Source organism: Planotetraspora thailandica (genome assembly GCF_016863335.1).
Lineage (GTDB): Bacteria > Actinomycetota > Actinomycetes > Streptosporangiales > Streptosporangiaceae > Planotetraspora > Planotetraspora thailandica.
In genome coordinates, this window is record NZ_BOOR01000077.1 from 1 (window position 1) to 52,898 (window position 52,898).

The window sequence follows — 52,898 nt, forward strand, 5'->3', positions numbered from 1 at the left end:
TGGATGAAGATCTTTTGGGCTGCTTCCGGTTGGTCGTGGCCGTCGGTGGCCATGTCCGAGCGCTGGAGAGTCAGACGAACACCGCGGGGCGAGGAGAAGGACGACCGTCAGTTGGCATCGACGAGAACCTCGCGCAGCTTACGCGCGAAGGCTTCAGGCTGCCCGGCGTAGCCGAACTCGCCACCGACGAAGCCGCCATGATGGCTCGGGAAAACCGTCAGCTGCTGACCGAGCAGCTTGGCCGTCGCCACGGAGGCGCGTCCGGTGAAGGTGTCCAGGGACTCTTCGCCCACTGCGATCAAAACCCGCGTCCGCGCCGCGGTAAGCGCGTCGACGTCGGGCCGGTAGCTGCTGACCGCCCAAGACCGGTCGGAGAGAAGCGGGTCGTCACGGGAGCCGTCATCCACGGTCGGCATCCCGAACGCGGCAGGATCCGGCGCGGGCTGGGCGAAGTAGTCTTCGGTGAATTCGCCCCGCCACGACGTCATCATGATGAAGGCCGCCATACCCGCGCCCCAGCCCTTGCCCTCGTATGCATCCCGGACGCCGGCACGGGCGCGCTCGGCAGCCTGGGCGTCGGGGAGCACCGGAATAAGCGGCGGCTCGTGCGCCACCAGGATGGTCACGTCATCGGGGTACGCCGCCACGAGGGCGAGCGCGGTCACCGCGCCGCCGCTGCTCGCGAACAGCTCGACCGGGCCCGTACCGAGCGCCTCGATGACGGCGTGCACGTCGGCTGCCTGGATCCCGGGCACATGGTCGAACCGGCCGTCCTTGCGGGTGCTGCGGCCGAGGCCGCGCGGGTCGTAGGTGACCACAGTGCGGTCAGAGAAGTGCGACGCCAACGTGCCGAAGCCGCTGGCGTCCATGGGCTGGCCGATCATGACCAGTGGTGGGTGTCCATCGGCGGTCGGCAGCGAGCCGTGGATGTCGTAGACGAGGTCGGCCTCGGGAGTCTCGAGCATCTGCGTAGTCATGACCTGTAGACCCCTTCCGCGTCGAAAACTCATCGGATGCTACGCGACTTCTGTGGGTGGTGGTCGTCGGGCATTCGACGAGTTTGCCGTTGGTGAAAATGCACCGGCGCGGACCAGGGCGACCAGGTGGGGTGCGTTGACCGCACGCCAGCGGGCCTGGGCGGGTTCGATCAGCTTGAAGGCCATGGCCAGCCCGGCCGCGCGTGACCACGACTCGGCCGACTCCCGGTACCGTCGGCCAGCGCGATGAGCTCCTTACGTTCGTCGGCGGGGCTGTCGGCCCCGGTGATCACGGAGTTGACCGAGCAGTGGAAGGCCGAGCAGCGCGCCTTCGCTGATCGGGACCCGTCGAACGTGTACTACGTCTACCTGTGGGGCGACGGCGTGCATGTCAACGTCCGCCTGGAGGAGCACCGGCTGTGTCTGCTGGTGATGATCGGGGTCCGCGCGGATGGTCCCAACGCCGGCACGAAGTCCCAGAGGACAGGCCGTGCAGGCAGAGCAGCGGCAGCACCTCGGTGATCTTCGGTGTCCTGCGCGCCCAGGGCGGCACGATGGCCGAGGAGAACCGCTTGCGCTCGCCGGTGACCGGGTCGGTGCGCTTGTCGTTGACACGGGGGGCCGCAGACCTCAATCGCGCCGGCGGCGGTGAGCACCTGCCGGGGCTGGTGGTAGCCGTTGCGTACGACCAGACGACGCCCATCCTCGTCGCGCTCGCTGGCGAACTGCGCGATGTAGGCGTCGACCTCGGCTTTGAGCGCCTCGGCGAGCATGCGGCGAGCGCCTTCCCGGACGACATGAGCTGTAGGCCGTATGCAGACACGTCGCCGCAGGTCGCCGTGCAGCAGGTTGGGGCACGTCGCGCCGACCCGAGCGCCGCTCCTGGTATGAAGACGCACCTCAGCTCGTCGTCCAGCGACAGAGTTTCTCGGGGTTGCGTACTACCCAGATGTGCTTGATCCGGTCGCCCGCGACCTCGAACGCGAACACCGTCACGGTGACGCCGTCTTGCTGAGCCACCAGACCGGGCTGACCGTTGACCGTACGCTCCAGGAACGTCATATTGCCGGGCCTCCGGTCGGCGATCTCGACCCAGGCGCGCGCGATCTGCTCGCCGCCTTCGATGGGGCGCAGGAAGGTGGTGGCGAGGCCGCCGCCGTCGGCGATCGCCGTGGCGTCGGGGTCGAGCAGGCCGATCAGGGCGTCGATGTCCTTGGCCTCCCATGCCTGCTTGAAGTCCCTGACGATGCCGGCCTGCTGGGCTGTCGGACTCGCGGGGCCCTGCGATTCGCGAAGGCGGCGTCGGGCCGAGGAGGCCAGCTGGCGGCATGCCGCCGGAGTCCGGCCGACGATCTCGGCCACTTCGGCAAAGGAGTGGCAGAAGACATCATGCAGGATGAACGCGACGCGTTCGGCCGGGGTCATCGATTCGAGCACGACCAGGAAGGCCATGCTGACCGACTCATCCAGGGTGACCCGGTCAGCCGGGTCGACGGTCGCACCGCCCGGCCGCCCGCTGATCCACTCCGTACACTCGGGCAGCGGCTCGGGGATCCACTCGCCCACATACCGCTCCCGCCTCGCGCGCGCCGAGCCGAGCACGTCCAGGCAGATGCGGCTGGCGACCCTCGTCAGCCAGGCGCCGGGGGACTCAATGGCGTCCTGCTGCTGCCGGGACGTGGCGTACCAGCGGGCGTAGGTCTCCTGTACGACATCCTCGGCCTCGGCCAGGGAGCCCAGGAGCCGGTAGGCGAGATTGATCAGCTGGCGCCGCTCGCTCATGATCGCACTCAGGCCGGGATCGGGCCGGCCGTGTCCTGGTTCGGATTGGGTGGTCATGGTGTCGACGGCTCCCTTGGTCGCATCTGCCCTCACCTGTTCGACGAGATAGCGCGCCGAACCGTGAGGTTGGCGCGTCGCCTGACATTCCGGGGGGCTGTGTCGTCGTACTGCCGAGACGAACACATCATCCAGCGAACAGGAAGCTCAGAGACATCATGACTACCTCAATGCCGGCATCACCGTTCGCCGACCCGGCACCCGCGCAGCGCCTGGAGCGGGCGGCCGCTGCGCTGACGGAACACGGTTTCACTGTGGAAATCCTCGACGACGCCGCCGCCGCGCGTACCCGCATCAAAGAGCTGATACCGGAGGGCGCCAGCGTGTTCACTGGGGCTAGCGAGACCCTCCGCCTGTCCGGCATCGAGGAGGACATCAACACCAGCGGGCGCTACGACGCCGTCAAGCCACGCGGCCTGGCCATGGACCGCGCCACCCAACTGCGCGAGATCTGGCTGCTGATGTCTACCCCCGACGTCATCGTGGGCAGTGTTGCTGCGGTCACCGAAACCGGCTCCCTTGTGGTGGCCTCGGCCAGCGGAAGCCAGCTGCCCGGCTACGCCGGCGCCGCCGCCCACGCGATCTGGATCGTCGGGGCGCAGAAGGTGGTGTCCGACCTGCCCACCGCGCTGCGCCGCATCGAAGACCACTGCCTCCCGCTGGAAAACGACCGCGCCATGAAGGTCTACGGCGAGCCCAGTGCCCTCAACCGCCTTCTCATCCTCAACGCAGAACCCCACCCCGGGCGCGGCACCGTCCTGCTGCTCCGCGAAACCGTCGGATTCTGAACCACCGGCATTCCTCGTTGGGGGACCCAATACATCGGCACCGCGCTCCTTAACGCCATCGCGCCACCACCCACGACCTGGCTGGCCACCTGCACGGACGGCCGACACCTCAGCTGGTCCAGCTCGCGGCGGGCCACAGCTACACCACGGTGTTCTGATGGTGCGCCGGCATCTTCGCAGCCGGCGCCGTCATCTGCGGCGCGCTGCTGCGCGGCGGCCCGCTGACCCGGCCCGCAGACATCCCCGCCCGAGAGCCGTCGCCGCACGCCACGGCGGGCGTGTGACCCGTCGCTGAACCCCGGAGAGTGCCCGGCGCTACACCGGCGCCGGGCACTCTGGTCCCGCGGCCAGGTCTCATCGTGCCGGCCATAGCAGGACGCCAACGAACCCCTCAGCGTCTGGCCGGCAACCCTCGCCGGGCGCATCCGCCTGGACCCGCTCGACCGATGACGCCCCCGGTCAGCACGGACAGTGGCGTCACCGGTAGCACCGCCGCGCCCCCGGCCTGCGAAACCAGGCCAGCGGCTTAACGGCGGCAGCGCCCGCGACGCCCCCGAATTCGGCGACTCGTTGCAGGCCGCCTCCGTGGTGATCATGTGCGAGCCGCAGGTCAAGCCAAGCATGGAGACCCAGGCTGTGGCGCGCGCTCATCGCATGGGCCAGGTGCGCAAGGTGCAGGTCCACAGGCTTCTCACGGTGAACACTGTCGACCAGCGCATGCTCGACATCCTGCGCTCCAAAACGGCACTCTTCGACGTCGACGAGCGGCGGACCCACGGGACAGGGCCAGGTCTTCGAGTACGACCCTCAGACGGAGCGGATGCGGGTGTTGTTCGCCTCCCCGGACGCCTCCGTACTCAACAATCCGGACAACATCTGCGTGAGCCCCCGGGGCGGCATCGTCCTCTGTGAGGACGGGAGTGAGGGTGAGTACCTGCACGGCCTGACCACCGACGGGGAGATCTTCCCGTTCGCGGCCAACAAGGCCGTGATCCCGGCCGGTGGTGTTCCTGGTAAGTCTGTCGCTCCTGGCGACTACACCGGATCGGAGTGGTGCGGGTCGACCTTCGAACCGAAGAACGGTGACTGGCTGTTTGCCAACCTGCAGAGCCCCGGTATCACCTTCGCCATCACCGGGCCCTGGCGTAAGGGCTCCCTGTAGCGGAAACACCACCCACGCCACTTCGACCGTGGTGGCGGATCCGCCGACGTCGAGCGTTTGAGAAGACCACGTGAGAATCGGCCCCATGATCAACCCCTTGATCATGGGGCCGAACTGGTGGGGGCTGGCTCTGGATGCGGGCCGCGATCCCCGCACCGCGCCTACTTGTTAACTGGCGGCACGACCGCAGCCTGGCCAGGCTTGGTCGAGGTGACCGGCGGGGTAGCTCTCACATGCGGCTGCCCACCGGGTTTGGTGTGGCTCACTCATGGCATGCACCCCGCCGGACACTTCATGGCGCGAGCAGCGGACGAGCGGGTTTGCCCTTCGCGTCCCCCTACTCTCTCCCGCAGTCGGCGCTCACCGTTCAGGTTGGCGCCTCTGCGCCGCTGATCTCAAACAGTGTCACGTCCATCTGTCAAGAATGCCCACGCCTTCCCTGACCGGGCGAGGCCAGGCAGGTAGGTTGCCCCGGATGGAGATCAGACGCACACCCGACCTCTATCCCGGGTCCGCGCCCCGAGGTACGGCGCCGCGACCCGTTTTCCTGCTGCCGACCACGCACAACGGCCCTGCGCCCGCAACGCGCAGGGCGAGGGCGATGATCGCCCGGGCCGCGGCCATGGTCACGGCCGTGACCCTCGGTGGTTGTGCAGGTCCGGGGGCAACCGACGGAGCACTGCCCCCCGCCCCCGGGCGGGCCGCCATGTCCACACCCGCCCCCACCGACCGGTCCCCCACCGCCAGACTCCTCGCCGCCGACGTCCCCATTCCCAAGGACGCCGCCCGCATCGCCGACGCCATCAAGACCACCACGCGCGCCCTGCGGAACGCCGTCGACGCCTGGACGAGGGACGGCGACACGGGTGCCCAGCCTCCAAAGCCCGCGGTCCTGCTCGCGCTGCACCAGCAGCGGATCTACCGCTACCTCGCCCGCCACCCCGACCTCGCCCGCCGGGTGTACGACGGGCTGCCCGCCGCGCTCGCCAAGGAGGCCGAGGAGAACGTGACGGCCATCGCGGACCTGTTCTCGCTCACTCGCCCGATCAGCGGGTCGGTGAAGTTCCGCGTCCAGCCCGCCGAGCCGGCGAAGGTGCTCCTCGGCTACTTCCAGCAGGCCGAGCGCCGGTTCGGCGTCGAGTGGGAGGTGCTCGCCGCGGTGATGCTGGTGGAGTCCGTGTTCGGCCGGGTGCGGTCCGACAGCTACGCCGGGGCGCAGGGCCCGATGCAGTTCATGCCCGCCACGTGGAAGGCGTACGGCCTGGGCGGAGATGTCCGCGACCCGCGCGACGCGGTGTTCGGTGCTGCCAACTACCTGCGCGCCTCGGGCGCGCCCCGCGACTACCAGCGTGCCCTGCATGCCTACAATCCCACCCAGCCGTACGTGAACGCGGTGTTGCTGTACGCCCGCCAGATCAAGCGCGACCCGCGAAACTACTACGCCTATTACAACTGGCAGGTCTTCGTGCAGACCACGAAAGGCGACCGCCGCCTGACCGGCCCCGACCCTTGGCGGCGTCGTCGACCGTAGGAGACCAGTCCGACCGCGCCGAATGCCTGCTCTCGGAATTAGGACGGTTCGGGGTGGGGTAGGCCGCGGTGATGGGGATCGGCCCCGATGAAGAGAGTTCGTCGACGGGGGCCTGCGGCGACGTCGGCTCGGCACGTCGGGCGCACCCACGGCGAAACAGGGGGACACGATGGGAATCATTACGCAGGACATGCGGAGCATTGTCGACAGCGCGAAGCTCGCGTTCGTGGCGACGGTCTGCGAGGACGGCTCTCCAAACCTGTCTCCGAAAGGGTCGTTGCTCGTCCACGACGACGATCATCTGGTGTTCATGAACATGGCCTCCCCCACGACGGTGGCGAACCTGCGGCGGGATCCTCGTCTGGAGGTGAATGTGATCGACTTTCTCCTCCGGCGTGGGTACCGCTTCAAGGGAACCGCCGAGCTCCGTGGCGAGGGTGACCCCGTGTACGCATGGTCCCGACAATGGGTGATGAACACGCACGGCCCCGCCTATCCGTGTCACGAGGCGGTGCTGATCCAGGTGGAACAGGCGCTGCCGGTGCACTCGCCCGCCTACACCTTCGGGCGCTGGAGCGAAGCCGACCTGAAGCGTGCCTGGGCCGACACCTACGGCTTGACACATGACTAGCGTGCCCGCGACGGTCACCGCTGCATACGTCGACGACCTCGGCCCGGCGACCCGGATCCGTGTCGGGACACTGCCCATGCCCACCGTCGGCAGCGGAGAAGAACTTCCATGGGACGTACCCGTTCAACCGGCCGGAACTGGCGGGCCGGTTGCGGGACCTGCGCGACCCTACCGCCGACGACGACCCGGAGCTGTGACGATCAGCGCGCCGTGGGCTGGATACCGGGCTGGGCTCTGGGACTCCTCGTGGGCCTTGGCCTTGGCCGGCCATCACCGGAAAAGCTCGATTTGGAGGCAGGGTGCGCCGCCGGGGTAGGTGTCAGGCGAGCAGGTGAAGGACCCGCCGGGCCTGCCGTTCCAGGGTTCCTGCGGGATTGCGGGCGGCGAACGGCCCGTCCGGGCCGAGCATGAGGAACCAGCCCAGCGCGAGCAGTCGGCGGAAGTCCCGTACGCGTTCGCGCTCCTGCCTGGTCAGCTCCATGGCGGCCAGCAGTTGCTCTGCGTCGAGGGTGCCGTCGACGCCTGAGATGTGCTCGCAGACTTCGGCGAGCTCGAAGGCGCGGTCGCTGCGGCCGGAGTCTTCCCAGTCGATGATGCGCACCTGGTGATCGTGGTCGTCCCACAGGTAGTTGGCATGATTGCCGTCGGACAGGCCGAGAACCGGCGGCAGTGGATCAGCGGTGAGCTTGTCGGGAGCGGTCGTGGCCAGCCACACCGCTCCCGCTCGGTATGCCTGGTGCGCGGCGGGCGTGTCGCCGAGGTTGGGCTGCTTGTCGGCCCAGGTGCGGGCCTTGGCTACGGCTGCGGCGGGTCCCCACGCGGCGGGTTCGACCGCCTCGACCACCGGCGTGGGGATCGCTTGGTGCAGCCGGGTCAGGGCGGCGGCCATCGCAGTGGCCTGTTCGGCGGTGACGTGCTGGCCGCGCAGGACGCGGCCGGGTAGTCGGGGTGCCGGTAAGAAACGTGTCATGAGCCCCAAACGAGCGGCACTGCCCAGGTCACCATCACGACCCGTCGGGGTCGAACCCTGCCCGGGCCCTGATGTGATCTTGTACGGAAAGATGGTCTTCTGCGCATGGCCGGCCTCCAGCATGGCCTGGTAGGTCGGGTGGGAGGCGGATTCGGTGAAGCGGCGCAGGATCGCCTCGGTGGAGGCGGTGCCCTGTTTGATCGCGGTCGCGTACTTGATCACCCAGAAGCGGCGCCGCACGTAGCGGATGTCGTCCTCGCTGTGGGCGTGGCCACCGGAGGCCACGGCCCGGATCCCGGTGTTGGTGCCGTACCCGTAGATGGTGAGCATGAGTCGCTCGGCCAGAACCTCGGGCTTGAGGTTGGATCCGCCCACCACGGAGGTGACGGCGTTCAGGCTGCCGGTGCGCAGCACCGCCTCCTTCAGCATGTCGATCAGCGGGACTGATCCCCAGCGGCGGCCCACCTCGTTCTTGATCTTGCGCAGGTTCCGTAGCTCGTCTGCAGCCTCGATCTTCGTCAGCTTGATCGCGCCGGACCGGCACCCCCATTCGGTAGCATTCACCCGCTGGGTGCCTCTTCTCTGCGACGGTTTTGATCTCGACAATCCAGATCATCGCAGGTAGGAGGCACCTTTCTGCTGTCAGGGCAGTTGAAGGAAGAAAGGTCACGCGTGGCGGAATTCGAGCAGATTCCTCCAGGTTCCGAGGTATTTCTTCCCTGCCAGGACCAGCCCGGCTCGCTCGGCCAGTTCGGTGATGTTTCCCTGTGTACGCTCGCGTCCCCCCAGGAACGTCCACATACTGAGGTCCATGGTCGTGTTGAGCGGCTGACCCGGCTCACCGTCGAGCATGGTCTCGACGACGACCAAGGCCCCGTCGAGAGGCATCGACTTGGCGCAGTTCTGCAGGAGGGTGACGACTTTATCGTCCGGCCAGTTGTGCAGGATGTCGGACAGGAGAAAGAGGTCGGCTCCCTCGGGAACCGATGCGAAGAAATCGCCCCGCACGGCTTCGGCCCGTTCGCCCAATCCGGATGCGGTCAGGCGCGCGGCGGCCGCTTCCACGGTCTCGGCTCGTTCGAGGACAGTCCCCCGCAGGTGAGGATGGGCCTCCAGGACGGACACCAGGAGGTGGCCGTCCCCTCCTCCGAGGTCGACGAGACGACGAAAACGCGACCAGTCAAACCCATGGACCAGCTCAGCCACCTCGCCGCGGATCCGCTGTTCCATCGATGCGTCGAACGACGCGCGCAGAGCCGGGTTCTCCGCGAGATCCGTGTAGAAGTCGCGCCCGTACATCCGAGTGTATCCGGCTTGGTCGGCGGTGACCGTGTGGAGCAGTTCGACTGCGGCGAGCTGGGCGCGCCCGACCGTGTTGTTCAGGTCGAGGGCGAAACGCATGGGGTGCGGGTCGTCAGCCCGCAGTTGGCGTCCCCACTCGGTCACCGCGTAGCGGCCGGATTCCTTGTCGTGATCGAAGGCGCCGAGGGTGACCAAGTGGTCGAGGAGCCGACTCAGCGACAAGGCGTCCACCCCGGCCCGAAGTGCGAGTTCGGCAGCCGTCGCACCTTCCTCCGCCACGAGGTCGGCGAGACCCAGCGTGGCCGCGACCCGGAGGGCCATGGGCGCGAAAAGGTCCGCCGACTCGACCACGGACTTCCGCTGTCCGTCCTGTGCCATGTGAAGCTCCTTGCATCGTGAAGTTCTCGGGAGACAGGAAGCACGCAGTGCGGCTGCCGCGGCGTCGTCATTCTCTTTCCGGCCCGGCCTCCGGCCCCTGCAGTGTCATAACGACAACCGTAGGAACGGCGCATTGGACTTGGAATGCTTCTAAGTCCAGTATTGCTGCGTGAGCGTCCAGTAGACCGACCCCCTCGAGGATGTCCTGACCCTCCTCGGCACGACCAGCCGCCTGTCTGTCGGGCTGGTGGCCGGCGGGCAATGGGCGCTGTCGTTCGACCCGCCGCTGGGGGTCAAGTTCAACGCGGTGCGCCGCGGCCACTGCGTGCTCACCGTCGACGGCGTGCCGGAGCCGATCGACCTGGCCGAGGGCGACTGCTTCCTGCTCACCCAGCCGCGCGCCTTCACCCTGGCCAGCGGGCCGGGGGTACGACCGCTGCCGGCCGGCCCGGTTTTCGAGGCGGCCACGGACGGTACGGCACGAGCGGGGACCGGCGACGACGTGATCTTCATCGGCGGCAGGTTCGACTTCGGCGAGCGGGCCCAGAGCTGCTGCTCGACGTGCTGCCGCCGGTGATCCGCGTGCCCGGCCACACCGCCGAGGCGGCGACCGTGCGCTGGGCACTCGAGCAGATCGACGCCGAAATGCGCGAACGGCCGCTCGCCTCGACCCTGGTCGCCGAGCATCTCGCCCTCGTCATGCTGATCCACCTCCTGCGCCTGCACCTGGTCGTAGCCCGGCCGGGCGAGACGTCCGGCTGGCTGGCCGGGCTCACCGACCCGATCGTGGCCTCGGCATTGCGGGCCATCCACGCCCGGCCGGCCCACGCCTGGACGGTGTCCCAGCTGGGCACGGTCGCGGAGGTTTCCCGCTCGACACTTGCCGCCCGGTTCAAGCAGGTCGTTGGGCAGAGCCCGCTGGAATACCTGACCGGCTGGCGGATCGAACTGGCCGCCGCCCACTTGCGCCGCGGCGACGATACGGTGGCGGCGATCGCCCGCCAGGTCGGCTACGGCTCGGAGAGCGCGCTGAGCGACGCGTTCAAGCGGATCACCGGCGCGTCACCGCGCGAGTACCGCCGTACGAGCACCTTGTGACCTCTCGATGTTGGTCACCCCGCGGACACCACCGACCTCAGCTCATGGGCGTCGCCTGACACGCTCCGCCAATGGCGGGAGACCAGCCGCCGACGCACGCACGAGCGAGGGGAGCACTGAGGATGGCCCTGCCCTATCCCTGCTGAATCTCCCGACCGGTCGGGCCCCGGCCGACGCCTTGAGCCACGAGCTCGTCCACCGCCGCGGCGTATTCGGCGCTCGATCGCCGCAGCTCGCGCCACTGGCGTTGCGTGACCTGGACCAGGCGGTCGCCGTTGCCGAACACGCCGTCCGTTGCCTCGGCGGCGTCGACTCGGCGCGGTCGACGGCGACCTTAGACGATCTGAGGGACAAACTCGCCGCGCATCGAGACGTGCCGATAGTCCGGGATTTCCTCGACCTCACCGCGTGAGGACGACGGGTGGAAACCTCATCAGTCAGAAATTCCACCGGCACCCGGCGGACGGTAGCGATTCGCCATCCGGGCCCACCGGGCTTCCAGAGAAACCTGACGCCGCATCCCAGAGCTGTGCTAAGCGGCCATGATCAATCTCAGCGCCAACCACGGTTCGATTGATCCCCGGGGTCGTATGAGTACCGTGCACTGCTCGCGACGTGAGTGCTCTGGTTGCCGTGCAGCCGCTGTTCACCCGGACCAGAGGAAGGGCGCAACCGTCCACACGGTGCAGGCCCTCGGCGAGGCTCACACTGTCGCGGGACACGCGGAGTCGTGGACGGGCAGGCCGTTCTTGCCTGGCGTCACTCGCCCGGGGCGCGCCGCAGGCCGTCGATGAGGACGCGCAGGTAGAGGTCGGCGGGGGTGCCATAGGCGATGCGGGCCGCGTATCCAACCCCGCACACCAGGAGGCGCAGGTCGGCGGCCTCGACGTCGTCCCGCACTCTTCCGGCCCTCCGGGCCCGGCTGAGCAGGCCGTCGGTGATTTGGTCCAGCTCGGCCTTCATTGCTGCGGTGTCGGGATGCTCATCCGCGGTCGTAGCGAGAACTTCCCGTACCCCGGCATGCTCGATCTCCAATCGGACCTGTGCGCGCAGGACCCGTTCCACAGCCTCCCACGGGTCGGGCTCGTCGATGGAGGCGCGGGCGAGGTCCAGGAGCTCCCGGAACGGTTCGGCGGCCATCGCCTCTAGCAGGGACCGGCTGGTCGGGAAGTGCCGGTAGACGGTACCCACACCGACGCCCGCCCTGCGGGCGAGATCGTTGTACTGCACCGGCAGGCCGGCGCTTTCTAGCAGGTGTCGGGCCTCGGCCAACAGCTTGACCCTGATGCGCAAGGAGTCTGCCCGGCGCGGGGGCTCATTCGTCGCCACCCCTGCACCCTACCGCGATCGGATCGACAATCCGAAAGGATAAACAATCCGTTCAGTGGTAAGGTGGTGTGCAGAGCCGGAGGGAACCTTGTCCCGCCGCATGAGCTGAAGCGATATTTGGGGTGTCCCTGTGCGCGTCTTTGTTACTGGTGGTACTGGGTATGTTGGCGGTGCTATCGCCTCACATCTGGTCCGTGGAGGGCACTCGGTAACGGGGTTGGCCCGCTCTCACGAGGCCAGCCAGCAGCTCGTTGAGCTCGGAGTGGAGCCTCGGCAGGGCAGTCTGGATGATCTGGATGTTCTTCGGACCGCAGTGCAGCAGGCAGATGTGGTAATTCATGCCGCTGTCGACTACTTCGATCCTGCATTCGAGGCTCGGGAAGGCGCTGCCCTGGAGGCGTTGCTTGCGGGACCCGGACGGTTGATCTACACCAGTAGTACTCTGGTTCTTGCAGACACCGGCTCGAATCCCGTGTCGGAGGAGGCCAGCGCTTCGCAGGCGACCCTGCAGCCTTTCAAAGTCGCTGGTGAGCGGCGCGTGCTGGAGGCTGGCGGCACAGTAATACGGCTGGGACTTGTCTACGGCCGCAACGGCTCGGTACTGCTCACGACTCTCTTGTCAACGGCAAGGGCGCAGGGGGTCTCGGCGTATGTCGGCAACGGGGAGGCCCGTTGGTCAACGGTTCATGTAGACGACGTTGCCGAGCTGTTCGCGCGGGTCGTGGACTCGGGGGATGCAGCCGGGCTGCTGGTGCATGCAGTGGAGTCGGATGCCGTCACCGTGCGGGAGATCACCGAGGCGATCGCACGCAATGCAGGAGTTCCTGCTGTCGCTCTCACCCAGGAGCAAGCCGCTGCGGCGCTCGGGCCCATGGCGGAGCGGCTCACAACAAACCTCTGGGTGGTTCCGGAAAGGGCCCGTGATCATTTGGACTGGCACCCCATGGGCAAAGGCATTCTGCATGACCTGGAGCACGGCTCATACCGTAGCTGACGTGGCTCGGGCGGCCAGATGGCGCCGGAGCGGGCGTGCCCACGATCATGCATGATCCGGGCCAGGCTCCTCGGCAAGGCCATCCGCATGGCACTCATGGGGGTTCGTGCACTTCGGGCAGGGCAGCCCTGTGGGGCTGCCCTGCCGCCGCCGGCGGCGGGCGTGGCCCGGAGCGGCGGGTCATGGGGCCGCGTGTGGTCACGCGGTGGCGGCCTGCTCGGGCCGAGGTGGTGTGGGGCTGCTCTGTCTCTGTGAAGTGGCCTGGTTGGCTCGATGTCGGGTGAGGCGTCTGGTCATGAGGGTGATGGTGGCCCAGGTGATGAGGGTTTCGGAGTGTTGGATGAGGCGTTCGTAGTCGCGTGCGTGACGGCGGGCGCGCATGATCCATCCCCAGGTGCGTTCGACGACCCAGCGGCGTGGCAGCACGACGAAGCCGGAGGCGTCCTTGGGTCGGCTGACCGGCTTGATCGTCAGCTTGAGGTGCTGCTTGGCCCAGTCGACGAGCTTGCCGGCGTAGGCGGAGTCGGCCCACACGATCGTGATCTCCGGGTGCATGAGACGCAGGCGGAAGAGGACTTCCTTCGCGGCTGCGGCGTCGTGCAAGTCAGCGGGTGTGACCATGACCATGAGGGGCAGGCCGCGGGTGTCGACGACCAGGTGGCGCTTGCGGCCGTTGATTTTCTTGCCCGCGTCGTAGCCGCGGGTGGCCCTGGAGACGGTCTCTGCGCCCTTCACGCTCTGGGAGTCGATCACGGTGGCCACCGCTATGGGCCCCTTGCCCATGTCGCGGCGGATCCGCCCCGAGAGATGGTCACGGATCTGGCCGACGATCCCGGACGCCGCCCAGCGGGCCATGAACCCCCAGATGCGCCAAGGCGGAAAATCCGCAGGCAGGGCCCGCCATTTGCAGCCGGTGTCCACGACGTAGCGGATGGCATCGACGATCTCGCGCCGGGGGTGTTTCTCCGGCCGGCCACCGCGGCGGGTCTCGCAGGCCGGGGTCGGCAGTAGCGGTTCGATCAGGGCCCATTCGGCATTGGTGGTGTCGGAAGGATAGCGGCGGTGGCGCATGGCGGTTTCGCTCCCTCCGGGCAGTTAGGCAGGCTGCCCGACCAGATGCCGGGCGGCCCTGTCGTGGTGGTCAGGAAGAGACGACGAGGTCGAGGGTGGATTCGATGGAGTTGAGCTGGGCGGTGATGTGCTTGACCCACTTGTCGCCTGGGTGGGCGGCGGCGTTCGGGGCGACAGTGCCGGTGAGGAAACGGCGGAACTCGGTGAGTTTCTCGGTGAGCACGGCCCGCTCGTATGCCTGAAGAGCGGCCGGTTCGGCGCCGAGCTGGTAGCCGTCGGCCCTGGTCCATATCAGCGGTGGCCAGCCGTTCTTGGCAATGATGTCGCGCAGGCAGGCCAGACCCGCCCGCACCTGGCTGGGGGATAGGTCGCTGGCGCGTACCAGCTGAGGGAACAGCAGTCCCGCGGGTCTGGCTTCGAACAGTACGAACCGGAGGGTGTCGGCATGCCGCTGGGCGGCCTGGCCCCGGCGCCGCGAGGCGCGGGGCACGGCTACTCGCCCCGCAGCATGCGGGCCAGCTCGCTGTCCATGTCGACCTTGCCCATGTCGACCGCGATCTCGATCCAGTCGAGCGTCGCCCGTACCTTCGCGACGTTCTCGTGCACGATCGTGCGCTCGTCCTCGCCGAGGGTGCGGTCGCGCAGGCCGGGAACGGCCCGGCCTGCCGCGGCGACGAACGAGTGGCAGGCGGTGACCAGGTCCAGGAACTCCACTGTCCGGTCGATGCGACGGACCGCCGGGGCGACGGGGCTGCTGTCCTCAAAGTGCTCGCGGGCCTGCTGGCCCCGCTCCACCTGGGCATGGTTGACCTGGTGGCGTGCGGTGTCGTCGCTCATCGCCTTGAACGCGACATCGGGACGCCGCAGCAGACCAGTGACCGCCGCGACGGCCACCTTGTCGTCCCGGGTGAACTCCTCGACCACCCGGACCTTGTCCTCCGCCTTGACCTGGGCGGCGACCGCCGGCCGCCGCAGCAGATCACTGGTCACCACTGCGGCGACGTCCTCGTCGCGGGCCAGGGTGTGGATCGCGGTGATCTTCTCCTGGGGAGAGATGGGGTGCTCGACCTGGCGCCCGACCCGCCGGTTGGCGTCGTCGACCGTCCACCGGTCCCTGCCCTCGGGAGGCTGCTTGATCGCGGCGAACCGCTCTTCCTCGTCAGGAATGCTTCCCAGGACCCGGTGGACCGTGAACGAGACCCCCGCCTGACGATGGTCCTTCGGCCAGCGGGACGCTGTCCAGCGGGCGTTCTCCTGGTCCGCACGCAGGCGATCGCGGTCAACCACGTCGACACCTACGTGCGATCGGGCGCGTACCCGACACCACTCACGTTCCCGTTCGTCATCGGCCGCGACGCGGTCGGCACGGTGGCCGCCGTGGGAGCCGGCGTGTCCGGCTTCACGGAAGGCGACCCGGTCTGGTGCAACAGTCTCGGCCACGGCGGCCGCCAGGGACCTTCGGCGACCTATACGGCTGTCGCGGCCGAACGCCTCTACCACCTGCCGGACGGTGTCGACCCGGTGGCCGCTGCCGCGGTGCTCCACACCGGCGCAACCGCCCACCTCGGACTCTCCCGCGAAGCGCGGTTGCGCATCGGTGAGATCATCGTCGTCGGCGGAGCGGCCGGCGGGGTCGGGGGCGCGGTCCTGCAGATCGCCGCGAGTGCCGGGGCCAGGGTGATCGCCGTCGCGCGATCCGACCAAGCCTCGTGGTGCCGGGCCAACGGCGCCCAAGAGGTCCTCGACTATCAGGCCCCCGACCTGGCCGGACACCTTCGCCGGGCAGCGCCGGACGGCATCGACGTGTATTGGGACATGCCTGCTCATGGCCATGATCGTTCACCAATTGGGAGGGATCCCATCTGGCACCAGCCGCAATGCCGCCATCTGATGCCCACGCCGCTTGTCGGCGTGGTGCGCGCCGCCAACGGCGGGACCGGCCGAAGAGTCGCAGCCCGCCGGCGGGCGGGCGCGCGGTCCAACGGATTGACGTGTTTCAGCCTATTAAGAAGCCGACAAGCGTGAAGAACACGAGGTAGGAAGCGATAACCACGCCGACCATGGCAAGAACCTTGAGCGGCGTTCCGAACTGCTTTCGGGCTATGGAGAGGTTTGCGAGGACGCCCGCCGCACCGATGGCTCCGCCGAGCGCTCCGCCGAGCCCCAACAACGCAATCGGAAGCACCGACAGCACCAACTGCCACCACCTGAGCCCACGGAACTTTGCCCAACGATCCGTACTGCCAGGGTTTTGTCCAGCGCCCGGTACCTGCTGCATGGGGGGATCCTTCTCTCTGTGGGCAACAGCGTCAGGTTCCCGTGGACACACCCACTAGGCCCTGCGTCTGTCATCGATCGAGGACGTGAGGAACCATAAAGCCTTCGGAAGAACCTTAGGAAGCCGCCCGGCTGAACTCATCTGGGGAAGCGGTCTACTACTCGCGCCGTGATCTCCGTCTGGCCAACTCGGCTCTTTCTTCCGTGGCCTCTTGTCTCCGGGGGTTCCCTACCTCCTCCTCTTGCCCCGCCGGTTTCTCCGTCTGCGCCTTGCTTCTAATCCGGGCGCGGTTCAGTGCCCAACTCCAGTGACGTCTCGTCCTTCTCCGGCAAACGCCTAACAGCTGGCCGAGGTTCTCCGCGCAGCAACCGCTATCCCGAGAAGTAGAAGCGGTCGCGCATAGTCGGCTTGGCTGAACATGGACACTCATACAGCCAAGCGCCTAGTCTTGCCGCGCTCGCGTGTAACGAACCGGCTATGCGGCCTCTCCCCCGGCCTGCAGGCCATTCTGCGCGAGCAACCTGCTAACCGCCTGCTGAGCGGTCACGATGTCCTCCAGCGCCCCCGGCACTCCCGTGAGGGGAGGCACGCCGGAGGTCGCCATCGCGTAAAAGGCCTCGAGTTCGCGCTCGAACGACGGAGTCACGTCGCCGAAAGCCAGGCTCCCCTCGGCGCTCACGTCGGTGAGCCGGGTGGACGCGCCCAGCAGGTACGGCGTCGGGAAGACCATCTCGAACGTGCCGGTGGCGTGGTGCACGGCCACGGTCTCCCGATACGCGGGATAGTCCTCCAGATAGTGCCAGTGGACGGCGTAACGCCCGCCGGCCCGCAACCGCCCCGTCATCTCGACCGAGCTCCCGCCCACGCCCGCCCAGGTCGTCACATGGTCGACGTCGGCCGGTCCGCCCGCGAGCAGGCGCAGCAGGGACAGGTCGTGGCAGATGCTGTTGAGGATCGTCATGTAAAGGCCGCGCGCCTCGGTGGTGGCGTCCCCGATGGCGGCCCTGACCAGCTCGTCGTCCTGTGCCCGGAGCCTGTCGATCACCTCGGCCGGCACGTCGGCGGGCGGCTCGGAAAGGCGGGCGAAGGCGAGCTGCGACCCGTCGCTGGGGTGCAGGACGGTCACCTGGACGGCACGCACGTCGGCGGGCCGTCCGGTCACCCGCCGTACGGCGGGGTCGTACTGCTTCATGTATCCGACCATCAGCCTGGGCCGTCCTGGATCCTCCAGGGCCGCGATCTCTGCCGACTCGGCGCGGGTGTAGGCCAGGGGTTTCTCGCACAGTACGGCGTAGCCCCGGCGGAGCGCGTCCACGACCACGCGCCCGTGCGAGCCCGAGGTCAGCACCAGTACGGCGTCGAAGCCGCCCGCGTCCAGCATCTCGGTCACGTCGGTGTATCGCCGGGCCACGCCGTACCGGTCGGCCATCCGCGCGGTCAGCGAGGCCGACAGGTCGCAGAGAGCCGTCACCTCGAACAGGTCGCCCCGCCGTTCCAGCAGCGGCAGGTGCACCGTCTGCGCGATGACGCCGAGCCCGGCCACCGCCACCTTGAGCCTCACAGCCCCACGCCCCTGAGGAACTCCCGGTTGGCCCGCTGGTCGACGAGGATCGCGCCGAGATCCTGCCCGGTGGCGGGCGCGTCCTGCTCGATCACGATCCAGCCCTGGTAACCGACCTCCCGAAGGGCGTCCGCGAACCCGGACAGATCCACCTCGCCCCGTCCCAGTGCGGGGAAGCAGCCGTCCGCCACCGCCGCGGTCAGGTCGCCGCCCCGGGCGAGCACCGCAGAGTCGGCGTCCTTGACGTGGACCTGGGTGACGCGGCTCGACCAGGCCTTGAGCGCGGCGACCGGGTCGCCGCCCGCGAGCCAGAGGTGGCCGGTGTCGAGGCAGATCCCGACATCCGTGAGCTCGAGGAGCCTCTCGACGTCCGCCGGCGTCTCGACGTCGGTGCCGAGGTGGTAGTGGAAGGCCGGTTCGAGACCGGCCTCGCGGCACACGTCGGCGGCGGCCTGCACGCGGGCGGCGAACTCCGGCCACGCCTCGGCGGCGATCCCGGGGACCGCGCCGCCGGGACGGGCGAACCTGGCGGTGTTGCTCGGGCAGGCCAGCGTCGGCCGGGGGGCGAAACGGGGATCGTCCACGGGCACGCTCGCGAATACCTCGAGCGCCGCCCGCAGGCCGGCGAGGTCGGCGTCGAACCCCGCGGCGTCGCCGTACCTCAGGTCGACCCAGCCACCCGCGAGCCCGAGCCCCGCCTTCGCGAGGTCGCCCGCGCCCAGGTAGCCGATCGGGCCGGAGTCGACCCCGTCGTATCCGGCCTCGGCCATGCCTGCGAGCAGTTCGCCCGGGCCGATCAGGTCGGTGTCGTGCCGGTAGATCCCGAAGTTGACGGGGGCGCTCGCCACCCGCGTGGTCATGACTGACAAGAGACTCCTCCGCTTCACGTGAAGGACAGGACCCAGGACCAGGTGTAGGTGCCGGGACCGACGAGGTAGGGCGCCAGCGTGTCGGGCCCGCAGGAAGCCGTGCCCAGGCCCCGGTGGGCGGCGTCTACGTGCACGACGCACCGCGTCAGCGGGACGAGTTCGTCGTGGTGCAGTGCCGCCGCGAGATCGGCGTCCCGGTGGCGGGTGACGCTCACCTGGCGCGGCTCGTCGAGATGTACGGCGAGCCGGGCCGCGCCGCCGGTCAGCGCGAACCGGCGCACCGCGTGCCTTCCGCCGCTCTCCTGCGGCCTGGCGTGGGGAGTGAAGAGCCTGTCCACGTCCGCACGGTACGCGCCGACCGGGCCGCCCGCGCAACGGTCGGGATAGGTCTCCCAGGGGCCCTGCCCGAACCATTCGAACGCGTCGAAGCCCGCCGCCGTCTCCCACACCGAGCCGATGCGGGGCACGTCGGCCAGCGCGTCGGGCAGCACGGCGGTCTCCTCGATCAGCACTCCGCCGACCGTCGGCGTAAGGACCTGCTCGTGCGCGATCGAGACGCCCCCCGCCGCCGTGTAGCGGGCGCGGACGACGACCCGCTCGCCGTGCCGTACGACATCGAGGGGTTCGCGGGTCAGCGCGTGCAGGCCCAGTTCCTCCCAGCGGGCGGCGTGCCCGCCGATGCGGTCGTTGTCGGTCGGCGCCCGCCACAGGCTGAGCGTGGGCGGGCTCGCCAGCAGGGGGTGGACGAGCAGTCCCTCCCCGTCGACCTCGACCGGCCACGACCCCACGCCGGCACCGGCGATCTGCTCCCCCGCGCGGGTGATCAGGTCACGGTCCTCGTCGCGCACCTTGATCTGCGGCAGGCACATCGTGGTTCCGGCGGGCGCCCAGGGCAGGTCGTCCCTGGTGGTCACCCTCAGGGTCAGCCACACCTCGCCGGGACCTGCCGGCGCGGCCAGCAACTCGGGCGGCACGTCGACCGTCGCCGAGCCGCCCGGCGGGATCGGCGGCAACTCGGCGGGGACGGTACGGAGCCGGTCGGCGGCTGTACGACCCGCCACCGCATCGCCGGAGGCGCTGAGCTCCCATTCGGCCGCCAGCCAGGACAGATCTTTGAAGTGCTGCCTGTTGTGCACCAGCACCCGGGAGGAGCCGTCGGGCTCGATCCGCACGGGGCCGGCGAGCTCGCGGTGCTCGTACATCACCGGCTTGGGCGTGCGGTCGGGGAAGACCACGCCGTCGATGCAGAAGTTCCCGTCGTTGGGGTCGTCGCCGAAGTCCCCGCCGTAGGCCCATCGGTAGCCGGGCTCGGCGACACCCGCCGCGTATCCGCCGTCAGGGGCGGGACGGCCGTCGGTCACCCGCTGCATCAGGCCGTGGTCCCAGAACTCCCAGATGAAGCCGCCCTGCAGGCCGGGGGTGGACTCGATGGCCGCCCAGTAGTCGGAGAGCGAGCCGTTGCTGTTGCCCATCGCGTGCGAGTACTCGCAGAGGATGAGCGGCCTGGTCTGCCTGCCGGAACGGGCGTAGCCCACGATGTCGTCGATCGAGGCGTACATCGGGCACGCGATGTCGCTGGCGGCTCTGCCCGATTCGTAGTCGTACCTGATCGCGCCTTCGTACTGGAGCGGCCGGGTCGGGTCGTAGCCGCGCAGCCAGCCTGCGGCGGCGTCGTGGTTGACGCCGTAGTCGCTCTCGTTGCCGAGCGACCAGATGACGACGGACGGGTGGTTCTTGTCCCTGCGCACCATCCGCGACACCCGGTCCAGGAACGCAGGCAGGTAGGCCGGGTCGTCGGCGAGCTCCGTCGCGTACGCGTGGCTCTCGACGTTCGCCTCGTCGACGACGTACAGCCCCAGCTCGTCGGCGAGGTCGAGCAGCGCCGGGTCGTTGGGGTAGTGCGAGGTGCGCACGGCGTTGAAGCCGAACTGCTTCATCGTCACGAGGTCGGCGCGCATGTCCTCGGCCGAGACCACCCTGCCGGTCCGCGGGTGGAAGTCGTGCCTGTTGACCCCTCTGATGTAGACGCGAACACCGTTGACCAGCAGGTCCCTGCCCACGATCTCGACCGTCCTGAACCCGACCCGGTGCCGCGACTCGTCGGCCACCGTCCCGTCGGGACGGAACACCCGCACGGTCAGCCCGTACAACTCCGGCGTCTCCGCGCTCCACGGGCGTACGGCGGGCACGGTGGCGCGCAGCCTGACCCGGCCCAGCCAGCCGGACACCTGTTCCCGCTCGGCGGCCAGGGCGGCGAACTCCTCGTCGACCGGCAGCTCGACCTCAGGCTCAGGGCCGTCCAGCCAGGCGGACACGCGCCAGCCTTCGGGCAGCAGGCCGCCCGCCGATCTGACCCGGACCTCCACGGTCAGGTCGCCCGCCCCGCCGTCGGCGAGACCGGAGCTGATGTGGACGTCGTCGAGATACAGCGGGTCGGTGGAGTAGATGCGCACGGGGCGGGTCACGCCGCCGTGCCACCACTGGTCCTGGTCCTCGACGAAGGTGGCGTCGGACCACTTGACCACCGTGAGCCCGATGGTGTTGGGCTCGCCGGGCCGTACGGCATGGGTGACGTCGAACTCCCCGGCGAGGTGGGAGTCCTTCCCCATGCCGACGTCGATGCCGTTCACCCGCGCGAGCACGACGCTCTCCGCGGCTCCGACGTGCAGGACGACGCGGCGTCCCGCCCACTCCGCGGGCACGTCGACCTCCCGCTCGTAGACGCCCGTCGGGTTGACCGCCGGCGGGTGCGGAGGGAGGTCCGGCCAGGGCATGTCGAAGTTGAGGTACTGCGGCAGATCCCTCACGCCGTGGACGTCCTCGAAGTCCTGCATCGTCCAGCAGCCGGGGACGTCGATCTGCGCCCACCGGTCGGACAAGGACGCGTCCGGGCTCGGCAACAGCTGGAACCGCCACCGGCCGTCGAGCGTGATCCCACCGCGCGGTACGGCATGCGCGGGCAGGCGGCGCCATCCGGTGATCTCGGGGGCCGCCCATACGGGCATGTCAGCCACGCAGGGCCCCCTTCATGGCATCGGCGACGAAGCCGCGGGCGAACACGGCGAACACCACGACCAGCGGTGCGATGGCGAGGAGCGCACCGGCCATGACCATGCTGAAGTCCGTGTTGTGCGACGTGTTGAGCTGCGAGAGCGCCACCTGGAGGGTCACGTTCGACGGGTCGGTCATCACGATCAGCGGCCAGGCGTAGTCGTTCCAGGCCCCGATGAAGGTGAAGATCCCCAGGAACGCCAGGCCGGGGCGGATGGCCGGCAGCGCGACGTTCCAGTACTGCCGGAAGAACCCGGCGCCGTCGAGACGCGCGGCGGCGATGAGCTCGTCTGGCACCGCGCCCTTGATGTACTGGCGCATCCAGAAGATGCCGAAGGCGTTGGCCGAGGCGGGGACGATGAGCGCCTTGACGGTGCCCACCCATCCGATGTTCACCATGATGACGAACTGCGGGATCAGCGACAGCTGCGCCGGGAGCATGAACGTGAGCAGCAGGATGCCGAACAACGCCCGGTGCCCGGGGAACTTGTACTTCGCGAAGGTGAAGGCCGCGAGCGAGTCGAAGAACAGGACCAGCACGGTCGTGCAGCACGCCACGATGACCGTGTTGAGCAGCGACCCCATGAAGTCGATGTTCTCGAAGACCCGGGCGATGTTGGAGAACAGTTCGGGCCCGAAGACGAGCTTCGGCGGCGTCCGGTACATGTCCCGCGTGGTGTTGGTCGCCATGACGGCGGTCCAGTAGAACGGGAACAGGGAGATGAGGACGCCCGCCAGCAGCGCCAGATGCAGGGCCAGCCTCTTCAGGCGAGTCGCGGTCACTACGCCGCCCCCTTGTCGCGGCGCTGGACGATGCGCCAGTTGATGGCGGTGAACAGCAGGATCACCAGGAAGACGGCCCAGGCGATGGCGGCGCCGTACCCGTAGTCGTTGTTGCTGAAGGCCTCGCGGTAGAAGTACAGGATCGCGGTGAGACCCGCCTGCCCCGGCCCGCCGGAGTTGGGGTTGATGGAGGCGTTGCCGCCGAACAGGACCTGCGGCTCGGTGAAGGTCTGCATTCCGTTGATCGTCGAGACGACGACGGTGAACAGGATGATCGGGCGGAGCTGCGGGATCGTGATCCGGAAGAACGTCTGGACCGGCCCCGCTCCGTCGATCTTGGCGGCCTCGTACATCTCCGTCGGGATCGCCTGCAGGCCGGCCAGGTAGAGGATGGCGTTGTAGCCCGTCCACTGCCAGGTGATGAGCCAGGCGATGACGAGTTTGATCGTCCACTCGTTGCTCAGCCACGGCACCGCGCCGATGTGCAGCCAGCCCAGGATCGCGTTGATCAGGCCCTGGTTGGTGCTGAAGACCGCGCCGAAGACGATGGCGATGGCCACCAGCGAGGTGACGTTCGGGATGAAGTACGCGATCCGGTAGAACGAGGTGAAGCGGACGCTGGAGTTGAGCAGGACCGCGAGCACCAGCGCCAGGAACAACATCGGGATCGTGGACATGATCCAGATCACGAAGGTGTTGTACAGCGACAGCCAGAACGTGGAGTCCTTCACGAGGAACTCGAAGTTGCGTAGTCCCACGAACTGCATGTCGCCGATGCCGTCCCAGTGCTGGAACGCGAGGTACAGCGAGAAGAGCACGGGCACCAGGCCGAACACCAGGAACAGCACGTAGAACGGCGAGATGGCCAGGTAGTGCGGCCAGTAGGTTCTCAGCGCCCCCCGCCGGCGCCCCGCCGCGGGGCGTGGCCCGGGGGGAGCCTCGCGGGGAGGCGTCGTGCGGGTGTTGGTCACGTCAGTTCACACCCTGACGCTCGGCGATCTCCTTGGCCTTGCTGACCGCGTCGGTCCAGGCGGTGTCGGGGTTCTTGCCCTTCGCCCAGACGCTGAGCACCTCATCGAAGAACGGCGCGGAGACGGCGGCGTCGGACGGCGCCTCATAGCTGACCGGGATCTTCTGCGCGGCGTCTCCGAAGACCTCGACGGTCTTCTGCCCGCCGAAGTACGGGTCCGGAGCGGTCAGCGCGGGCAGCGTGTAGGCGGCCGGGCTGGAGGGGAAGAGGGCCGCGTCGGTGAATCCGCGGGCCTGGTTCTCCGGGCTGAGGAGCCACGTGATGATCTGGAAGGCCAGCTGGGGGTTGCGGCACTCCTTGGGCAGGGCCAGGAACGAGCCGCCGTAGTTGGAGGGGCCGCCGGGCATGGCCGCCACCCGCCACTTGCCTGTGTCGTCGGGGAGGGCGTTCTTGAGGTCCTGCCCGCGCCACGCTGCGCCGAACAAGGACGGCGACTTGCCCCTGCTGGCGGCAGTGAACTGGTCCTGCTCGCCGGCCTGCGGGGCGGCGATGCCGAGCTGGATGGGCTTGATCGCCAGGTCCCAGGCGTTGCGGATGTGGTCCTGGTCGCCGATGAACTTGCCGTTCTCGTCGATGAAGCGCTTGGTTCCCTGGCCGATGACCATCTGGAAGATCGTGGGGATGTCCATGACCATGCTCGCGCCGGTGTTCGCCTGCTTCATCTTCACGCCGGCCGCGTAGTAGTCGTCCCAGGTGGACATGGCTGCGGCCACGTCCTCTGGCTTCGAGGGCAGCCCCGCCTTCTCGAAGTCGGCCGGGCGGTAGTACATCGCGGTGGGGCCGATGTCGATCGGGAAGCCGATGAGCTTGCCGTCCTTGGTCGAGCCCTGCTTCCACTTCCATTCAACGAACTGGGACGCGAGCTTGTCGGCGCCCAGCGTGTTGAGGTCGATGAACCGGTCGGCCTGGACCAGCAGGGACGCGATGTCCTCGCCCTTGACGCCGGTGATGTCGGGCACGAACCGGCGGCCGGTCAGCGTGGTCACCAGTTTCTGCTTGAAGTCGCCGCCGATCACCGAGGGCTTCAGCTTCGTCTGCGTGAAGTGCTTCACCGCGTCGGCGACGACCTTGTCGCTGAGGCCCGCGGGCCAGTACCAGAGAGTCAACTCCTTGGCGTCCGACCCCGAACCGGAGCCGCACGCGGCCAGCGCGGCCGAGCCGGCGGAAAAGAGGGCGACCTGAAGAAGCCGTCTACGGGAGAGTTCCATATCAGGGCCTTTCACTCAGGGATGACATCAGAAAGGAATGCGTGGTCACGGCGCAGGTCCGGGTCGCTGACGTCGCGCCACCAGCGGGCGATCCCGCTCCAGCCGGGCGCCGCCATCGACCCGCCGATGCCCTGCACCGACAACGCGGCCGACAGGTTGGCGAACCGGAGCCGGTCGGCGAGCGGCCACCCGGCGAGCGTGGCGGCGACGAGGCTCGCCCCGAACACATCGCCCGCACCGGTGGGGTCGACCGCGTCGACGACCAGGCCGGGCACCCGGGCGGACTCCCCCGTGGTGGCGTCCACGGCGAGCACACCCTCGACTCCGCAGGTGACGACCGCCAGCGGCACCAGTTCCGCCAGCTTCGCCAGCGCGGCCTCGGGGGTGTCGGTCCGGGTGTAGCTCATCGCCTCGTGCGCGTTGGGCATGAAGGCGTGGCATCCGGCGAGCTGGTCCAGCATCTCCGGAGACCACTCCTGCGACGGGTCCCAGCCGAGGTCGGCGAAGATCAGGCCGCTACCGCGGGCCGGGGCTGAGCCGAGGTGGATGATCGACGCGCGGGCCTCGGGAGGATCGGCGAGTGATCCGTCCGCGCTCGCGGGCGGGTCCTCACCGTGGGTCACCAGCGCCCGGTCTCCCTGGTAGGCCAGGGAGACGGTCACTGGCGTGCTCCAGCCGGACAGGCGCCGCGACGGGGACAGGTCGACACCCTCGGACTGGAGGGTGTCCCAGCAGTAACGGCCGTAGGAGTCGTCTCCGAACGCGGCCGCCAACGATGTACGCAACCCGAGCCGTCCGAGTGTGACGGCGAAGTTGGCGATGCCGCCGGGCCCCGACGCCATGCCCGTGGTCCACGTCTCAGTGCCCAGCTTGGGCGCGTCTTCAAGCCCGGTGAAGACCAGGTCGTAGAAGAGCAGCCCAGACAGGAACACGTCCACGTCTGCGGTCATGCGGCATTACCCACCTTGTGAGAATAATGAACTGGTTTGTGCTGGATTGGCGCCAACCGAGTACGCAGGATCGTGCACCTATGAGCAGTCCTTTAGCAAGAGTCTGACTGAAATTGCTCAGATTGACCTCTGGATGTGCGCGACTTTGCGCGCTAAGGTCGCTGACATGCTCAGGGACCGACGGCACGAGTTGATATTGCGCATCCTCCGATCCGATGGCCCGGCCACGGTCGAGCTGCTCGCGGAACGGCTGGACGCGAGTCACGCGACCATCCGGCGCGACCTCGTGCAGCTCGGCGAGGAGGGGCTGCTCAGGCGGGTGCACGGCGGCGCGATGCCGATCGACGACAGGGACGACCCGTTCGTGGACGTCGCGGAGGTCAGGTCGGCGGAGAAGGACGCGATCGCACGGCGCTGCGCGGAGCTCGTCAAGGACGGCGAGACCGTGCTGCTCGACATAGGCACGACCGCGCACCGGGTGGCCCGGCAGCTCAAGGGCCGCTCGCTGACGGTGATCACGAGCAGCCTCGCCGTGTTGGACGAGCTCCACGACGAGGAGGACGTCCAGGTCATGCTTCTGGGAGGGATGCTGCGGCGGGACTATCGGTCGCTGGTCGGCTTCCTGACCGAGGACAACCTGCGGCAGGTCCACGCCGATCGGCTGATCCTGGGCACCAGCGGGGTCCGTCCCGGTGGGCATGTCATGGACACCACCGTGGTGGAGGTCCCGGTCAAACGGGCCATGATCGCCGCGAGTGACCAGGTGGTCCTGGTCGCCGATGTCGGCAAGTTCCCCGGGACGGGCATGGCCAAGGTCTGTGAGCCAGGTGATCTGGACATCGTGGTGACGAACGCGCCCGTGGAGCCGGTGACCGGCGCCGCGTTGCGCAAAGCGGGGGTAGAGGTGATCGAGGTATGAGGCTGACCATTCTCGGTGGCGGGGGCTTCCGGGTTCCGCTCGTCTACCGGGCGCTCCTGGCGGACCGGGGGAAGGGCAGGGTGACCCATGTGACCCTGTACGACCTGGACGCCTCCAGGATCGCGACGATAGGCAGGGTGCTCGCCGAGCAGGCGGAGGGCGTCGCCGACGCCCCGGAGGTGCACGTCACCACCGACCTCGACGAGGCCCTGACCGGAGCAGACTTCGTCTTCTCCGCGATCCGCGTCGGCGGGCTCGAGGGCCGTGCCGTAGACGAGCGGATCGCCCTGGAGGAGGGCGTGCTCGGCCAGGAGACGGTGGGGGCCGGCGGCATCGTCTACGGCCTGCGCACGCTCCCCGTGACCGACCACATCGCCCGCAGGGTCGCCGCGCTCGCCCCCGACGCCTGGGTCATCAACTTCACCAACCCGGCCGGCACGGTCACCGAGGCGATGTCCCGCCACCTGGGCGACCGCGTTATCGGCATCTGCGACTCGCCGGTCGGCCTGGGCCGCCGCGTCGCGTCCGCGCTCGGGGTGGACCCGGCCGCCGTCTGGCTCGACTACGCGGGCCTCAACCACCTGGGCTGGCTGCGCGCCGTACGCGTCGAAGGCCGCGACCTGCTCCCCGGCCTGCTCCAGGACGAGGACGCCCTGACCTCCTTCGAGGAGGGCAAACTCTTCGGCGCCGAATGGCTGCGCACGATCGGCGCCATCCCCAACGAGTACCTGCACTATTACTACTTCAACCGCGAGGCGGTCACGGCCGCGCGAGCGGCCCGGCAGACGCGCGGGGCGCTGCTCATCGACCAGCAGCGGCGTTTCTACACCGAGACGACCGGCTCCGCGCTGGGCCTGTGGGAGACCACGCGGCTGGAGCGCGAGACCACGTACATGGCCGAGAACCGCGAGGCCGTCGGCGCCGGGGAACGCGAGTCCTGCGACCTGGAGTCCGGTGGCTACGAGCAGGTCGCCCTCGCGCTCATGCGGGCGATCGCCCTCGACGAGCGCACGACGCTCATCCTCAACGTCCGCAACCGCGGCTCCCTCGGCGCGCTGGACGGCGACGCCGTGGTCGAGGTGCCCTGCCTCGTGGACGCCAACGGCGCCCGGCCGGTGGCCGTCGACCCGCTCCCCGACCACGCCCAGGGCCTGGTCAGCAGCGTCAAGGCGGTCGAGCGCGCGGTCATCGAGGCGGCCACCACCGGCTCCCGCCAGGCCGCTGTGCGCGCCCTGGCCGTTCACCCGCTCGTCGACTCCGTCAAACTTGCCGGACGGCTCCTGGAACGTTACGAGCAGGAGCTCCCTCAGCTCGGCTACCTCCGCGGAAGGAACTGAACACCGATGCACGATGACCGCGAGCTCGTCGAGGCGCGGATCGACCGGGTGCTGCGCCAGCGCGTCGCCCCCGCGGTCCATGCCGAGCGCGTCCCTCTGACGCTGGCGGCGTGGCACGTCCCCGACGAGCCCGTGCCCGTCGCGGAGGCGCTGGCCGCGGACTACGAGCCGTTCGAGGCCGGCACCCGTTGGGGTCGTCCATGGTCCACGACCTGGCTCCGCGCGACCGGGACCGTACCGGCCGAATGGGCGGGGCGCCGGGTCGAGGCCGTCTTCGACCTGGGCTTCATCGGCGACTGGCCGGGCGGCCAGGCCGAGGCGCTCGTCTACGACCTCGAGGGAAGGCCCGTCAAGGGCATCGAACCGCAGAACCAGTACGTGCCCGTCGCCGGCCCCAGCAGGGGCGGCGAGCAGGTCGGGTTCCTCCTGGAGATGGCCGCCAACCCCGACATCCTCGCCGGCGACTTCCTCCCCACCCCGCTGGGCGACAAGGCCACGGCGGGAGACGAGCCGCTCTACCGCTTCGCCTACGCCGACCTGGCCGTGCTCGACGAGAACGTGTGGCACCTGCGCCTCGACATCGAGGTGCTCAAGGAACTCATGGTGGAACTGCCCACCGACAGCCCGCGCAGGCACCAGATCCTCCGCGCGCTCGAGCGCTGCATGGACGCCATCGACATCCAGGACGTCTCCGGTACGGCGGAGCAGGCTAGGGCGCTCCTCGTGGACGTGTTGTCCTCGCCCGCGCACGCGAGCGCCCACACCGTCTCCGCGACCGGGCACGCGCACATCGACAGCGCGTGGTTGTGGCCGATCAGGGAGACCAAGCGCAAGACCTCCAGGACGTTCTCCAACGTCACGGCGCTGGCCAAGGACTACCCCGAGTTCGTCTTCTCCGGCCCGCAGGCTCAGCAGTACACGTGGGTCAAGGAGCGCTACCCGGAGATCTTCGAGCGCATGCGCGAGGCGATCAAGGCGGGCCAGTGGGTGCCCGTCGGCGGCATGTGGGTGGAGGCCGACGGCAACCTGCCCGGCGGCGAGGCCCTGGCCCGCCAGCTCGTGCACGGCAAGCGGTTCTTCATGGACGAGTTCGGAGTGGAGACCCGCGGCGTCTGGCTGCCCGACTCCTTCGGTTACTCCGCCGCCTACCCGCAGCTCGCCCGCCTCGCCGGGAACGACTGGTTCCTCACCCAGAAGATCTCCTGGAACCAGACCAACAAGTTCCCCCACCACACCTTCTGGTGGGAGGGGATCGACGGCACCCGGATCTTCACGCACTTCCCGCCCGCCGACACCTACAACGGCACGTTCAAGGGCGACGAGCTGGCCCATGCCGTACGGAACTATGCGGAGAAGGGTGCGGGCGTGCGCTCGCTGCTGCCCTTCGGCCACGGTGACGGCGGTGGCGGCCCCACCCGCGAGATGCTGGAGAAGGCCCGGCGCCTGCGCGACCTCGAAGGCTCCCCACGCGTCGTGATCGAGGACCCCAACGAGTTCTTCGCCGCGGCCCGCGCCGAACAGCCCGACGCGGCCGTCTGGTCGGGCGAGCTCTACCTGGAGCTGCACCGGGCCACCTACACCAGCCAGGCCAGGACCAAGGCGGGCAACCGCCGCAGCGAGCACCTGCTGCGCGAGGCGGAGCTCTGGTCGGCGACCGCCGCCGTGCACGCCGGGTTCGCCTACCCGCACGAGGAGCTGGACCGCCTCTGGAAGATCGTGCTGCTGCACCAGTTCCACGACATCCTGCCCGGCAGCTCGATCGCGTGGGTGCACCGCGAGGCCGAAGCGACCTACGCCCAGGTGCGTACCGACCTCGAGGCGATCATCTCGGCGGCCGCCGAGGCTCTGTCCGGGACCGGGCAGGCCTCCTGGGTGCTCAACACCAGCCCCGAGGCGCGCGCCGAGGTCGTGACGGTCCCCGCCGAACTCGCGCCGCAGGGCGGCCAGACGCTCGCTGACGGCTCCACCGCCATCTTCGCCGAGGTGCCGGGTTCCGGCGCGGTACGGCTCGGCGCCGCCGCAACGCCCCCAGCGCGGGTGACCGTGACGGGAACTGTGATCGACAACGGCCTGATCCGGGTGGAGATCGACGAGGCGGGGCTGTTCACCTCGGTCAGGGACCTGGTCGCCGACCGGGAGGTGCTCGCCCCCGGCTCCCGGGGCAACCTGCTGCAGCTCCACACCGACTTCCCGAATCACTGGGACGCCTGGGACATCGACCGCCACTATCGGCGACAGCACGTCGACCTCGTCGAGGCCGACTCGGTGACCGTGACCGAAAGCGGGCCGCTCGTCGCAGCCGTCAGGATCGAGCGCTCCTTCGGCGCGTCCAGGATCGTCCAGACGGTCCGGGTGAAGGCGGGCAGCCCGCGGATCGAGATCGAGACCGAGATCGACTGGCACGAGCGCGAGAAGATCCTCAAGGCGGCGTTCCCGCTGGACGTGCACGCCGACCGCTCGGCGTCCGAGATCCAGTACGGCCACATCTTCCGCCCCACGCACACCAACACAAGCTGGGACGCGGCCAGGTTCGAGGTCTCCAACCACCGCTGGATCCACCTCGCCGAGCCCGGGTACGGCGTGGCCGTCGTCAACGACTCCACCTACGGCCACGACGCCGGCCGCACCACCCGGCCGGACGGAGGGACGACCACGACCGCCCGGCTCAGCCTGGTCAGGGCGCCCCGCGTCCCCGACCCCGAGGCCGACCAGGGCACGCACCGCCTCACCTACGCGCTGGTGCCCGGCGCGGCCGTCGCCGACGCCGTCGCGTCGGGATACGCCCTCAACATGCCGCTGCGGGTGCTGCCGGGCGGCACGGGCGACGCCCCCGCGCCGATGGTGACCACGCAGGGCCGTGCCGTACGGGTCGAGGCGGTCAAGCTGGCGGACGACCGCTCGGGCGACGTCGTCGTCAGGGTGTACGAGTCGCTCGGCGGCCGGGCCGCGACCCGCCTGCTTCCTTCCTTCCCGGTCACCTCGGTGGAGGTGAACGACCTGCTGGAGCGCCCGCTGGGCGACGAGTCCGTCGACGTGGACACCGACGGAGCCATCCCGATCAGGCTGCGGCCCTTCCAGGTGCTGACCCTGCGGCTGCGTCGCGCCTGAGTCACCACGGCCTGCCGGCTTCGGCCGGCAGGCCGTCCTCTCGGGCTCGTACGGGCCGAGATGTTTTCCGCCGAAACGCCCTACCGCCCATGCGCGCGGGTGGTCTCCCTGCGCCCCTGCCACAGTCTGTCGGCGGCGAGGGCGCCTCCGCCGCAGAAGGCGATGGTGAGACAGGCCGCCGCGAGGACCAGGACAAACTCGAAGCCGCCCTCGCTTACGAAAAGGCCCTTCTCGCCGTGAACGAAGACAATCGCTCCCAGCATGTTGAGCGCGAGCAGCGTACCGAACACCGGGAGCAGCAGCCCGAGCACCAGAGCCACGCCTCCGACTAGTTCGAGGGTCGCGACCGCAACGGCCGAAATTGCGGGAAGAGGAACGCCTACTGACTCGAAGAACCTGGTGGTGGCGCCGAGGCCCGATACTGCGAACTTGTTCCACCCGTGTGCGATGAAGATGACGCCCAGTGCGAGGCGAGTGAGAAGGAGCATGATCGGCCGTACCTTCTCCGTCACTGGAATCCCTCCCCTCAACCTTCACGTACCTAAACAGGAACGTCGCGAGCGGTGAGAGTTCAGGGCTAACAGCCTTGTTTGCGACGCTATGTCCAGCTCATTGGCCCTACAACCCTGTTCGGTCGATGATCCGCTCAGTAATCCGTGTGGCGGAGCCGCGAATCATCGCAATGATCGGCAGCGCGAACGTGATGACCGGCCCGAGCTGGATCAACGAGTGGAAGGCCCCGCCTGCGCCGATGGACAGCAGCACGGGCACGTATAACGCGATCTGCTGCTCTGAGACCCGCAGCACCGGCCACCTACGGCGGGACAACCCCGACGTCATTCTCCGCCGGTCGACTCGCCGGACGCTGTGGTCATCCCAGGTCAAAAGCCCTTACCTCGAAGACTTCTTCAGGAGCAAGTAGCTAGTCTGGGTGCACTGCAACGTTGCCAGCCAATCGCGACGGCCGGTCAGGTCCTCGTCGCGGCGGCCCGACGGCGGCGCGCCCTGACCGGCGGGGCCACAGCGGTGGCTCAGGCGGCCCGGACCCACCGGGCGGGCCCATCCGCAAGCCCGGACGCGGAGGGTTGAATCGCGGAGTTCACCACGCTTACGGCCGCGTTGTACCGCAGCGAGGAGGCCCGCAAGTTCCACGGTGTGGCGCCCGGTCGTTCAGGTTGGCCGCCGGGCTCGGGCGTGCTCCGCCGATCTTCCAGCTCAACCACGGGGCAGCACGTACCGCTGGACCGCGTTGGCGAAGCCCTCGTCGTCGTTGCTGGTGGTAATCCGGTGCGCGGCACGCTGTACCTCCATGCTGGCGTTGCCCATCACGATGCTCAGCCCGGAATGGGCGAACATGAGCACGTCGTTGGGCATGTCGCCGATGGTGGCGATCTGTTCGGCCGAAATGCCGTACTTGGACGCCAGGTACTGGACAACGGTGCCCTTGTTGGCATGGGGATGGGTGATGTCCAGGTAGTAGGGCTGGGAGCGGGCGGCCGAGACGTGGTCTCCGAACTGCTGATGCGCGGCGGAGGATGCCGTCGCGACCGTATCGTGGTCGTCGCTCACGCCGACGATCTTGGCGATGTCCTCGGTGAGGTCGTCATAGTCCGTCACCGGGGTCGGCGGGAACTGTACGGTCCGCGCTTCGCGGTCCACGTGCGGCCCGCTCAGGTCGCGGACGAACCAGTCGGCGCTGCGGTACAGCCAGACATCCAACCCGAACGACTCCAGCAGCGTGATCGCCGGGGCGACCACCTGGGGCGGGATGACGTGCTGCTCGATCACGGACATGTCGGGGTTGACGAAGAGGCCGCCGTTGAACGCGGCCATCGGGGTACTGAGTTGCAGCGGCTGGATCAGCATGGACATGCCGCGGGGCGGCCGGCCACTGGTGATAGCGAACAGGATGCCGGCCGCCTGCAACGCGCGTACGGCCTCGATGGCGCGGTCGGTGAGAACCTTGTCGTGGGTCACCAGGGTCCCGTCGACATCGGCGACCATCAGGCGGATGGGCGGTGTCATGGCGTGTCCGGCAGGTACCAGTGGTGCGGCGAGATAAGCCGGTGGATGGACTCCGGACCCCACGATCCGCGGGTGTACGGCTCCACGGGTGGCGGATCGTCCAGCAGCCGGGCAGACACCTGCCAGAGTCGCTCGATGCCGTCGGCGCGGGTGAACAGCGACTGGTCGCCCAGCATCGCATCCAGGATGAGTCGTTCGTACCCCGCCAAGGCGTGCTGGACGCAGAACGAGTCCGCGTACCGGAAGCTCATGGTCGCCTCGCCGAGGCGCATGGCGGCGCCGGGCTCCTTGGCCAGGAAGCGGGCCACGATCCAGCCTGGATCGTCGAAGTCGATCACCAGCTGGTTGCTGGGCGCAGCCTGGCCGGTACCGGGATCCAGCGCGAACATACGCATGGGTGGCTGTTTGAGCCCGAGAGTGATCACCCGTCGCTTCTGCCCGAGTGATTTGCCGGTGCGCAGATAGAACGGCACCCCCGACCAGCGCCAGTTGTCCACCTCGACGCGTGCGGCGATGAACGTCTCGGTCTGCGAGCCGGCGTCGACGCCGGGCTCGTCCCGGTACCCACGGTACTGGCCGCGAACCACGTGGGTGACGTTCAGCGGCGGCATCGCCTCGAAGACCTTGGTCGTCTCGTCTCGCAACTGTTTCGCCGCCAGCGAGGTGGGCGGCTCCATCGCCACAAACCCCAGCACCTGGAACAGGTGCGTGACGATCATGTCCCGGAACGTGCCGGTCTGCTCGAAGAAGCCGGCGCGGCCCTCGATCCCGATCGTCTCCGGCACATCGATCTGTACGTGGCTGATGTGGTCCCGGTTCCAGATCGGCTCGAACAGTCCGTTCGCGAACCGGAGGGCGAGAATGTTGGCGACCGACTCCTTGCCAAGGAAGTGGTCAATGCGGAACACCTGGGACTCGTCGAAAGTGGCGTGGATGGTCTCGTTGAGCGCGTGGGCCGACGCGAGATCCGTGCCGAACGGCTTCTCGATGATGACGCGGGCATTGCTGGCGAGATCCGTATCGGCGAGCATGCCGATCGTGGGCGCGAAGGCCACTGGCGGTACGGCCAGGTGATACAGCCGACGTGGCTGCCCGCCGAGCGCCTTCTCGGCTGCGGCCACCACGTCGAGCAGCGGTTGCGGCTGGGTCGGCTGGGCGGCGGCGAAGGACAGCGAGTTGGCGAACTCACGCCATGCCTCACCGGTCGGCTCCGCCAGCCCGAACTCGGCCACGGCGTCCTTGGCGTGCTGGCGGAACTCGTCGTCGGTCAGCGCGGACCTGGCCGAACCGATGATCCGGTACCTGGCCGGCAGCAGGCCCGCCTTTGCCAAGTGGAACAGCCCGGGGAGCAACATGCGTCTCGCGAGATCCCCGGTCGCACCGAACAGCACGATCACGTAGTCGTCGCGAGGTACGCCACTCTCCCGCTGCGGCGCCATAAATTCTCTGGTATGGGAGCCGGGTGCTCCATGCCGTACGCTCATGATCTTGGTTGCTTCGGCCGTCGCGGTTACCCAAGTTCCCGTACCCCGCTCGACGGGTCATACACCGAACACGCGCAACTGGGGCCACACCGGAGACCGTGTAGCTATGAGCGTCGAGCGAGAGAAGCAGGCCGCGGCAGAGGCTGCCGCGGAGTACGTGGTCGACGGCATTACGGTGGGCCTTTGGTACCAGCAGGGCCGGCCCGGGTGCGTGGCAGCGCATGGAGCTGGTGTTCCTGGCCGACTCATGACAGGTCGCGCAGGAGTTCCGTGTCGGCGGGGGCGGCGCCGCGCCGCACGACCGACACCTGGCCCCGTTGTTCGAATACCACGAACCGCACCGAGGCGAGCTCGTCAACGCCGTGCTGGCGCAACAGGCCATACAGGTCCTGGCGGGTCAGGCCGCTGCGGCGAAGCTCGGCGTCCAGCACCTTGCCGTCGGCGACCAGCAGTCGCGGCGGGTGGTCGATCAGCTTGGCCAACAGCGGCCGGAAGCGCAGCCGCGCGGTGAGCCGATGGGCGAGGAGGATCGTTATCAGGGTCGCCGCGCCGGCCAGGTAACCGGCATCATGCGCATTAGGCACCCGACCGACGATAGCTCCGGCGGCGACGGCCGCGACGAAGTCGAACGCCGACATCTCGGCCAGCGTCCGACGTTCACCGATGCGGAAGCAGACCACGGCAGTGACGTATAGCAGCAGGCTCTTGGCCACGACCCACCACAGGTCGTGCAGGGATCCGAACACCATCGACACGGTCCGCACGTCCCCATCCGAGCGCACGGCAAACGCCGGACGGTGGCCCGGGTGGCATAGCAGCAGCTGCAGGCTCTCGTCAGTGATGCGGTTCTTCGAGTAGTCGAGATACAGCCCGGCCGCCTCGGCGCACAGTCGCTCCCCGCGCTGCGGGTCCTCAGCAATTGCAAAGATCGTGATACATGTTCATCCGGGCGAGGCCGCCACGGCGGTCATGTGTTCGCGGCTACTTGTTCCCGGGCGGCCTGCGGCCCTGGGCGAACCAGTCGTACACCTCGTCTGGGACGTAGAAGTCGATGTCCTCGGGAATGCCGAAGAATCGTTTGGTCTCCTGTACGGCCTGCGGGCCGAGTGGCTCGCCGTGCGCCTTCGCGGTGTCTTCCACCGGGGAGCCGTACCCGATGTGGCTGTGCACGACAACCAAAGTGGGACGCTCGTGTTCGGCCAGAAAGCTGTGCAGTGCCCGCTCGACAGCGTCGAGGTCGTTGGCGTCCGCGATGGTCGTCACGTTCCAGCCGTACGCCAGGAAGCGCTCGGCCACGTCCTCGGTGAACGTGATGTCGGTGTGGCCCTCGATGGTCGTGTGGAATCCACAGCCTGACCGGCTGAGCCGCTCACCAACCCCGCCCACCGCCGCTGCGCAAGGGGCTCGCTGCCACCAGCCCACCCACTGTCCGATTTCCGGATTAGGCACTCACTCCGCGGCTGGCCTATGTTGCCCAAGCGAAGCGGGACGCCGTGGTGAGCACGTTCCACACAGTTGGCCCCGAAACTTAGTTGCCAAAGGTGGCGCGGGCGGGACGGGTGCGGAAGACTGCCTCGATGGCTGCTGAGTACGCCCAGAGTGACCAGTTCCGTGGTGCCCGTATCCACCTGTGCGACCTTGCCGGTCTCGAGATCCGCGATTGCGAGGTCAGCGGTCTGAAGATCGTCGACTGCTATGGGAGCGACGTCTACCTCGGTGGCGACTTCGAGCGTCTCGTCGTCAACGACGTCGACGTGACCGCCTACGTCGAGGCCGAGCTCGACCGGCGGCACCCCACGCGGGTGCTGGCGCGTGACGCCGCGTCCCCCGACGACTATCGGGCTGTTTGGGATGCCATCGAGACGCTGTGGGCGGCGACACTCGACCGCGCCAGGCTGTTGCCCGAGGCCAAGCTGCACGAGCAGGTCAACGGCGAGTGGTCGTTGGTCGAGACCCAACGGCACCTGCTGTTCGCCGGCGATGCCTGGCTCGGCAATGCCGTGCTGGAGGAGGAAGCGCCGTACCACCCGTTGGGCTTCCCTTACGGCGGGATGCCGCCCGACGCGACGGCGAAGCTCGGTCTCACCCTCGAAGCCACCCCGACGCTCGACGAGGTGCTCGCGCCGCGGCTCGCCCGCATGGCCACGATGCGGCGTGTCGTCGACGGGCTCACCGAGGCCGAGCTCGATCGGGTATGCGGTCGCAGGCCGGCGGACCCGTATCCCGACCATGAGTACGTCGTGCGCCGCTGCCTCAAGGTGGTGCTGAAGGAAGAGGCCGAGCATCACCGTTATGCGGTGCGCGACCTCGCCGTGCTCGAGACCGGCTGCGGCGGGGGTTCGCGCTCGAGTATGCAACGCTCAGCTGGAACGTGATCGGTGTGATGATCCTGGCCATCACCGCAATCAAGGCCCGGTCGGTGGCGCTGGCCGGGTTCGGCCTGGACTCGTTGATCGAGATCGGCGCCTCGGCAGTGGTGGTGTGGGAGCTGTCGAGCACAGGCGAGTCCCGGCAGCGCCGGGCGCTACGGCTGATCGCCTACGCCTTCATCGCCCTGGCGGTCTACCTGCTGGTCCAATCCACCTGGGTCCTGGCCTCCGGTCATCGCGCCGCGCACAGTCCCGCCGGGATCGGTTGGACCGCCATCACCGCCGCGGTCATGTTCGCCCTCGCGGCCGGCAAGGCCCGTACCGGCGCCGCCCTGGGCAACCTGGTGCAGGGCTGGCCTAGAAGAACTCGCGCCGCAGGTTAACCCGGTTGACCCGCCGCTCGCCCAACTCGTCGTGGAGCCGCCCTTCGAGGGAGACGGCGTCCTCGCTGAAGATCAGCGCGTGGATGTCAAACTTGAACGGCACCGAGGCGTCGCCCAACTCCCGGACCCGGTCCTCCGGCTCAAGACGGCGCGTCATGCCGATCTTGACGACGCTCTCACCGAAGGCGCCGACGTTGGAGATCACGTAGACGTAACCGGCCCGGATATTGGCCTCACGGGTTTCGACATCCGCGACCGCGGCTCCGATCTCCTCCAGCTTCGCCTTCAACTCCGCCGCCCCGGCTTCGTCCCCCTTCTCCAGCAGCTTGGCCAGCGCGGAACGATAGTGCGACTCCTCCTTGCGCAGGCGCGTCTTCTCGCGCTCGAACTCCCGCCGCGCGGCTTCCTCCTCGCGCTGCTGTTCGCGCTGCGCCCGTATCCGCTCCTTCTCCTCCTCGACCTTGGCGAGATAGTCCGCGGTCAACTCGAGCTCGTAGACCCCTAACCGGTGATAGTCGTCGCTGACGTGGATGTTCATGGTCTTGCCGAGCCGTACGATCGCATCATCGACTCGTGTGGTGCCCAGGGATCAGGTGCAGGGGACAGATACTGAAACTCGCCGGGACGAGGGTCCAGTGGATAGGGGCCGGCAAACGGGAACCCATCGTCGCCCCGCTGTAGCCCGTACTCATCCCACTGCAGATGGCAGCCTTCCACCCACCGCCACAGCCATTCGGCCAGCGTCGGTGCGACATGATGAATGCCCTGCTCGGGCGGCGGAGATTCGGGCAAGTGCTTGTCCCAGGCGTCCCAGTCGTAGTAGTAGACGGGGTATGGAGCGGTCAGCGAGACATACCAGTAGCAGGAGCATCCTGCGGGAGCCAGTTCCACCCACTGGGGCAGGCCCTCGCGACGATCGTTCTCGTAGACATGAGGCACTGATCGCGGTGGATAAGGGCTGCTCTGATCGGCGATCAGATGGGTGAATCCGTCCATGCGCGGCCCGAAGCCGCCGATCGCGATCTCGGTGTACATGCGTCGCAGCAGCTTGGGTAACGGCCGGCCCAGCACGTGTTCTACGGCGGTGACCTGCGTATCAGTCGCCGGCGCCAGGGGCGCCTGCCGCGGGGCATCCTGGTAGTGCTCCATAGCGGCCCATGATCCGGCAGGCAGCCAGACGCTGGTGGCGGACCGGGTGTAGGGGCCGAATTCCTGGTAGAGGTCGAGGTTGGGGTGACGCCGGTCCAGCCATTCGCACGAGACCTCAACCTCGTCGAAGCGCTGGGCGGGGTCGTAGGCGCGCTCACGCAGCACGTCCAACAGTCGATCATCATCGAGCATGCCGACATTGTGGCCACAGCCTCTGACAAACCACCCGCTGTATCTGGTTCCCTGCGACCATCTGGTTACAAGGAAAAGGCAGCTGCCTCGTCAGGGACGCGCCCTCCTGGTCAATTGGTAGATGCGAGCTGGCGGCGGCTGATCGTGTAAGTCGACGTTGCTGTACGGGTTGCTGTACAGCACTCCTCCGCGGGCCCACGACCCCTTCGATGCGAAGCAAATCCGGTGAGTCGATCTAAGTCGGGCTGAGTCGAACGGGGACGCCCTCACCTGCATGAACGCCCAGAGGAAGTCGCGATGAGTCCAGGAGCATCGCAACGTACTGGCTCCCTGATTTGGCTCCCCTGACTCCCCTTCAGGAGGCTCTTCTCGCGCATAATCCGAAGTGAACGGACGGTCCCGAGTGAGAGCCGCTGTACCACGTACTGAGCTGCAACCATCCTCGTCGGACCTTCGAGCTGAGCCGTCCTCCGCCCCCCTGACCCAGGGTCCCGGCATAGTGGCGTGATGGCTTGTTTATGACCGGGTGTCTGGTTCGCTCACCGGGATGCGGCGCAGGCACGGTTCCAAGATCATGTGGGTGTCGAATCCAGTGATCGCTGCGGAAGACCGTGCCTGCCTTGTCATCATCCTCGATCAGCGCCGCCCTGGAAGAGCTTTCACGTTTGCCGGCCAGTGACCGCGCGCTGCTGTCGGGCCAGTGCCCAGGCCTGGCGGAGTACCTGGCATGGGTGCCGGATCCGCGGAATCGGCGCGGCGTGCGGCACAGCCTGACGTCGTTGTTAATGGCGGCGGTGCTGGCCGGGGCGACGTCGTTCACCGCGGTCGGCGAGTGGGTCGCGGATGCGCCGCCGCAGGTCCTGGCCGCTCTGGGCGTCCGCCGTGATCCGCTGACCCGGCGGTTCGTGCCGCCGGATGAGGCTACCATCCGCCGCGTGCTGGAAGCCGTGGACGCTGACCGGCTGGATGCCGCCGTCGGGTCCTGGCTGGATGCGCGGCTGCACGCCGCCGGCCAGGCAGCAGGACACGGGCGGCGCCGCCGGCGGGCGGTCGCGGTGGACGGCAAGGCGGTGCGGGGCACCCGTCACGCCAGCGCCGACGGCCAGCCGGTGCACCTGCTGGCCGCCCTCGACCAGCGCTGTGGTGTTGTGCTCGGCCCGGTCCGGGTGGACGGCAAGACCAACGAGATCACCCGGTTCGCGCCGCTGCTCGAGCCGCTGGACCTGGCCGGGTGCGTCATCACCGCCGACGCCCTGCACACCCAGCGCGAGCACGCCGAGTTCCTTGTCACCGGCAAGAGGGCCCATTACATCCTGGTGGTCAAGAAGAACCAGCCGGGCCTGTACGCCCAGGTCAAGAACCTGCCCTGGCGGCACATCCCGGTCGCCTCCCGCCAGCACAACCGGGGCCATGGCCGCCAGGAGCACTGCACCCTCAAGGCCGCGGCCGTCGCCGCCGGGCTCGCCTTCCCGCACGCCGCACAGGCCATCTGCCTCACCCGTCAGATCCGGCCGCTGGACGGCGGGAGGTGGCGGACCGTCACCGTCTACGCCATCACCAGCCTGGACGCCCACCAGGCAACCCCCGCCCAGCTCGCCGCCTGGATCCGCGACCACTGGCAGATCGAGGCCCTGCACCACCTCCGCGACGTCAGCTACGGCGAAGACGCCTCCCAGATCCGCACCGGCAGCGGACCCCAGGCCATGGCCGCCCTGCGCAACCTGGCCATCGGCATCTTGAAAACGGCCGGGCACGCCAGCGTCGCCGCCGCCTGCAGGCACCACGCCCGGGACGCCACCCGGACCCTCGAAACCCTCGGACTGCGCCCAGCATGAGCAAAGCGGACACGACGCGGCTACGCCGAGGCCCTGGAGGTTGCTGTACTCCTCTGCCGTACCGTCACCGCCTGGCCCTCGCAGACGGTGAAGTTGCCGACGTGGCCTGCGCTCGCTCAGGTGACCCGCGCGGCCACCAGGGTCTCGAAGGTATAGGGCCGCAGGCCATCGGTACGGCCGGCGAAGTACCGCTGCTGGAGGTCTGCACGTGCGGGGTGGTCCACGACCTTTAGCCCGCACCGGCTGATCAGCCTCTCGATCTCGGATACCGGCCAGCCAGGCTGAAGAGGCTCGCCGGCAGAAGCCGCGATCGGCGTGTAGATACGGGCGAATTCCGTCCCCGCGTCGTCGAGCGCACAGTCCTCGGCCCGGTAGGAGAACACCACCTCAGACCCGGGAGCAGCCGCCGCGATCGTGCGCAACGTTGACTCGATCGCCTGTGCCGTCAGATAGGGGGCGACGCCCGTCCAGCAGAACATCGCCGGCTGCGCCCAGTCGAACCCAGCCGGGCCCAGAACATCCTGAACCGGTCCGGCCTCGAAATCAACCGGCACGAATACCTGCGAGTCGCTGAGCGGCAGGCCGAGCTCCCTGACCCGCTCGAGCTTCCAGGCCTGGGAGGTAGGGTGATCAACCTCGAACACCGTCAGCGAGCCGAGCAGATCCGGCCGCCGCCACGCAAACGAGTCAAGCCCCGCGCCAAGAATCACGTACTGCGTGAAGGAACCAGCAGCCAGCCGGTCCTCGGCGTACCGGCTGCGGGTGCAGACAGCCGCACGGGACTCGCTGCGGACCGGGCCGGGGAACAGCGGATCGAACTGGTCTCGCAGCTGCTGCCATACCGGGCCGACAAGCACCAGGGCCAGCACATCGTCCAGTACCCACGGCGACGCCGTCTCCAGGCGAAACAATCCACGCGACACGGCCGCAAACATCGCCGTCCTGCTCGGCGCGCTTTCCATGCATTCCTCCTCGCCGGCCAGAACCCAGCATGCTGGCCACGCCCGGCCACTCCGGCGCACTTCACAGGATGCGCCTGGAGCGCCCTGACGGCCATAGCCAGATCGCCTGGCAGCCACGATCTGCTCGCCATCGGGATCCTCCAAAACGGCCAGGCACGCCAGCATCACAGCCGCCTGCACGCCACCACGCCCGGGACGCCACCAGGACCCCCGAGACCCTCCGACTCGACCCGGCATGAATAAAACGGACATAACGCGACTATGCCGAGGCCTTGCCCCCTGACCACTTGCGAGAGTCTCCTCGGTAGGGATCACTCACCGACATTGGTGTCCGGCCTCAGCGGATTTCGGTGATCTGTCGTGAGTTCAGCCCTGGAACTCGTTGACGCCGAGAGCGAAGTCCCAATGGCCGAGCCCGTTACCGGCAAGGCCCATCGTGACCACACCCATACCTTCCAGCCAGTGCGCCATCTTCAAACCGCCGACGTCCAGAGGGCGCAACCCGAGGCTCTCGACGAACGTCGCAAATCTCGCCTTGGCCTGCGCGTCGTCGCCGGCGAAGAACACGTTGGGCCGCCCGTTCTCCAGGACGCCACGGAAGATGGTGTTGAATGCCTTCACCACGCTCGCGCCGGCCGGCGCCACCTTGGCGACCTCCTGCGCGACCGAGGTCTGCTCACTGTGGGCCAGCCCGTCGAACGTAGCGTTGAACGGGTTGCTGATGTCGACGATCGTCTTGCCTGCGAGGGCATCCCCGTACGCGGCGACCACCGGCACGACAGCTCCGTACAACAGGGAAGTGATGACGATGTCCCCGGCCGGGACGGCGCCCCACCTACCCGTCGTCGTACCGCCGCCCAGAACCTTGGCCAGGGCATCGGCCTTGGACTGATCGCGGCCCGTGACCTCGACCGTGTTGCCGCCCGCCACCGCGAGCGTGCCGATCGTACGGGCCATGTTGCCGGTGCCAATGAAGGTGATGGTGCTCATAAGACTGTCCTCTTCCTGTTCCCAAGGTCTCGCGTGTGAGTCAGATGGCGGTGACGCCGCCGTCGGCGACCAGTTCCAGTCCGTTGACGTATCGGGAGTCGTCGGAGGCGAGGAACAGGGCGATGGTGGCGATTTCCTCGGGGCTGCCCATCTTTCCGCGCGGGATGAGCGACTCGAATGCGGCCTTGGTTTCCTCGTCGAACAGTTCTTCCTGTTTGGCGGTGGCGACCTGGCCAGGGGTCAGGACGTTGACGCGGATCTTGCGGTCGCGCAGCTCGTTGAGCCAGACGCGGGCCCAGGCCTGCTGGACGGCTTTGCTTCCCGCGTAGAGGCTCCAGCCGGGGAAGGCACCGAGTGAGGCGTTCGATCCGGTCATGAAGATCGAGCCGTGGTCGTTGATCAGCGGCAGCGCCTTCTGCACGGTGAACAGCGTGCCGCGCGCGTTGAGCGAGAACGCGCGATCGAACTGCTCCTCGGTGATCTCGCCGAGAACGGCAGCCTCGCCCATCCCGGCACTCGCCCACAGCACGTCGATCGAGCCCTTTTCCCGTTTGACGGTGTCGAACAGGCGGTCCAGATCGTCGAGCTCGGACGCGTCGCCCTGGACGGCGGTGACGTTGCGACCGATCAGCTTGACGGCGTCGTCGAGTGCTTCCTGCCGCCGGGCCTGAATGAAGACGTAAGCGCCTTCCTCGACGAACAGTTTGGCACCGGCCAGCGCCATCCCGGCGGATCCACCAGTGATCACCGCTACCTTGCCATCGAGCTTTCCCATGATCACTCCGTTGAGTTAGCGGGTCTATTAAGTACACCGATCTGTTTACGTAACGTACCTGACGGTCGGCGCCGCCGCAAGCTATGTACACCGGTCGGTACCGAACGGCCTATGCTAGGGACATGACGGAGTTCGAGAAGGGCCCTCGGGGCCAGCGCCGCGGCCGTGGCGCACGCGAGCGCATCCTCAGCGCGTCACTGCAGCTCTTCCGCGATCAAGGCATCAACCGCACCGGCATGAACGAGGTCTGCGCCGCGGCCCAGGTATCCAAGCGGACGGCCTACCAGCATTTCGCCAGCAAGGACGAACTGGTCGCCGAATACCTGCGCCGGTTCGATCCCGACGTCATGCCAGGAGTGTTCGACCGCGCCGACCTCTCGCCGCGAGAACGACTTCTCGCCGCCTTCGCCATGCCCGCGTCCACGCCCCTCTGCCCCTACATCGCGGCGGCCGTGGAACTCCACGACCCCGAGCACCCCGCCTCCCAGTACGCACGCGACTACAAGACCGCCATCGCCGCACGACTCACCGAAACCGCCCGCGAAGCCGGCGCCCGCAATCCCGAACAACTCGGCGAACAACTAGCGCTGCTCATCGACGGCGCCGCCGCCCGCACCCGAGTCCTCAACCACGATTCCTTCCCCACCGCCGCCGCCATCGCCGCCGTGCTCATCGACAACGCCATCCCGGCTGCGCCTTCCGAGCAGTCCAGCGATGACCGCAGAGCTCCGGGGTCCGCCCCCGTTCCGATCGGTGGTTGATGACGACCCACTCACGCTTCGTCACCTGATCGCGACCACGACGGCTGCCGCCGACTCCTCGTCATCTACCGCGGCATCGCTTCGATGACCGATTCCGGAGACGCGCGATGCCGCGGCGTTCCGGCGCGGCGGTGAGCAACTGGATCAGAACGTCGCCGTCCGCTCCGCCGATGTCGGCGACGAGCCGGCCCTCCGGAAGGTGGGTACTCGACGGCATCCGGTTCAGATTTGTTCCGGTGAGCGTCGACCGACCGGCGTTGCCGAACCTGAGCGTCCCAGTCTTGCCGGAATGAATCGGCGCATGCCCTATGGGGCAGACGCGACCCGTACCTTCGCCTCCTCGAAGCGGCCATCGCGACCTTCCATCAACGCTAGAGATCACGGCTGTTACGTGAAAACGAAGCCCCCCGAAGCGTTTCGCCGGGGTCTGGTTCTCCTAGTCGGCTAGGTCAACCGGTTCACGCCGCCTGCGATTACCGCCTCGCCGAGGCCAATGCCGTTCGGATGGCCTCCTCCCCTGCCGACCGGCCCTGCTCATCGGACACCGGACCGTACGGAGTCCCCCACACCGGCGTGCCCGTCGCCTGCCGCCAACTGTCGGCCAGCGGTCCCGAGTCCACCACGCCGTACCCGACGGACTCGATGAAGCCGGTCACCACCGCCTTCGCCGGCGCGGAGTCTCCGGCGATCGGCAGATACGAACGGCCGGCCTCCCCTGCCGGACGGGCAAGCGACAGCAGGTGCTTGTAATAGATGTTGTTGAACGCTTTCACGATCATGGCGCCGGGGATGTACCGCAGCAGCAGCTCACTCGAGGTCAGGGACGTGCCGTCGAGCTCCGGGATATGCCCGTCACGCTCGGCGCCGTAGTTGCAAGTGTCGATCACCGCTTTCCCGGCCAGCGGCGCGGCCGGAAGGTGAGCGAAGGCTTTGACCGGTACCGTGACCACCACGATCTCACCGGCCGCCGCAGCCTCCGCGCTGGTTGCCGCGGACGCCAGCGGCCCCAGTGCGGCAACCATGTCAGCAAGCGTCTCCGGGCCGCGCGAATTGCTGAGCACGACCTTGTGCCCAGCTTCGAGGGCGAGCCGCGCGAGGGCGCCGCCGATGGCACCGCTTCCCAGGAATCCCACAGTGGTCACGATCTCAGCCTCTTTCGATCCGAGACCCTGCCGTCAGCCGGCTGGGAAGTAATGGCCGTTGTCCAGGTCGTCAAGCAGTCGCGGCTGAACCGGTTCCCACCCGAGGACCTGACGGGTGATGGCGTTGGACGCCGGGTAGCTGCGCGTGACGATGTTGGCGAGGAACCCGAAGTATCCCGGCAACACCAGTTCGTCCATGGGAATACTCAGGGCAGGCAGGCCCAGGCGGCTGCCGATCGCCTCGGAGATTTCCCGGAACGCGACGCCCTCATCCGCTACCGCGTGCCAATACCGGCCCGCCGGCCCCTTCTCCAGTGCCAACCGGAACAAGGAGGCGGCATCACGGATGTGCACGGCGTTCCACAGGTTCGCGCCGTCCCCGGGGTAGCCGGCGAAACCTCTCTCCTTCGCCAGAGCGATCAGCTGTACGAGGAAACCGCGACTGTCTGTGGTGCTGTGCGCGATGTTCGCGATCCGCACGACCGACGACCGCACTCCTCGTTCAGCGAGCCCGATCACGGCCGACTCCACGACATTACGAGCATGCAGAGTGCCTTTGTGCTCGTCGCGGACGGGCAGGGCCGGGTCCTCCTCGGTGGCCGGCCGGCCCAGGTCCTGCTGCCCGGGCGAGCCGATGCTGCCGGCCACGACCAGCGGTTTTCCGGTTCCCTCCAGCGCCTCGCCGTAGGCGAGCATGATGGGGACCTCCGCGGCGGCCACGGCATCGATTCCACCGGAGAAGAGCAGGTCCTGTCGATGCGCGACATGGATGACGCCGTCGAACTCCGCGGCCGTCTCCCGGAGCCCGGTGAGATCCTCGAGGTCGCCTCGACGCACCTTGGCGCCGAGCGCGGACAGCGCCGCTGCCGCCCCGTCCGACCGGGCCAGGCCGGTGACCTCGTGACCGGCGGCGACGAGCTCGGGGACGATGTGGGAACCGGAGTGGCCGGTTCCACCAGTAACAAGAACGCGCATGATAAGGCTCTCCGTGGGTGAAGAAGTGTGGGTGTGATCGGTTCAGCGGAGAGTGCTGATGCCGAGGGTGAAGTCGAAGGTCCCGACACCGTTTCGGGCGAGGCTGATCATCAGCAGGCCCAGCCCTTCCAGCCAGTGCGCCATCTCCAGGCCTCCGGCATCCAGCGGGCGCAACCCCAGGCTTTCGATGAACGCCGAGACGGTTGCCTTGGCTTGAGCGTCGTCGCCGGCGAACAACACGTCCAGCGAGCGGCCCGGAACCAGCGTGTGCCCGAAGACGGTGTTGAACGCCTTCACGACGTGTGCGCTCGCCGGGGCGGCGTCGGCGATCGCCTGTGCGGCGGACGCGCCGTCAGCGGTGACCAGCCCGGTGGCGTCGGCGTTGACCGGGTTCGTGAGGTCGATGATGACCTTGCCGGCCAGCGCGTCACCGTACTGGGTGACCACGGGCACGGCACTGGCGTTCGGGACCGCGAGGATGACGATGTCGCCGGCTGGGGCGGTGCCGAACGTTCCGGCCGTAGCGCCGCCGCCGAGCGCCGCGCCCATCTCCTTGGCCTTAGAGATGTCGCGGCCGATGATTTCGACGTCGTTGCCGCCCGCGACCACGCGGGCGCCCAGGGCGCGGGCCATGCCCCCCACGCCGACAATGCTGATGCCGCTCATGAGTCATGCCTTTCTGAAGCTGCGAAGGTCGTCAACGAACAAATCATCGGCGCCTCGGGAAGCGCGCTGTTCGGCGCTCGACCCGAACGTGCCACCGGCCGATCTCGGTGTCCAAGACCTCTTGTGGTGGTGGCGATAACCTGAAGGCATCACCAGACGGGGAGGCCTGATGGATCTGGATTTACGCAAGCTGCGCTATTTCGTCGCGGTCGCTGAGAGGTTGCACTTCGGCCGCGCCGCCGACGACCTGCACATCGCGCAGCCGGCCCTCAGCCGCCAGATCCGCGCGCTCGAGCATGACCTCGGCGCCCCTCTGTTCGTCAGGGACAGCCACGGCGTGACGCTGACCGACGCGGGCCAGCAGTTGCTGGACGACGCCGGCCCGCTACTGGCCGCCGCGCAGGGGGTCCGCCGCCGGGTGAGCGTTGCTGCGCGCGGCACCCGGCGGCTGACGGTTGGTTTCCGGGCCGGTGTCGCCGTCACACCAGCGGTACGGGCGTTCGAGACCCGGCATCCGGATGTGATCGTCGACGTACAGCGCATCGAGGGGGATGAACAGACCGCGATGCTGCTCGACGGCCGCATCGACGTGGGCTACGTACGGCTGCCGATCGACGAGGCTGGCCTGCGCGTCACCCCGCTGTACACCGAGCCGCGGGTGGCGGTGCTGCCCGCCGACCACCGGTTGGCCAGCAAGGAACAGATCACCGAGGCCGACCTGGCCGGCGAACCGCTGGTCTGGAACGCCGACCCGAGCACGCAGCCCACGAGGCGCCCGCACCCGAACGCCGGATACCAGGTGCGCGGGGTGGACGAGACGCTCGAGCACGTCGCAGCCGGCCGCGGTATCTCGTTTCTGGCCCGTTCAGCGACCGTGTTCTACTCCCATCCGGACGTCAGCTACGTGCCCATCCCGGACCTGTCCGCCGAACAGGTGTGCCTCGCCGTGCCGGCGGCACGCACCTCGCCTCTGGTCGACGACTTCGTCGCCGCGGCTCGGGCGACCGCCGAGATCACAGAGGAATGCGGCAACTACGAAATGTGGCAGCTCGGAGGCGAATCCGCCGCCACGAACGGCTGATTGATCCGGCCGGCCACAACAGCGCCAACCGAGGGCCGCGCTCACCGCGATGCCGAACACCACGCGTTCGATCGTTGCAGCGCCCGATCGGTGAACCGCAACACCGCACGACGGCGCGACCCGCCCGGCCAACATGCAGCCGAATGCACGATGACTGCTCTTGAATCCGCACGTACGCGTGGCCCGAGGTCACTCGGCGGCGTCTGGTCTACGTGCTGCCGCTTCGGACCTTGGTAGAGCAGACGGCGCGTGACGTGGCGGATTGGCTATTCAACCTTGGAAAACGTAAATCTCCTAACCCAGAGTGCGGGGAACCCGAGGACGAGGTGGTCCTTCAGGTCCTGATGGGTGGAGCTGATCGGCAGGATGACGCCAGGTCCAACAGCTGCACGAGATGCTCGTGCAGCCGAGCTGGTATCCCTCCCATACACTGCTGCTGCTCTCGATGGGCCTCTTCGCCGCCGGGATCTTCGCAATCTCGCGCCGCGACCTCAGCAAGAGCATGGCCACGGCGACCAAGGTCGTCACCGGCATAGGCGTCCTCGCCACCGTCGGCATGGCCGCGCACCTGTTCGCTGCGCTGGAGGCCGATTCCCTCGCGGCGGGTCAGCAGACGGCCATCTCCACGATGCAAACGTGGAACGAGACGATCATCGACACGCTCTGGGCACTGAGCATTCTGTTCCTCGCCGTCGCCGGCGGCCTCACCCGGACGGTCGGCAACCGCATCACGCTCGCGCTCGGCCTGGTCGGCGGGCTGGCCTACGCGCTCGCCTCCGCCACCATCGCGTTCACCGACCAGTTCGACCCCCTGTTCCCGGCCGGGTCGCTCATCGGCGTCTGGGCCGCCACCGTCGGCGTGATGGCGGCGACCCGGAAATGACCCCGAGCACACGCCGTATTTCACTCCCAGGAAATCGGCGAAATGGTTCCTGGTGGTAGCCCCCTAGCCAAGTAGGTGCCAGCACTCATGACGCTCCACTGTCGTTCGATCATCATCAGAGAGCGAAACAGGATCCTGATCACCTACACCGGAAGGCTGACGTGAAACATTGACGACCCGATTTCACTTCGGCGGCGAGTTCAAAGGTCCACGTCACGTCTCCTGACGTGCTGTCACACCGCCGTGATTCTCGTCACGGCGATCACAACTCCGTTGTTTTCAACTCCCGCGACCCGTGATGCGTGACCAATCACTGTCAGATGTTCAGGTTTAAGACGCTCACTGAGTAGGAGGCAGAATGCTGAATAATTCAATCCGACGATGTCTGGCCGCGGCGTCCGGAGCCGCCTTGGTGATGTCCGGTCTGGTGCTCGTACCGACACCCGCCGTGGCCGAACCCACGCCGGCCGCTCTGGGTCTCACGATCACGCTCAGGATGGACTGGTTCGAGCGGTTCGAAGTTCCCGATGACGGTATCAACGAGGAAGGCGAGTTCTATCCCGAGGTCAAGATCGGCGACGGCCCTGTGCGAGTCGCCGGCACGATCTCCGACGACGCCTTCCATCCGGCCACCCTCTCGCCGAGCCCCTGGGTGTTCACTGAACAGGTCAACCTCCCCGAAGGCCGGACCACTCTCGACATCACCGTCAGTATCAAGGATCTCGACGACACCTTCGGCTTCGGCGATGACCGGATGGACATCAGCCCGCAGAACCAGGACGTCGATCTCAACCTCACCTACAACGTGCTCACCGACACCTGGTCCGGCGACGGCATCGGACATGGCTCGGGTCTGGACAATCCGTGTTCCGACCGTGACGGAAAACCGCAGGGCCAAGCCTGCGCTGTGGGGGACGGCGACCCGAACTTCCCCGAGGACGGCGACGGCAAGCGGGCCGCACTCGGGCTGACCATCACCAGCAGCGGCCACAGCGACGCCGACCAAGACGGTATCGCCGACCGAGACGAACGCTTCGGCGTGCGCAACGAGGACGGTTCGATGGCCGTCGATCTGCCGGCCTTCGGAGCGGACCCCCTGCACAAGGATCTCTTCCTCGAACTCGACCACACCGATGGTGTAGAGCCGTCGCACGAGGCGATCGAGGTCGTGAAGCGCGCCTTCGCAGCGGCTCCCCTACCGAACCCCTCCGGCGGGGACGGCATCACGCTGCACGTCGACTCCGGCGGCCTGCACGACAAGAATGCCATGGAAGGCCCACCACAGGGCACCTGCGGGGACGGTCTGGACAACGACGGGAAGAACGGTCAAGACGGGGCGGATCCGGACTGCACCTTCCGCGATGTCGGCGTCGAGAATCCCACTCCCAACTGCGACAACGGCACTGACGATGACGATGACGGAAAGAAGGACGCCGAGGACCCGGACTGCCTCGCCGGGGAGAACCTCGGCGGTGGCAACACGGTTCCGGCTCTGGGCAACTGCGGGTTCGACGCCAAGTTCTTCCAAACCAAGGGCGCCCCGGGCAACAACTTCGCGACCGCACGCCAGCGAGTGTTCAACTACGTCATCTACACGACACCGGACGCGGACACCGACGGCGCCGGTCCCGACACCGGCTGTGGTATTGGCGGGCAGGGCAGCGGCACCGACATCGTTCTCTACCGCACCGACCCCGCTGCGCTCATGCACGAACTCGGTCACAACCTCGGTTTGCACCACGGTGGAAACGAGACACACAACTGCAAGCCGAACTACGTGAGCGTGATGAACTACGACATCAACTCCGGCATTCCTCGTGCAGGCGGCGGCCTGCTTGTCGATTTCTCACCCGCCCGGATCACGCTTGACGGCAAGTCGCGCGGCAAGGCGCCAATGGACCGCCTCAAGGAGGACGACCTCTACGAAAACCGGGTCCTGGACCCCGGGGACAACGTCAACAACTTCGTGTTCATGGACGACAAGGGTGTCAAGCGCACCACCCCGCTGAACGCGAACCCGGACTGGAACGGGGACAATCCGTCCGGGTTCGGCGATGACGGTGACCAACGGTTCGAGGTCAACATCGATGCCGCCGGTCCGGCCGACTGCAAGAACGACACAAAGAACAGCGAACTGAACGGCCACAACGACTGGAAAGCCGTCCAGGCCTACCTTCCGCATCGCTTTCCGGTGCCAGGTGGTCCTACGCCGCCGATCGAGACCGAGACCTTCCCCACGCGGGAGGAGGCCGAGCGCATTCTGCGAGTCAACAACACAACCGACCTCGCCGTGGCCATCGCCGACTCGCCGGATCCGGCCGCCGCGGGGGAAAGCCTGAACTGGACGATCACGGTGTCCAACAACGGCCCTAACTCGGCCACGTCCACCCAGGTCACCACGACGCTGCCCGCCGACGTGACCAACCCCATCACCAGCGTGCCGTGTGGGATCGCCGGCAAGGTGGTCACGTGCAACCTGAATGAACTGCGTCAGGGGGCTAGCAAGCAGTACACGATCAAGGCGGACGTTCCGGCTGACGTGGTCTACCGCAACGGCGCGCCGAAGACGATCACTGCCAGGTCCACGGTGGACAACCTCGCCGGTCCCGATTCACACACGGGCAACGACACCGCCACCGCGGAAACCAAGGTCATCGCCAAGGCCGACGTGAAGGTCACTGAGGCCACGGCCACCAGTCCGTTGGAGGTCCTCATCGGCCAACCCGGTTCGGCCTCGCTGGAAGTGACCCTCGGCAACGCCGGCCCGTCCAGCCCGATCGACACCACGCTGACCACGTCGGCCACCGCTGATTCCGGGGTGACCGTAACGCCGGCGACCGCCACCTTCGAGCAGACGGCCCTGACCGTGGGGTCCCCGCAAAAGGCCACCTATACGGCCAACCTGGAGTGCACCACGCCAGGGGTCAAGACGGTGAAACTGAACGCCACGCTGGCGTTGAAAAAGGCCGAGGACGTCGATCCGGACATGACCAACAACGAAAAATCGGTCTCCTTCCAGATCGACTGCGTGGTGCCGATCGCGATCAACGTCCGTCCCGGAGGCTCTCCCAACTCGATCAATCTCAACACCGACGCCACGCTGGCCGCACTGACAACCAAGGCGGGCGAGTACGACCTGCCGCTGGACTTCGATGCAGCCAAGATCGATGCATCCACGGCGCTGTGGGGTCTGCGGGACAAGCTGTTCAACACCGCCACTCCGACGGGGGCGAGGGAGGTCCACGGCAGAGGGCATCGGGAGCGCTCGTACGAGTTGGATGAGAAGACCCGCGATGCTGACACCGACCTGGTGCTGCACTTCAAGCCCAGCGGCTCGGGGCTGACCTTGACCTCGACGCGGGCGTGCTTGAAGGGCAAGTATCTGGCACCGGACGCGGGCGTCTACACCTTCCTGGGCTGTGACACGGTCCGTGTCGTGAACTGAGTAAATCCGCGCCTGGCTACTTCTAGGCAGACGGCCTGTCGGGAAGCCGATGACCCCCGACAGGCCGTCTTTCGGTGACAGCCGTTGTGCACTACAAACCCAGTGAGGGCCGCCCGCGTACGGGAACCCGGGAGCAACGGCTAGGGGTTGTATCAAAGTCCGCTGCCCGTGTGTGAGTCGGTCTGATGGCTGCGGACGTGTCGTAGATCGACAACGAGTGAGGTCTCCGGTAGGTGGTTAGTCAACCAAGAAAGGCCTCGGCCCAGTCATCTCCAACAAACAGGCGCACCGGTCCTCCCGTCTCCGCTACCGCTGGTCAGCAGCCTGCGGGAGAACTATCGGCGACCTAATGAATCAGTGCTCACGACCCAAGCGAGCGAGGGGCGTGGCACGACATCCCAGCAGCGATCAACTCTCCCGGCCGACCGGCAGGGGCACGATCTTTTGACAGGACTCAGCGTCCAGGGGGACCGAGTGCTCACCTGCCGACGGCTACCAGGCACCGAGTCTGCCGAACGGCGACTCGTTAACACTCATTAGGGGGACCTTCAATCCGAGCGGCCGGGCGGCACGTGCGGTGTTGAGCCGGCCGATCACGCGTTGGGACGCTCCCCCGC

Annotated in this window: 47 protein-coding genes and 5 pseudogenes; 20 read left to right on the top strand and 32 right to left on the bottom strand. The window is 67.9% G+C overall.

The window, feature by feature from the left end:
• Window positions 1-107 precede the first annotated feature (107 nt).
• Window positions 108-977 (bottom strand): alpha/beta fold hydrolase, encoded by an 870-nt coding sequence (locus Pth03_RS36885; protein WP_203949136.1) that lies wholly within the window; start codon window positions 975-977, stop codon window positions 108-110.
• Window positions 978-1,232: 255 nt separating this feature from the next.
• On the opposite strand from Pth03_RS36885, the pseudogene Pth03_RS36895 reads away from it, so the two are divergent.
• Window positions 1,233-1,433 (top strand): annotated as a pseudogene (locus Pth03_RS36895) (IS256 family transposase); the annotation flags it as partial.
• 19 nt (window positions 1,434-1,452) lie between these two features.
• Here Pth03_RS36895 and Pth03_RS36900 read toward each other — a convergent pair.
• Window positions 1,453-1,774 (bottom strand): annotated as a pseudogene (locus Pth03_RS36900) (transposase); the annotation flags it as partial.
• A 103-nt stretch (window positions 1,775-1,877) separates the two neighbouring features.
• Window positions 1,878-2,816 (bottom strand): RNA polymerase sigma factor SigJ, encoded by a 939-nt coding sequence (gene sigJ / locus Pth03_RS36905; protein ID WP_203949137.1) that lies wholly within the window; start codon window positions 2,814-2,816, stop codon window positions 1,878-1,880.
• 170 nt (window positions 2,817-2,986) lie between these two features.
• Here sigJ and Pth03_RS36910 point away from each other — a divergent pair, with 170 nt between their 5' ends.
• The 4 genes from Pth03_RS36910 (at window position 2,987) to Pth03_RS36925 (ending at window position 6,928) form a co-directional block, all read left to right on the top strand.
• Window positions 2,987-3,604 (top strand): LUD domain-containing protein, encoded by a 618-nt coding sequence (locus tag Pth03_RS36910; RefSeq protein WP_239119657.1) that lies wholly within the window; start codon window positions 2,987-2,989, stop codon window positions 3,602-3,604.
• 703 nt (window positions 3,605-4,307) lie between these two features.
• The gene (locus Pth03_RS36915) at window positions 4,308-4,766 is read left to right on the top strand and encodes an alkaline phosphatase PhoX (protein ID WP_373318665.1); all 459 of its coding nucleotides are present in this window, start codon (window positions 4,308-4,310) and stop codon (window positions 4,764-4,766) included.
• A gap of 475 nt (window positions 4,767-5,241) precedes the next feature.
• Window positions 5,242-6,297, top strand: a complete 1,056-nt coding sequence (locus Pth03_RS36920) for a lytic transglycosylase domain-containing protein (protein WP_239119658.1) — start codon at window positions 5,242-5,244, stop codon at window positions 6,295-6,297.
• 169 nt (window positions 6,298-6,466) lie between these two features.
• The gene (locus Pth03_RS36925; protein ID WP_203949141.1) at window positions 6,467-6,928 is read left to right on the top strand and encodes a pyridoxamine 5'-phosphate oxidase family protein; all 462 of its coding nucleotides are present in this window, start codon (window positions 6,467-6,469) and stop codon (window positions 6,926-6,928) included.
• Between the two features lie 319 nt (window positions 6,929-7,247).
• On the opposite strand, the gene Pth03_RS42680 is transcribed toward Pth03_RS36925, so the two are convergent.
• The 3 genes and pseudogenes from Pth03_RS42680 to Pth03_RS36935 form a co-directional block, all read right to left on the bottom strand.
• On the bottom strand, window positions 7,248-7,991 hold the full coding sequence (locus tag Pth03_RS42680) for a phosphotransferase (RefSeq protein ID WP_373318666.1): 744 nt from the start codon (window positions 7,989-7,991) through the stop codon (window positions 7,248-7,250).
• Window positions 7,986-8,435, bottom strand: a pseudogene (locus Pth03_RS42685) (Tn3 family transposase); the annotation flags it as partial. The pseudogene Pth03_RS42685 and the gene Pth03_RS42680, both read right to left, overlap by 6 nt.
• Window positions 8,436-8,564: 129 nt before the next feature.
• Window positions 8,565-9,578, bottom strand: coding sequence for a methyltransferase (locus tag Pth03_RS36935; protein ID WP_203949143.1), 1,014 nt, complete (start codon window positions 9,576-9,578; stop codon window positions 8,565-8,567).
• A gap of 199 nt (window positions 9,579-9,777) precedes the next feature.
• Here Pth03_RS36935 and Pth03_RS42690 point away from each other — a divergent pair.
• The 3 genes and pseudogenes from Pth03_RS42690 to Pth03_RS36950 all read left to right on the top strand — a co-directional run.
• Window positions 9,778-9,939: pseudogene (locus Pth03_RS42690) on the top strand (hypothetical protein); the annotation flags it as partial.
• Window positions 9,940-9,953: 14 nt separating this feature from the next.
• A complete protein-coding gene (locus Pth03_RS42695) occupies window positions 9,954-10,676 on the top strand; it encodes a helix-turn-helix transcriptional regulator (RefSeq protein ID WP_373318667.1) in 723 nt (240 codons plus the stop codon).
• A 178-nt stretch (window positions 10,677-10,854) separates the two neighbouring features.
• Window positions 10,855-11,088, top strand: coding sequence for a hypothetical protein (locus tag Pth03_RS36950; protein WP_203949145.1), 234 nt, complete (start codon window positions 10,855-10,857; stop codon window positions 11,086-11,088).
• A 347-nt stretch (window positions 11,089-11,435) separates the two neighbouring features.
• Here Pth03_RS36950 and Pth03_RS36955 read toward each other — a convergent pair whose 3' ends face one another.
• On the bottom strand, window positions 11,436-12,005 hold the full coding sequence (locus tag Pth03_RS36955; protein ID WP_203949146.1) for a TetR/AcrR family transcriptional regulator: 570 nt from the start codon (window positions 12,003-12,005) through the stop codon (window positions 11,436-11,438).
• A 130-nt stretch (window positions 12,006-12,135) separates the two neighbouring features.
• On the opposite strand from Pth03_RS36955, the gene Pth03_RS36960 reads away from it, so the two are divergent.
• The gene (locus Pth03_RS36960; RefSeq protein ID WP_203949147.1) at window positions 12,136-12,999 is read left to right on the top strand and encodes an NAD-dependent epimerase/dehydratase family protein; all 864 of its coding nucleotides are present in this window, start codon (window positions 12,136-12,138) and stop codon (window positions 12,997-12,999) included.
• A gap of 201 nt (window positions 13,000-13,200) precedes the next feature.
• Here Pth03_RS36960 and Pth03_RS36965 read toward each other — a convergent pair.
• The 3 genes and pseudogenes from Pth03_RS36965 to Pth03_RS36975 form a co-directional block, all read right to left on the bottom strand.
• A pseudogene (locus Pth03_RS36965) lies at window positions 13,201-14,070 on the bottom strand (IS5 family transposase); the annotation flags it as partial.
• 70 nt (window positions 14,071-14,140) lie between these two features.
• Window positions 14,141-14,560 carry a hypothetical protein gene (locus Pth03_RS36970; protein ID WP_203949148.1) on the bottom strand — a complete coding sequence of 140 codons (420 nt, stop codon included), beginning with the start codon at window positions 14,558-14,560 and terminating at the stop codon, window positions 14,141-14,143.
• Window positions 14,561-14,562: 2 nt separating this feature from the next.
• Window positions 14,563-15,357, bottom strand: a complete 795-nt coding sequence (locus Pth03_RS36975; protein ID WP_203949149.1) for a DUF6192 family protein — start codon at window positions 15,355-15,357, stop codon at window positions 14,563-14,565.
• Between the two features lie 12 nt (window positions 15,358-15,369).
• Here Pth03_RS36975 and Pth03_RS36980 point away from each other — a divergent pair, with 12 nt between their 5' ends.
• Window positions 15,370-16,095: a zinc-binding dehydrogenase gene (locus tag Pth03_RS36980; RefSeq protein ID WP_239119659.1), complete on the top strand. Its 726-nt coding sequence runs from the start codon at window positions 15,370-15,372 to the stop codon at window positions 16,093-16,095.
• Here the strand turns inward: Pth03_RS36980 and Pth03_RS36985 are convergent.
• The 8 genes from Pth03_RS36985 to Pth03_RS37020 form a co-directional block, all read right to left on the bottom strand.
• On the bottom strand, window positions 16,067-16,348 hold the full coding sequence (locus Pth03_RS36985; protein WP_203949151.1) for a hypothetical protein: 282 nt from the start codon (window positions 16,346-16,348) through the stop codon (window positions 16,067-16,069). The two genes, Pth03_RS36980 and Pth03_RS36985, sit on opposite strands and share 29 nt — an antisense overlap.
• A gap of 475 nt (window positions 16,349-16,823) precedes the next feature.
• Window positions 16,824-17,909, bottom strand: coding sequence for a Gfo/Idh/MocA family protein (locus Pth03_RS36990; RefSeq protein WP_203949152.1), 1,086 nt, complete (start codon window positions 17,907-17,909; stop codon window positions 16,824-16,826).
• Window positions 17,906-18,769: a sugar phosphate isomerase/epimerase family protein gene (locus tag Pth03_RS36995; RefSeq protein WP_203949153.1), complete on the bottom strand. Its 864-nt coding sequence runs from the start codon at window positions 18,767-18,769 to the stop codon at window positions 17,906-17,908. The genes Pth03_RS36990 and Pth03_RS36995 overlap by 4 nt, the downstream gene beginning before the upstream one ends.
• 23 nt (window positions 18,770-18,792) lie before the next feature.
• Window positions 18,793-21,783 (bottom strand): glycoside hydrolase family 2 TIM barrel-domain containing protein, encoded by a 2,991-nt coding sequence (locus Pth03_RS37000; protein WP_239119664.1) that lies wholly within the window; start codon window positions 21,781-21,783, stop codon window positions 18,793-18,795.
• A gap of 1 nt (window position 21,784) precedes the next feature.
• Window positions 21,785-22,612 (bottom strand): carbohydrate ABC transporter permease, encoded by an 828-nt coding sequence (locus Pth03_RS37005; protein ID WP_203949155.1) that lies wholly within the window; start codon window positions 22,610-22,612, stop codon window positions 21,785-21,787.
• A complete protein-coding gene (locus tag Pth03_RS37010) occupies window positions 22,612-23,583 on the bottom strand; it encodes a carbohydrate ABC transporter permease (protein ID WP_203949156.1) in 972 nt (323 codons plus the stop codon). The genes Pth03_RS37005 and Pth03_RS37010 overlap by 1 nt, the downstream gene beginning before the upstream one ends.
• 1 nt (window position 23,584) lies before the next feature.
• Window positions 23,585-24,850: an ABC transporter substrate-binding protein gene (locus tag Pth03_RS37015; protein WP_203949157.1), complete on the bottom strand. Its 1,266-nt coding sequence runs from the start codon at window positions 24,848-24,850 to the stop codon at window positions 23,585-23,587.
• A gap of 11 nt (window positions 24,851-24,861) precedes the next feature.
• Window positions 24,862-25,800, bottom strand: a complete 939-nt coding sequence (locus tag Pth03_RS37020) for a carbohydrate kinase family protein (RefSeq protein ID WP_203949158.1) — start codon at window positions 25,798-25,800, stop codon at window positions 24,862-24,864.
• A gap of 166 nt (window positions 25,801-25,966) precedes the next feature.
• Here Pth03_RS37020 and Pth03_RS37025 point away from each other — a divergent pair, with 166 nt between their 5' ends.
• From Pth03_RS37025 to Pth03_RS37035, 3 genes are read left to right on the top strand one after another with little or no spacing between them, the layout of a single operon-like run.
• Entirely contained in the window at window positions 25,967-26,719 is a 753-nt protein-coding gene (locus Pth03_RS37025; RefSeq protein WP_203949159.1) for a DeoR/GlpR family DNA-binding transcription regulator, read from the top strand.
• A complete protein-coding gene (locus Pth03_RS37030) occupies window positions 26,716-28,056 on the top strand; it encodes a 6-phospho-beta-glucosidase (RefSeq protein ID WP_203949160.1) in 1,341 nt (446 codons plus the stop codon). The genes Pth03_RS37025 and Pth03_RS37030 overlap by 4 nt, the downstream gene beginning before the upstream one ends.
• Before the next feature lie 6 nt (window positions 28,057-28,062).
• The gene (locus tag Pth03_RS37035) at window positions 28,063-31,164 is read left to right on the top strand and encodes an alpha-mannosidase (RefSeq protein ID WP_203949161.1); all 3,102 of its coding nucleotides are present in this window, start codon (window positions 28,063-28,065) and stop codon (window positions 31,162-31,164) included.
• A gap of 80 nt (window positions 31,165-31,244) precedes the next feature.
• On the opposite strand, the gene Pth03_RS37040 is transcribed toward Pth03_RS37035, so the two are convergent.
• The 6 genes from Pth03_RS37040 to Pth03_RS37065 form a co-directional block, all read right to left on the bottom strand.
• Window positions 31,245-31,676: a DoxX family protein gene (locus tag Pth03_RS37040; RefSeq protein ID WP_239119660.1), complete on the bottom strand. Its 432-nt coding sequence runs from the start codon at window positions 31,674-31,676 to the stop codon at window positions 31,245-31,247.
• 106 nt (window positions 31,677-31,782) lie between these two features.
• Complete coding sequence (locus tag Pth03_RS37045; RefSeq protein WP_203949162.1) at window positions 31,783-31,971, bottom strand: hypothetical protein; 189 nt, start codon at window positions 31,969-31,971, stop codon at window positions 31,783-31,785.
• 408 nt (window positions 31,972-32,379) lie between these two features.
• Entirely contained in the window at window positions 32,380-33,189 is an 810-nt protein-coding gene (locus Pth03_RS37050) for a Cof-type HAD-IIB family hydrolase (protein ID WP_203949163.1), read from the bottom strand.
• Window positions 33,186-34,628, bottom strand: coding sequence for a glucose-6-phosphate dehydrogenase (zwf, locus tag Pth03_RS37055; protein ID WP_203949164.1), 1,443 nt, complete (start codon window positions 34,626-34,628; stop codon window positions 33,186-33,188). Before zwf ends, Pth03_RS37050 begins: the two co-directional genes overlap by 4 nt.
• Window positions 34,629-34,918: 290 nt before the next feature.
• Window positions 34,919-35,437: a DUF421 domain-containing protein gene (locus tag Pth03_RS37060; RefSeq protein ID WP_203949165.1), complete on the bottom strand. Its 519-nt coding sequence runs from the start codon at window positions 35,435-35,437 to the stop codon at window positions 34,919-34,921.
• 217 nt (window positions 35,438-35,654) lie between these two features.
• On the bottom strand, window positions 35,655-36,059 hold the full coding sequence (locus tag Pth03_RS37065; protein ID WP_203949166.1) for a thiamine pyrophosphate-binding protein: 405 nt from the start codon (window positions 36,057-36,059) through the stop codon (window positions 35,655-35,657).
• A 191-nt stretch (window positions 36,060-36,250) separates the two neighbouring features.
• Between Pth03_RS37065 and Pth03_RS37070 the strand changes: the two genes are divergently transcribed.
• Together Pth03_RS37070 and Pth03_RS37075 are read left to right on the top strand one after the other, a co-directional pair.
• Window positions 36,251-37,048, top strand: a complete 798-nt coding sequence (locus Pth03_RS37070) for a DinB family protein (RefSeq protein ID WP_239119661.1) — start codon at window positions 36,251-36,253, stop codon at window positions 37,046-37,048.
• Between the two features lie 5 nt (window positions 37,049-37,053).
• Window positions 37,054-37,425 carry a hypothetical protein gene (locus Pth03_RS37075; protein ID WP_203949168.1) on the top strand — a complete coding sequence of 124 codons (372 nt, stop codon included), beginning with the start codon at window positions 37,054-37,056 and terminating at the stop codon, window positions 37,423-37,425.
• On the opposite strand, the gene Pth03_RS37080 is transcribed toward Pth03_RS37075, so the two are convergent.
• Both Pth03_RS37080 and Pth03_RS37085 read right to left on the bottom strand, forming a co-directional pair.
• On the bottom strand, window positions 37,400-37,963 hold the full coding sequence (locus tag Pth03_RS37080; protein WP_203949169.1) for a GIY-YIG nuclease family protein: 564 nt from the start codon (window positions 37,961-37,963) through the stop codon (window positions 37,400-37,402). The two genes, Pth03_RS37075 and Pth03_RS37080, sit on opposite strands and share 26 nt — an antisense overlap.
• Window positions 37,960-38,766, bottom strand: a complete 807-nt coding sequence (locus Pth03_RS37085; protein WP_203949170.1) for an SMI1/KNR4 family protein — start codon at window positions 38,764-38,766, stop codon at window positions 37,960-37,962. The genes Pth03_RS37080 and Pth03_RS37085 overlap by 4 nt, the downstream gene beginning before the upstream one ends.
• A 665-nt stretch (window positions 38,767-39,431) precedes the next feature.
• Here Pth03_RS37085 and Pth03_RS37090 point away from each other — a divergent pair.
• The gene (locus Pth03_RS37090) at window positions 39,432-40,601 is read left to right on the top strand and encodes an ISAs1 family transposase (RefSeq protein WP_239119662.1); all 1,170 of its coding nucleotides are present in this window, start codon (window positions 39,432-39,434) and stop codon (window positions 40,599-40,601) included.
• A 116-nt stretch (window positions 40,602-40,717) separates the two neighbouring features.
• Here Pth03_RS37090 and Pth03_RS37095 read toward each other — a convergent pair whose 3' ends face one another.
• The 3 genes from Pth03_RS37095 to Pth03_RS37105 all read right to left on the bottom strand — a co-directional run bounded on the left by Pth03_RS37095 (window position 40,718) and on the right by Pth03_RS37105 (window position 43,328).
• Window positions 40,718-41,563 (bottom strand): class I SAM-dependent methyltransferase, encoded by an 846-nt coding sequence (locus tag Pth03_RS37095; protein ID WP_203949171.1) that lies wholly within the window; start codon window positions 41,561-41,563, stop codon window positions 40,718-40,720.
• 366 nt (window positions 41,564-41,929) lie between these two features.
• Complete coding sequence (locus Pth03_RS37100) at window positions 41,930-42,553, bottom strand: NADPH-dependent F420 reductase (RefSeq protein ID WP_203949172.1); 624 nt, start codon at window positions 42,551-42,553, stop codon at window positions 41,930-41,932.
• A gap of 40 nt (window positions 42,554-42,593) precedes the next feature.
• The gene (locus Pth03_RS37105; RefSeq protein ID WP_203949173.1) at window positions 42,594-43,328 is read right to left on the bottom strand and encodes an SDR family NAD(P)-dependent oxidoreductase; all 735 of its coding nucleotides are present in this window, start codon (window positions 43,326-43,328) and stop codon (window positions 42,594-42,596) included.
• A 122-nt stretch (window positions 43,329-43,450) separates the two neighbouring features.
• On the opposite strand from Pth03_RS37105, the gene Pth03_RS37110 reads away from it, so the two are divergent.
• The gene (locus tag Pth03_RS37110; protein WP_203949174.1) at window positions 43,451-44,089 is read left to right on the top strand and encodes a TetR/AcrR family transcriptional regulator; all 639 of its coding nucleotides are present in this window, start codon (window positions 43,451-43,453) and stop codon (window positions 44,087-44,089) included.
• A 473-nt stretch (window positions 44,090-44,562) separates the two neighbouring features.
• Here Pth03_RS37110 and Pth03_RS37115 read toward each other — a convergent pair whose 3' ends face one another.
• From Pth03_RS37115 to Pth03_RS37125, 3 genes are read right to left on the bottom strand one after another with little or no spacing between them, the layout of a single operon-like run.
• Window positions 44,563-45,231: an NADPH-dependent F420 reductase gene (locus Pth03_RS37115; protein WP_203949175.1), complete on the bottom strand. Its 669-nt coding sequence runs from the start codon at window positions 45,229-45,231 to the stop codon at window positions 44,563-44,565.
• A 33-nt stretch (window positions 45,232-45,264) separates the two neighbouring features.
• Window positions 45,265-46,206 (bottom strand): SDR family oxidoreductase, encoded by a 942-nt coding sequence (locus Pth03_RS37120; RefSeq protein ID WP_203949176.1) that lies wholly within the window; start codon window positions 46,204-46,206, stop codon window positions 45,265-45,267.
• A gap of 42 nt (window positions 46,207-46,248) precedes the next feature.
• A complete protein-coding gene (locus Pth03_RS37125) occupies window positions 46,249-46,872 on the bottom strand; it encodes an NADPH-dependent F420 reductase (protein ID WP_203949177.1) in 624 nt (207 codons plus the stop codon).
• Between the two features lie 169 nt (window positions 46,873-47,041).
• On the opposite strand from Pth03_RS37125, the gene Pth03_RS37130 reads away from it, so the two are divergent.
• The 3 genes from Pth03_RS37130 (at window position 47,042) to Pth03_RS37140 (ending at window position 52,281) form a co-directional block, all read left to right on the top strand.
• Window positions 47,042-47,953 (top strand): LysR family transcriptional regulator, encoded by a 912-nt coding sequence (locus Pth03_RS37130; RefSeq protein WP_203949178.1) that lies wholly within the window; start codon window positions 47,042-47,044, stop codon window positions 47,951-47,953.
• A 394-nt stretch (window positions 47,954-48,347) separates the two neighbouring features.
• Entirely contained in the window at window positions 48,348-48,836 is a 489-nt protein-coding gene (locus tag Pth03_RS37135; RefSeq protein WP_203949179.1) for a hypothetical protein, read from the top strand.
• 358 nt (window positions 48,837-49,194) lie between these two features.
• Window positions 49,195-52,281 carry a DUF11 domain-containing protein gene (locus Pth03_RS37140; RefSeq protein ID WP_203949180.1) on the top strand — a complete coding sequence of 1,029 codons (3,087 nt, stop codon included), beginning with the start codon at window positions 49,195-49,197 and terminating at the stop codon, window positions 52,279-52,281.
• Window positions 52,282-52,898: the final 617 nt, after the last annotated feature.

Bases quoted from the DNA above. Each gene is read 5' to 3' on its own strand.
- Pth03_RS37025 (WP_203949159.1), top strand. From the start codon at position 25,967: ATGCTCAGGGACCGACGGCACGAGTTGATATTGCGCATCCTCCGATCC.
- Pth03_RS37140 (WP_203949180.1), top strand. From the start codon at position 49,195: ATGCTGAATAATTCAATCCGACGATGTCTGGCCGCGGCGTCCGGAGCC.
- Pth03_RS37015 (WP_203949157.1), bottom strand. From the start codon at position 24,850: ATGGAACTCTCCCGTAGACGGCTTCTTCAGGTCGCCCTCTTTTCCGCC.
- Pth03_RS36910 (WP_239119657.1), top strand. From the start codon at position 2,987: ATGCCGGCATCACCGTTCGCCGACCCGGCACCCGCGCAGCGCCTGGAG.
- Pth03_RS37110 (WP_203949174.1), top strand. From the start codon at position 43,451: ATGACGGAGTTCGAGAAGGGCCCTCGGGGCCAGCGCCGCGGCCGTGGC.
- sigJ (WP_203949137.1), bottom strand. From the start codon at position 2,816: ATGACCACCCAATCCGAACCAGGACACGGCCGGCCCGATCCCGGCCTG.
- Pth03_RS37095 (WP_203949171.1), bottom strand. From the start codon at position 41,563: ATGGAAAGCGCGCCGAGCAGGACGGCGATGTTTGCGGCCGTGTCGCGT.
- Pth03_RS36925 (WP_203949141.1), top strand. From the start codon at position 6,467: ATGGGAATCATTACGCAGGACATGCGGAGCATTGTCGACAGCGCGAAG.
- Pth03_RS37100 (WP_203949172.1), bottom strand. From the start codon at position 42,553: ATGAGCACCATCACCTTCATTGGCACCGGCAACATGGCCCGTACGATC.
- Pth03_RS37035 (WP_203949161.1), top strand. From the start codon at position 28,063: ATGCACGATGACCGCGAGCTCGTCGAGGCGCGGATCGACCGGGTGCTG.
- Pth03_RS37085 (WP_203949170.1), bottom strand. From the start codon at position 38,766: ATGCTCGATGATGATCGACTGTTGGACGTGCTGCGTGAGCGCGCCTAC.
- Pth03_RS36935 (WP_203949143.1), bottom strand. From the start codon at position 9,578: ATGGCACAGGACGGACAGCGGAAGTCCGTGGTCGAGTCGGCGGACCTT.
- Pth03_RS37105 (WP_203949173.1), bottom strand. From the start codon at position 43,328: ATGGGAAAGCTCGATGGCAAGGTAGCGGTGATCACTGGTGGATCCGCC.
- Pth03_RS37070 (WP_239119661.1), top strand. From the start codon at position 36,251: ATGGCTGCTGAGTACGCCCAGAGTGACCAGTTCCGTGGTGCCCGTATC.
- Pth03_RS37135 (WP_203949179.1), top strand. From the start codon at position 48,348: ATGCTCGTGCAGCCGAGCTGGTATCCCTCCCATACACTGCTGCTGCTC.
- Pth03_RS37120 (WP_203949176.1), bottom strand. From the start codon at position 46,206: ATGCGCGTTCTTGTTACTGGTGGAACCGGCCACTCCGGTTCCCACATC.
- Pth03_RS37080 (WP_203949169.1), bottom strand. From the start codon at position 37,963: ATGAACATCCACGTCAGCGACGACTATCACCGGTTAGGGGTCTACGAG.
- Pth03_RS36885 (WP_203949136.1), bottom strand. From the start codon at position 977: ATGACTACGCAGATGCTCGAGACTCCCGAGGCCGACCTCGTCTACGAC.
- Pth03_RS36920 (WP_239119658.1), top strand. From the start codon at position 5,242: ATGGAGATCAGACGCACACCCGACCTCTATCCCGGGTCCGCGCCCCGA.
- Pth03_RS37130 (WP_203949178.1), top strand. From the start codon at position 47,042: ATGGATCTGGATTTACGCAAGCTGCGCTATTTCGTCGCGGTCGCTGAG.
- Pth03_RS37050 (WP_203949163.1), bottom strand. From the start codon at position 33,189: ATGACACCGCCCATCCGCCTGATGGTCGCCGATGTCGACGGGACCCTG.
- Pth03_RS37125 (WP_203949177.1), bottom strand. From the start codon at position 46,872: ATGAGCGGCATCAGCATTGTCGGCGTGGGGGGCATGGCCCGCGCCCTG.
- Pth03_RS37000 (WP_239119664.1), bottom strand. From the start codon at position 21,783: ATGCCCGTATGGGCGGCCCCCGAGATCACCGGATGGCGCCGCCTGCCC.
- zwf (WP_203949164.1), bottom strand. From the start codon at position 34,628: ATGGCGCCGCAGCGGGAGAGTGGCGTACCTCGCGACGACTACGTGATC.
- Pth03_RS37030 (WP_203949160.1), top strand. From the start codon at position 26,716: ATGAGGCTGACCATTCTCGGTGGCGGGGGCTTCCGGGTTCCGCTCGTC.
- Pth03_RS36995 (WP_203949153.1), bottom strand. From the start codon at position 18,769: ATGACCACGCGGGTGGCGAGCGCCCCCGTCAACTTCGGGATCTACCGG.
- Pth03_RS36985 (WP_203949151.1), bottom strand. From the start codon at position 16,348: ATGCAGCAGGTACCGGGCGCTGGACAAAACCCTGGCAGTACGGATCGT.
- Pth03_RS37020 (WP_203949158.1), bottom strand. From the start codon at position 25,800: ATGACCGCAGACGTGGACGTGTTCCTGTCTGGGCTGCTCTTCTACGAC.